Raw genomic sequence first — 57,671 nt, forward strand, 5'->3', positions numbered from 1 at the left:
ACCCCCTAGAGAAACCCTCTGCACGAATACAGCTTAAGGACAATACTACACCAAACGCAGGGAAATGCCAAGCGAATATTTCTGAGAATCGCAAGAATTTTTACCACTCCGAGCCCTCTCGTCTTTCACTGGGAGATGTGTTACTATATATAGTATATAGTAGACGCATACGCATCCACAACGAACGTTGCGGAATTAAATCATAAGGAAGATCAGAAAGCACATGGAAAATTTCACGACGATCGAAACGGGCGGCACAGCCGAATATGAGATTCAGCGATCTCGCTTCATCGCCGAAGCCGCTCACGCGGCAACGGAAGAGGAAGCGCGTGCCTTCCTGCTTTCCTGCAAGAAGAAGTATTACGACGCACGCCACAATCCGAGCGCCTGGGTGCTCGGCGCAGGCGGCGAAAGGCAGAAGTCGAACGACGACGGTGAGCCGGGCGGCACCTCGGGCAATCCCATCTTGGAAGCGATCAAGAAGCGCGGCCTCGTCGATACCGTCGTCGTCGTCACGCGCTACTTCGGCGGCATCAAACTCGGCGCGGGCGGCCTCATCCGCGCCTACGGCCACGCCGCACACCTCGCGCTCGAAGCCTCTTCCCTCGTGCGCAGCCTGCAGCTTACGCGTCTCGCCGTGACGGTCGACTACACGCTTCTCGCGCTCGTCGAAAACTTCGTGCGGCAGGAGGATCTTCGCACGGAGGATGCGATTTACGAGGAAAAGGTCACCTTGCTGCTGCTGTTGGAAGAGCGACAGCTCGCTCCCGTTCAGGCGGCTCTGACAGACCTCACTGCGGGCAGAGCCATCTTTGAGGAACGCGGCACGGTCTGGGGCAAGGCGACGGTCTAAAAAACGCAAAACCTGCCGGAGAGCAGGGCAAAGCCACTATATTCGACTTGCATGAAAACAGTAAAGTATGCTATACTGTGACTGGCAAATGTACCTAGTATCATAACCGATACGCGAAAATCCCCCAAGATTGCAGCTTGGGGGATTTTCTATTCCCTTATTGCAGGTGGGCTTACTCCCTAGGCTCGTCGCCGTCGTTCTCCCTCTCATCGAGCCATTTGCTAATGTGATTGGCAATTACACCAGCCAAGATGGAGAGAATAAATGTACCTAACATCACCGATACCCTCCTTCCCGTGCCAGTCTGGAGGCGGCAACGCATAAAGTATAGCATAGTTCAGAGCAACATTCCACAAACTTTGCCTACCACAGGATTCAGACAGAATAAGAGCCGCCCGTGCGGACAACGCGGGCAGCTCTTATTCTGGAAACTCCCTTCTTCACACTTTCGGCTCGCGCAAAATCGGCTCGACCACCTGCGGAAACCTCGCGCGCAGGTAGTTGCTGATCGTCTCGCCGATGAAGCACTTCGCCGCGCTGTCGGGGTGCAGGCCGTCGGTCGTGTAAATATCCTCAAGCTTCCCCTCGCCATCGGAGAGGACCGTCGTGACGTCAACGCAGTAGGGCTGCGACAAGATCCAGCGGTTGAGCGCCGCCTGCTCGTCGCTCCAGTTAGCGGGCGGATTCTGCGCATACTGCAGCTTCGCAATCTTCGCGGGATTGAGCGAAGTGACCGTAGAGAAGACGGGCGTGATGCCGTGCGCCGTGCACTTGTCGCGGATGCGTGCGAGCACGGCGATGATATCCGTCGCCCTGCCGCCCACGCGATAGTTGTTCACGCCGCCCATGATGACCAGGATCTTCGGGCGGAACGGCAGTACGTCGCGCTCGAAACGCGCTTCCATCGCCTCGACGGTATCGCCCGAGTAGCCGAGGTTCTTGATGGGGAACGCCGCGTACGTTTCCCAATCGTAGAGCACGCGGTCAGGGCCGTAGACGATGGCGCCGCCGCCGTGCGTGATGCTGTCGCCGAGCGCGGCGACGGCGACGGGAGACTTGACCTCGAATGGCACGTTCTCCGACCAGCCGCTGATGGGTTGGCGTGCAGCGTCAAGGGCACGCACCTTCCAGTAGTAATTGCCGGGCGTCGCGAAACCGTAGGTATCGTAACAAGTGAGGTCGGTCGCGTAAAGCATGTGCAGGAGCGCGGGCTCCGACCTGCCTCGCTTCCAAACGGAGACTTCGTACTCAGCGGCTCCCTGCACAGGAATCCACGAATACGTCGGATAGAGCGGCACATAGTCCATCTTCTGGAACTCGCTCGTCGGATGCGGCGCCGCCGGATCCTTCTCGGCCAGCTCGACGGCGGCAGGCGGCGTGAAAGCCGAGCGTGCATTGCCATCGTAATCGAGCGCACGCACGCGCCAATAGTGGTTCGCATCGAGCCAGCCGCGTCCCGCGAGCGCGATTTCCACGCCGTTGTTGAACACATGCGTGTCGTGGTAGACGACCTTCGCCTTGTCGCCCGCGCCTTCTTCGATGACGAACTCGTAGCGCACGGCATCGGCGACGGGCTGCCACAAAAAGCGCAGCTTCTTCGGCAGCTTGCGCACCGTCTCCTTCCCCTCGGGATTCACGGACATCGGCGGCTTTGCGCCTGCCGCCGCCCTCTCGTCCATCTGTTCATTTTTTGCATTCGCATCCTCCTCCATGGGAGCGCCCGCCTCCTTCTGCGCCGCATCGCGCTCCAGCACGATCGTACGGTCCTTCGTCGCGGCATACGCCGTCATGTGCGCTTCGCCCAAGGTCGCCGCAGCTTCCGCGCGCTCCGCTCCCTGCGGCGAAAGTGCCGCCGCCGCAAGGCACAAAGCCAAGGCGGCGGCACTTTTTTTCCAATAGCAATGATAGTTTTTCTGCAAGTTCAACCCTTCTCCTCTGGATCGAGCGGCATCGGCCGAAGCTCGCGCGACTCGTCGTATTGCATATTCGTGATGATGCGGCCAAGACGTGTACCTGACAGGAGGTTCCACGTCCATTTCAAGAGTACCGTTGTGTTCGTATGTGCGCCCGCAAGACGCAGGAGGTGGACGAACATCCAGACGACCCAGGCGATGAAGCCCTTCATCTTCGTGCCGTTCATATTGACGACGGCCTCCGTCCTGCCGATCGTCGCCATCGCACCCTGATCCTTGTAATGGAACGTTTCCAAATTCTCATCGCCCGCGATCAGGCGCTTGATATTGCGCGCAGCAACGACGCCGCCCTGCGTCGCGACGGGTGCGACCGTCGCCAACGGACGCTCCGTGCCGTGGCAGAAGGAGGCGCAGTCCCCGATGGCGAAGATGTCACGCTCGCCCTCGACCTGCAGTTTCTCGTTGACGATGACGCGTCCTGCGCGGTCGCACGCGAAGCCGAGCTTACTGATGATCGGCACCGCCTTGACGCCCGCCGCCCAAATGACCGTATTCGTCGGAATGACCCGGCCATCCTTCAAGATCAGGCTGTTCTTGTCGCAGCCTGCGACCTGCGTATTGAGCATGACGTCGATACCTTTCTTCTCCAAGACGCGCACCGTTTCCTGCTGCAGATCGGGCGGCATCATGGGCAGAAGCCCGCCCGTCGCTTCGACGAGCTTGACGCTGATCTCATCGGGCGAAAGATTGTGATACTCGTCCTTCATGATGAGGTTGATGACCTCGGCCAGAGATCCTGCGAGTTCGACGCCCGTCGGGCCGCCGCCGACGACGACGAAGCTCAGCATACGGCGTCGCTCCTCCTCATTATGCTCGATCTTGTTGGCGCGCTCGAACATATGGATGACATGATTGCGGATGTGCAGCGCCTCCTGCAAGGTCTTCATCGGGAAGGAATGCTCCTCGACGCTCTCCATGCCGAAGAAATTCGTCGTCGCGCCCGCCGCGAGAACCAGATAATCGTAGGGAATCTCGCCGTGATTCGTGATAACGACCTTGCGCTCCCTGTCAAGACCGCGAAGCTTCGCCATGAAGAGATCGACGTTTTTGTTATGGCGGAAAAAGGAGCGGATCGGATAGGCGATCTCATCGGTCGAAAGAAGTGATGTCGCGAGCTGATAGAGCAACGGCTGAAAAAGATGGAAGTTGCGGCGGTCGACGATCGTGATGTCAAGGCTCTTATCCTTTGCCAGTTCGCGTACGACCTTGACTCCGCCGAAGCCTGCACCGACGACAACAATGCGTGTTTTCTTACTCATGTTCTTTCTCCCTTCCTGGGTGCGGGAAACTCCCCGACTTGGCAGCGGCGCGAAAGTGCATCGGCTTCTTCAGCAGCCGTCATTCGTTTCGCGCCAGAAAAACTTATCAACGTATAAATTTTATATATAGAAAAAGCGGCGCGGAGGCTCATGCCGTCCGCGCCGCTTTCGTTCCCTTATGACTGTTCGTCTTATCTCTCATATTCTGCATCCTTGACGTGCCCCTTCCCCATGCGGCAGTCCGCTCGAACTGCGCGATCACCATTTCGGCAGGACTTCGAGCCAATAGCCGTCGGGATCGCTGATGAAGTAGATGCCCATCGCCGCATTCTCGTAGCAAATGCAGCCCATCTCCTCGTGCAGTTTGTGCGCCGCCGCAAAGTCGTCGACGCCGAAGGCGAGGTGGAACTCGTTGTCGCCGAGATTATACGGCGTCTCGCGATCCTTGAGCCACGTCAACTCAAGCTCGTGCGGCGTCGAGCCGCCATCGCCGAGGTAGACGAGCGTGAAATCGGGCATTTCCACGCGGCTCACTTCCTTGAGACCGAGCGCCTTCTCATAGAAGGCGAGCGAACGCGCGAGGTCACGCACGTTGATGTTGTTATGCAAAAACTTGAATTTCATAAACTTCCCTCACTTCTTCATATCGAAGAATGCAAAATTCTTGCAGTAGTCCATGACGAGAAACCTCTCCTTGTCCTTTCCCTCACCGTTCAAGTCGGCGCAGAAGCGCATGCCCCTGCCGAGCATTTGACTGAACTTGCTCAGCGAATGCACCTTGCGGAAGAAGACGAGATTCACGACGGAAGGAATGTCAAAGCCCGTGTCCAAGACGTCGACGGAAACAGCGATCGTCAGCTGCTCATCGGACAGCGAAAAAGCCTGCACCGCCGCGGCAAGATCAGGCGTACGGACATCGAGCGCACGGATGAAGTCTGCGCCGTAATCGGGATGAAGCCGCTGGAAAATGAAAGCGATCGCCTTCGCCTGCAGACTGTTCTTCGCAAAGATGATCGTCTTGCCGAGCTTGCCGTCCGGCGTTTTGAGACCATGCTGCAAAAGGTTTTCGAGCATCGCCTGGATCGTTTCCTCGCTGAAGAGCCAGTTGTTCACGGCCGGCACGTCGAAATCCTTGCTCGCGATCGCGCCCGTATCGGAATACTCCATCTCCGCGATCGTTCGCTGCTCCTCTGTGAGATCGGCATAGCGAAGGTGCGGCTCCATGATGCCCTCGGGCGCTTCATCGCGCAGAACAAAATCGACGAGCCAACCGTCGCGGCACGCTTCTGCCAGACGATAGGCGAAAGTAGGCTTTCCGGGCGCAAGGTCGTAGAAACGATAGACATCTTCCTCTCCAGGAGCCTCAGGCGGCAACGACGAGAAGCCCAAAAGGATTGCATCGAAGTAATTCAAGAGAACGATATGGTCTTCGTAGATACTCGGGTGCGATTCGTCGATGATGACGAGATCGAAGTGCGCCGGATCGTAGAGGCGCGCTCCCGTTTCTGTCCGACTCTCGTTCACGGCGTCCATCATGATGGTCGCCGTCGCGAAAACGATGTCCGCCTGCGCCTCTTCACGTACATCGCCGAGGAGGTCGATGAGCTTCGCGTCGGGCAGCAGCATGCGAAACTGCTCGTAAGCCTGATGCACAAGTTCCTCGCGGTCAGCAAGGTAGAGCACCTTGCCGACGGCTTTCTGATGGAGCAGCGCTTCAATGGCGCCCGCCGCCATGCGCGTCTTCCCTGTGCCCGGCGGTGTGGAAACGAGAAGCCGTCGCACGCCTCGATGCACGTCCTCGCATATACGCCAGACGGCTTCCTGCTGATAGGGGCGGTTCACAATGTCTTCAGCAAGGTCTGGATGTCCGTCCGGATCGTAAAGGCGGCGGAAGTGCAGACGCCGCTCCAAACCGACGCGCGAAAAGCATCCATGAATCGGACGCAATGTGCCGCTCGCCTCATCCAGATAGCAGTATCCTCCCTCGCGCAGGAGAAAAATATAGGGACGCTCGCCGTACTTCTGTTCCATGAGCGTCGCCCATTCCTTCGCCTGAGCGACGCCGTCTTCTGCGGAATGCTCCGCCGCCTTGACCGCCATGACGGCCAGCGGTTTCTTCTCGGCATCGGTGAAGAGGAGGTCGACTGTCGGCGTCTTTTTTCCCGCGCCCTCGATCTGCGCGTTCATGAAGAAGTCCTCACCCAAAGTCCATCCCGCCTGCGCACTGTCCACCAGGATGTAGCGGCCGCGCGTCTCGGCGAGAAGGTCGGCAGGCACCTCGACGACGCTGCCGTTCCTGTTTTTTTCCCGCAGGGCGGCAAACTTCTCCGAAGCCTCGCGGTTCTTCTTGCGCCGCGGTAAAAGGGCGCCGCCTTCGAACGGCTCCTTGTAGAGTTTCAGGAGTTTCAGAGGATTCGCATTGCATTCCTTGCCGCCCGTCGGCAAAAGGCTCTCATTGAAAGGAGTCGGCGAAAAACCTTCCTCGTAGCACGCCGCCAACCATGAAAGGGCTGCGTGCAGTCCGCGCAGCGCGAGCAAGGCCTCCTCGCGTGAGACGTCCATGCCGCGATAAGCAACGACATTGCCGAGATGCAGGATGTAATGCACGAGATAATTCATTCCAGCCGGACGGAGTTTCTTGAGCGTCGGCTCATGAATGAGGCGAGCGATCGCCTCGCGATACGGCAGCGCGAGTCCCGCATCGTGCGTGAACATCCAGCGCACCGCCAGCTTGACTGCACGCGCCGACAAAATCACACACTCTGGGTATGACGTGCCGAAGCGCCGCTCCGCCTCCATCGCCGTCTTCGCGATCGCCTTGTAATCCTTTCGCGCCATCAAGAAATCAAAATTTGATGCCATGTCCTCACCGTTCTTTCCCTGATCGAGCTGCTGCGCAAGCATCTCCTGCGCCAGCCCCGGTTTCTCTCACGAGAATCTCAATTCACGTGGGCGCCCTTTCCATCCCTGCGGCGCCCGCTCATATATCTTATGCCGTCGGTCTTGCGCGACTGCGTGAGATCGACGATCTCGTCATGCTCCTTCTGCGGCTCTCGCCCAAGGCGGCAGAGGACGCGCGTGATGCGCACGCCCTCCGTTTCCTCGACAAAGAACTGTGCATCGCCGAATGCCGCCTTCTGTCCGATGCGCGGTGGATTGTCGACGTGCGCCGAAAGCCAGCCGCCCACGCTGTCGATCTCCTCCTCGTCGATCGCGACCTCCAGGATGTCCTCAAGTTCCTCCAAAAGCATCTTGGCGTCGACGGAGTAAAGGCACGCACCCTTCTTTTCCACCAGCGGGCGATCCGTATCGAACTCGTCCTGAATATCTCCGACGATTTCCTCGATGACGTCCTCGATCGTGACCATGCCCGCCGTGCCGCCATACTCATCGACGACAATGGCGAGCTGCGAGCGCTCCTGCTGCATCGTCTGCAAAAGGCGGCTGACGGCCATGGCCTCGGGCACGACGAGCGCATGGCGCGCGAGCTTCCGAAGATCGGGCGATTCTTTCTTGTAAAGCGTTTGTAAAAAGTCCTTGATATGCAAAAAGCCGATGACGTTGTCCTTGCCCCCGTCGCAGATCGGATAGCGCGTGAGCCTCTCCTCCATCGCCGTCTCAATGCTCTCTTCCAAAGAGTCCTCAAGATCGAGGCAGACCATGTCCGTGCGCGGAATCATGATCTCGCGCACGGAGAGATCGGCGAAGTCAAAGACGTTGTCGACAAATTCCAATTCCGTCTTATCGATGAAGCCTTGGCGATGACTCTCCTCCATGAGGACGCGGATCTCCTCTTCCGTATGCGCCACATCCTCCTCCTTCGTCACGACGGAGAAGCCCATGCGTTCCTCCGCCCAGTTCGCGACGTGATTCAGCAGCCAGACGAAAGGATACATGATGCGCTGGAAGACGAGGAGCGGCAAGGCGACTGTGAGCGCGACACTCTCGACCTTGCGGATCGCGACATTCTTCGGAATCAGCTCGCCGCCCACGATGTGCAGCGAGGTGATGAGGAAGAACGCGATGGCGAAGGAGACGGTTTCAACCGCGCTCTCCGGCACGCCGAACCACGAAAATGCCGGATGCAGCAAGGAAGCGACAACAGGCTCACCGAGCCAGCCCAAGCCCAGGGAAACGATGGTGATGCCAAGCTGCGTGACGGAAAGCGCCACGTCAAGGCGATCGGCCAGCTTCTTCGCATACGATGCGCGGCGGTTGCCCTCGGCGATGAGCACGTCGAGCCGAGAACTGCGCATCTTGACGATGGAAAACTCCGCCGCAACGAAGAACGCATTGCCGAAGACGAGCAGAAAGACGACAAGAATTTTCAAAGACAATAAAAAAGGATCTTCCAAGAACTCTCCCCCATCAAAATGCACTGATATATCTTACTTTAAACATTTATTCTACAATCGCTTTTGCTTTTCCTGCTCCCTTTTTGCTGTCCAAAGGGGAATTCATCATCTCTTGTGCGGACGGCAGCGGCGCATACTCGGCGAGGAACGCCGCCATCTCCTCCTCCGAAAGCGCAGGTGCACCAAAACTGCGGGCAGGGCGCACATCTTTCTGACCTGCGCGAGACGGTGCAGACCTCGCCGACGTTGCCCGCAGTGCACGCGAGTCGAGATCGGGCTTTCCCTCCTTGTCGTCGCAGCTCATGCGGCAGCGCGGGTAGTTCGAGCAGCCCCAGAAGTCGCCGTTTTTGCCGCGGCGCTTCACGAGGACGCCGTTTTGACAGCGCGGGCACGGATGCTCGCCCCCGCGCTCGATCTTCGCGTCGAGCGCCTTCGCCACAAGGCGGCGCGTGAAAGCGACCTGCGCCGACAGAAACTCTTCGAGCGTGCCCTCGCCGTCTGCCATCGAGTGCAGCTTGTCCTCCCAAAGCGCCGTGGCGTCAGGATAGACGAGATCGTCGGGCAGGGCGTCGACGAGGAGGTACGCCGTATCGGTCGGATAGAGCAGCTTCTTCTTGCCCTTCGCCGAAAGGAAGCGCCGCTTGATGAGATCGTCGATGATCGCCGCACGCGTCGCCTCCGTGCCGATGCCGTAGACGTCCTTGAGGCGTTTCTTCGCCTCAGGATCGAGCACGTACTTGTGGATCTCCTTCATGCCCTGCAGAAGCGTCGCCGGCGTGAAACGCGGCGGCGGCTTCGTCGCACGCTTCTTGAGCGCGCCGCTCAAGTACGTCACGGCGTCGCCCTTCTTCAAGGGCGGCAGGACGCCGCCTTCTTCTTCCTCGCCGTCTGCATCGCCCGCATCAGCTTCTTCGCCCGCGCCCTTCTTCGCCGTGCGGTAAATGGCACGCCAGCCCGCCTGAATCTCGCGCCGCCCGTTCACGGCGAACGCCTCGCCGTGATAGTCGAGAGCCGCACGCGTCTTTTCGTAGACATGCTCGGGATAGAACTGCGCGATGAACGCCTGCGCGATCAGGCGGTAGATGTTCGCTTCCGTCTCCGTGAGCGTCCCGAGCCGCGCGTGCACGCACGTCGGAATGATCGCATGGTGCGCCGTCACCTTCTTGTCGTTCCATGCGCGGCTCTTGATCTTCGCGTCCGCGCCGCCCGCCCAATGCGACAGAGCCGCATCGTCGCCATCCCTGAGATGCGCGAGGATCGCGGACGCATCCTTTCGCTGGTTCAGCGGCAGATATTCCGAGTCCGAGCGCGGGTATGTCGTGAGCTTCTTCTCGTAGAGCTTCTGCGCCGTATCGAGCACGAGCTGCGGTTCGTAGCCGTACTTCCTGCCCGCGAGCACCTGAAGCGATGAAAGCGAAAACGGCAGCCGCTGCCCCTCCGTCTTCTTCGCGCGATGCAGCTCCGTCACGCGCCCGTCTGCAGGCGGCTCGGCGAAACCCGCAAGACGCGCCTGTGCCGCCGCCTCGTCGACGAGCCTTCCCTCGCGGTCAAGCCCCGGCTCCTCCTCGCGCGGCTTCCAGACGGCTATGAAATCCCCGTCTGCATGGCGGAACTTCGCGCGAATCTCGAAGTAATCGACGGGCTTGAAGCCCTCGATCTCGCGCTCGCGGCGCACGACGAGCGCCAAGGTCGGCGTCTTGACCCTGCCCACGGGCAGGACGAGCTTCTTGTGCCCCGCGCGGCGTGCCGCGAGCGTATAGGCGCGCGAAAGATTCATGCCGATGAGCCAGTCGGCGCGGGCACGCGCCAGCGCCGACTGCTTGAGCGCGTAGAAGTCGCTGTTCTCGCGAAGATCCGCATTCGCCTCGCGGATGCTCTTCTCGTCGAGCGCGTTCAGAAGGATGCGCTTGACGGGCTTTTCGTTGCCGACGAAATCGAGCACCTCGTCGATCAAAAGCTGCCCCTCGCGGTCGGGGTCGCCCGCATGGACGATCTCATCGGCACGCGCGATGAGATCCTTGACGATGCGGAACTGCCGCGCTGCCGACGGCGCGACGACGAGCTGCCACTCGGCGGGCACGATGGGCAGATCCTCCGTGCGCCAGAACTTGTACTTCTCGCTGTACTCCTCCGGCTCCTTCTGTCGCAGGATATGACCGAAGCCCCACGTCACCGCGCCTTCCGCCGTTTCCAGCCAGCCGTCGTGCGAGCGCACAGGGCCTTCGAGGCACTTGGCAATCTCGCGCCCCATGCTCGGTTTCTCCGCAATGTAGAGCCGCAAGGCTTCTCCTCCTTTCCGCGCACAGCGATATTTTATGAAAGCCCAAGAAGCCAAGCCGAAGGCGCAGGCTGCTTGGGTAACTTTCTTTAAGGGCGGCGCACTTTTGTCCACAAAGCGGACGTTTGTGCGTGCAGTTTCTCATGCAAATCAAATATTCTCTTCTATTATACCACAAATCGCCTTCATTGACAGCCCTGCGCTGCATTGTTATAATGGCGAAAGAATCAGCGCCGCCGCACAGGCGGCTTTTCACTCCATCAGAAACATTTTGGGAGGCGTCCTTATGACAGAAAAAGTTTTCCCCATAAGCCGCGAGAGGCTTGAGGAAATCATCGAACAATATCCGACACCCTTTCACATCTACGACGAAAAGGCCATTCGCGAGAACTTCCGCCGCTTCAAGCGAGCCTTCTCGTGGGCGCCGAACTTCACCGAGCACTTCGCCGTCAAGGCAGCGCCAAATCCGCGCCTCCTGCAGATTCTGCACGAAGAGGGCGCGGGCACGGACTGCAGCTCCATCGCCGAACTGCTCCTCTCCGAGGCCGCCGGCGTCAAGGGCGAAGAGATCATGCTGACCTCGAACGACACGCCCGCCGAGGAATTCCAGAAAGCGCGCGAACTCGGCGCCATCATCAACCTCGACGACATCAGCCACATCGACTACCTCGAAAAGTGCGCGGGCTTCCCCGACTGCCTCTCCTTCCGCTACAATCCCGGCCCGCTCATCGAAGGCAACGACATCATCGGCAAGCCGACCGAGGCGAAGTACGGCCTTACGCACCACCAGATCTTCGACGCCTACAAGATCGCACGCGAAAAGGGCGTCAAGCGCTTCGGCCTGCACACCATGGTCATATCGAGCGAGCTTAGGAATGAAGCCTTCCTCTTCACGGCGGAACTCATGTTCAACCTCGCCGTCGAAATCAAAAAGCGCCTCGGCATCTCGCTCGAATTCATCAACCTCGGCGGCGGCTTCGGCATTCCCTACCGCCCCGAAGAAGAAGCCATCGACGTCGAGCGCGTCGGAAGCGGCATCGAAGCGCTCTACAAGAAGATCATCGAGCCGGCGGGACTCGCAGGCCTCGCCATCAAGGCAGAATCCGGCCGCTACATCACGGGACCCTACGGCTGGCTCGTCACGACGGCGCTGCATGAAAAGAAGACGTACAAGGACTACATCGGACTCGACGCCTGCATGGCGAACCTCATGCGCCCCGCGCTCTACGGCGCGTATCACCACATCACCGTCGTCGGCAAGGAAGACGCCTTCTGCGATCACATCTACGACGTTACAGGATCACTCTGCGAAAACAACGACAAATTCGCCATCGACCGCAAACTGCCGAAGATCGACATCGGCGACCGCATCGTCATCCACGACACCGGCGCACACGGCCACGCCATGGGCTTCAACTACAACGGCAAGCTCAGAAGCGCGGAACTGCTGCTCCGAGAAGACGGCAGCGTCGAACTCATCCGCCGCGCCGAAACTCTCGATGACTACTTCGCCACCCTCGACATCCCCGGCGGTTTGATGAAGTAGAGTATCACAACAGGGCTATGCGAAGATGTCAAAGATCATCGCATAGCTCATATCTTTTTCAGCTTTCTCTAAGGCGTGAGTATATTACAAAATGTTTACCTGCAGATCCTTTCTCATCAGACCCAAGGTGCGCATATCCGATTTGAACCATATCGATCCGGCATGGTTTGTCGATGTAACGGACGCCAAGGAGCTCAAAAAGATTGCCAGGCATGTGGACAAAAAATATATAGACGGCGCTATTCTGCTAAGCTATTTTGATAAAGAAATATTAACCTTCCGTGAATGGGACTCCCTTAATTATCTCTGGGTTTACCTCGCCGTCGCCATCGATAAACTGCTGCAAGATGGAATAGCCTCCATGTCCTTTCCAGATGCTCCAATGGAGATGGACTTTGAAGAATATGACAGAGGTTTTATAAAATTGCATACAAAGTGGAACAATAAGCGCTTTTTTGTCCCAGAAAAGGAACTGCTGCTCACCTTGCTTCAGGGAGCTGTCAATTTTTTTGACGCCATCAATAAGCCGTTGGATCTACACAGTACATATGCATTAGAGCGGCAGTACTTTGATGATCTATTGCAGCGAGTCTACGGCAAGTTTTTGTGATGGTATGTGTCTTTGCACCCGATGTATTTTCCGTTCGTATTCTATAGAAGGAAGGGCGCCGTCAGCCGACGGCGCCCTTCCTTGTTGCTCATGCTGTTCACAATACCGAAACTCTTTCCCTCACAAGAGCTTCGCCCGAAGTTCCTCTGCCGAAAGCGGCGAGAGGTAGGCGGGGGCGATGTCGAGGACGGTCTTGCAGCCCGCGAAGCCCTCCTGCGCGAGGCGGTATGCCGCCCTTGCATACGCGAGAAGAACGCTCGTCGTGAACTCGGGGTTCGAGTCGAGCTTCAGGCTGTACTCGATCGCGTGCTTGTGCTCGCCATGAAGCCCCGTCGCACCCGTGCGGATGACGAAGCCGCCGTGTGCAAGGCCGCTGTGGCTTGCCTTCAGCTCCTCTTCCGTGATGAAGTGCACGGTCGTATCGTAGTCGGCGAAGTAGTTCGGCATCTCCTTGATTTCCTTCTCGACCTTCGCTGCGTCCGCGCCCTCTTCGAGGACGACGAAGCATTCGCGCGTATGCTTCTCGCGCGTCGTAAGCTCGGGATTGTCGCCGCGCCGCACGGCGGCGAGCGCCTTGACGACGGGGATGGTGTACTGCTTCGCATCCTTCACGCCTGCGATGCGGCGGATGGCGTCGGAGTGCCCCTGGCTGACGCCGCGCCCCCAGAAAGTGTAATCCTTGCCGTTCGGCAGGACGGCATTCGCATAGACGCGCGCGAGCGAGAAGAGCCCGGGGTCCCAGCCGACGGAAATGACGGCGACATGATTCGTCGCCTTTGCCGCCTGATCTACGGCAGCGAAGTGCGCGGGAATCTTCGCATGAGTATCGAAGCTGTCGACGACATGGAAAAGCTTCGCATACTTCGGCGTCTGCCCAGGCAGATCCGTCGCGCTGCCCCCGCAGAGGATCAGCACGTCAACCTTGTCCTTCCATGCCTCGATGTCCTCAACGCGGAGGACGGGCACACCCTCCGTCTGGATCTTCACATCTTTCGGATCGCGTCGCGTAAAGACGGCGACAAGCTCCATGTCGCCGTTTTCGCGCACGGCGCACTCCACGCCGCGCCCGAGGTTTCCGTAGCCGAGAATGGCAATTTTCATATTTCTCTCTTCCTCCCAAATCAGGCGAGAACGCGTGCGAGGCGCACGATCTCGGGATCGAGCGTCTTGCGGTTCGTCACGGCGTCATGTAGATTGATGCTCACGACCTTGCCCATGTCGAAGCCGAAGACGATGTCGCTTGCGCCCGACATCAGCGCGAGAGCCGCGCGTTCGCCGAGAAGCGACGCCTTCATGCGATCCTCGACCGTCGGCGCGCCGCCGCGCTGGATGTAGCCCAAGACGGATACGCGCGTATCGATCTTCGTCGTCTCGCCGATGAACTTGCCCATCTCAACGGCAGAGCCTGCACCCTGCGCCACGACGATGATGCTGTACTTTTTGCCTGCCTCGTAAGCGTCCATGATTTCCGTGCAGATCTCATCGAGATCGTACTTGACCTCGGGCACGAGGACGTATTCAGCGCCGCCCGCGACGCCCGCCATCATCGCGAGCCAGCCCGACTTCTTGCCCATGACCTCGATGAGGATGATGCGCCGATGCGCCGACGCCGTGTCGCGCAGCTTGTTGATGGCCTCCAGAACTGTGTTCGCCGCCGTGTCGGCGCCGATCGTGTAGTCCGTGCCCCAGACGTCGTTTTCAATCGTCGCCGGCAGACCGACGATCGGCATGCCGTGGCGCGAGAGATGCGCCGCGCCCGTGAGGCTGCCGTCACCACCGATGACGACAAGGCCTTCGATGCCATGCTCTTTGAGCTTTTCCATCGCCGCTTTGCGCCCCTCCTCCGTATGGAAGCGCTTGGAACGCCCCGTGCCGAGGAACGTGCCGCCGCGCTGAATGAGGTCGCTGACGCTGCGCGTCGAAAGCTCCTTGATGTCGCCGTCCAAAAGCCCCGTATAGCCGCCGTAGACACCGAAAATCCTTACTCCCTCGGAAATCGCCGTGCGCACGACGGCGCGCGCCGCCGCATTCATGCCCGGGCTGTCACCGCCCGAAGTCACAACACCAATCGTACTGATCATGTATCTCTCTCCTATCCTATTGTCTTTTCTCAGCTGTTGACTGCACTCGCGTGGAAGAGCCGGATGCCCTTCTGCCCCACGCTCGCTGCCTTCTCCATCAGCGTACGAATGTCCGTCCCCTCGTCCATCGCCTGCGTGTTCGCCATGTCGACGAGCATCGGCATACTCACGCCCGTGACGATGCCGTACTGCTCGTTGTTGATGACGATGCGGCAGGCGGCATTGTATGGCGTGCCGCCGAAGATGTCGACGAGGAAGAGCACGCCGCCCGACGTATCGAGCTTTTCCAAGACGGCTTCGTACTTCGCCGTGATGTCGGCCGGCCCTTCGCCCGGCAGAAACGTGACCGCCGCCGTGTTCTGCACCTCGCCGAAGATCATCTCGACGGAAGAGAGCAGCTCTTCGGCCAGCCGGCCGTGCGTGCCAACGATGATTGCAAACATATCCATACCCCCCAGCTGAGCTTTTGCCCAAGCATCAAATCCAGTGCTTATCATTCTTATTATAGCAAATTTTTTCCTATATGTCCTGTAAAAAAGCCGCCTGCCCAACTTTAGGAATCATCTCTCCGCTTCAATCGTCCATTGGCTCCCGTGTCAACTTCTGAAACAAGATGCGAAGATAATTTCGCTTACCGTATAACACGCGGTCGACATAGACATCCTGCTCAAATATACGATAAACTTTCAGGACATATGTTCAGCCGCTACAGGAAACGGACATACACTGCTTTTACGCCCGTTTCCTGTAGCGGCTTCATCAAGGAGGCACACTGTACATATGTCCTCACGCCTTACAGAAGCCTAGCCAATCGGTCTGCGCCTTTGGCTTGACCTCTTGGGGCTTCATGGTAAAACACTATATAATTGCCGCAAACAAGAAAACGATACTCGCTTTCTACATCGATCACGGAAGAAAGCGCTGCGCCGAGTTGCGGGAAATCCCCCAGCTGATCCACGCGATCCAGTATGCGGTTTATCGTATTTTGCGCCGCTCGGGGATTGCACAATTCAGAAGAGATATAGTCCCAAATTTCATCCAGATCACCTTCGGCTTTCGGAGAATATTGGATATTATGCTTCATTTATTTTCCTCTGAAAATGCGCCCTCACATCTGCAGACGTACGCCAGCCTCTTTCATCTCCAGATATTTTCCCCTGAAAAAGTTCTTTCATGAGCCTCAATGCTGCCTTCGTTTTTTCATAATCCTCCAAATCAACAATCGCATATCGACCGCGCCCATTCTTTGTAAGAAAAACTGGCGAACCGACAGCTACGTCACGAAGCACCTCGCCGTAATTTCTTAAATCAGAAATCGGTTTGATATTAGGCATAGCCGCCCCCTCCCTTCTTCTATCTTTAGCATACCTTCTTTTGTTGTAAAATTCAACCGTAAATTCGACAGCAAAAAGCCGCCTGTCGCATCTTCTGCGACGGCGGCTTTTCTTTCCAATATTTGCGGCAGCTTTCACGCTACGCTTCCAAGACCTCGTCCATCGCCTGTTTCATGCGGCAGATCGCGGTATCGAGTTCTTCCTTCTCGATGTTGAGCGGCGGGTTGAAGTAGAGTACGTCGCCTAGAGGGCGCAGCAGGAGTCCGCTGCGAAGCGCCGCCCGGTAGATGGCATAGCCGAGGCGGCGGCTCGCGTCGAACGGGCGCTTCTCCCGCTTGTCCTCGACGAGCTCTGCGGCATGGATCAGGCCGATATGACGGATCTCGCCGACATTTCGGTGCGCACCGAAGACTTCCTCCATGCGTGCGGTCAGCCAAAGAGCTGTCTCTTCCGCTCTCTCCAGGACGTTTTCCTCGTCGAGGATGTCGAGCACGGCGAGTGCCGCCGCGCAGCCGAGCGGATTGCCCGCGTAGGTGTGGCTGTGCATGAACGCCTTCCCTTCGCTCCAGTCCGCGTAGAAGGCGTCGTAGATCTTCTCTTTGACGACGGTGATGGACATCGGCATGTAGCCGCCCGTCAATCCCTTGGAAAGGCACATGATGTCGGGCGTGATGCCCGCACGCTCCGTCGCGAATAGCCTGCCCGTCCGGCCGAAGCCCGTCGCGATCTCATCGGCAATGAGGAGCACGTCATGCTCGTCGCAGAGCGCACGCAGTTTCTTGAGATAAAGCTCCGGGTAGATTCGCATGCCCGCGCTGCCCTGCAGAAGCGGCTCGACGATCATCGCCGCACACTCTTCGGCATGCTCGGAAAACGCCTTTTCCGCATAGGAAAAGCACTCGCAGGAGCACGTCTCGCGCGTCTTTTGAAAAGGACATCGGTAGCAGTCGGGCGCTTCGACGTGGATGTTGTCCATCATCATGGGCTTGTACATCTCGGCGAAGAGATCCATCGAACCGACGGAGAGCGCACCGATCGTCTCGCCGTGGTAGCCCTCGGAAAGGCATAGGAAGCGCGTCTTCTTCGTGCGTCCCGTCTGCTGGCAGTATTGAAACGCCATCTTGAGCGCCGCTTCGACGGCGGACGAGCCGTTGTCGTTGAAGTGGAACTTCGTGAGCCCGGCGGGCACGAGCGCAGCAAGGCGCTCCGCCAGCTCGATGGCAGGACGGTGCGAGAAGTTCGCAAAGATGACGTGCTCCAGGCGGTCGAGCTGTGCCTTGATGCGCGCATTGATCTTCTCGTTCGCGTGCCCCAAGAGGTTCGCCCACCACGAGCTAACGATGTCGAGATAAGCCTTGCCGTGCACATCGTAGAGCCATGCGCCCTTCGCATGGTCGATGACCATGGGCAGGAGCTCCTCGTAGTCCTTCATCTGGGCGCACGGATGCCAGATATGGCGAAGGTCGCGTTCTTCAATCGTTGGCATGAAATCCTCTCCCTCTATGATTTCGGATGTTCAGTCGTACAGCGCGGCGAGCGCCGCCGCCGCGAGCGGCAATTCCTCTGCCCCCTTCGCGACGCACGCGACGACGGGCGCGCCCGTCATCTCCTCGACCATCTTCTTATTGTCCTCCTGCATGACGTCTCCCGCCTGCCAGTTGTTGAAGATGAATCCCTTCAGGGGAATGGCCCGCATCTTCAAGTGCTCGGCGGTCAGGACAGCGGCGTTGATCGTGCCGAGTCCCGCATCGGCGACGACGAGAGCCGAAAGCCCGAGGCGCACGGCGAGGTCGTCGAGCACGACGTGTTCATGCTCGTCCCAGCGCAAAGGGCAGATGATGCCGCCGCTGCCCTCGACCGTCAGATAGTCGAAGCGCTCCTTCGCCGCGCGAAAATCACGCTCAACCTTGCCGAAGTCGATCGGACGATTTTCGATTCTCGCGGCGAGATGCGGCGAGACGGCATCCCGATAAATATAAGAAACGATTGCCTCATCTTCTGCCAGAGCCGCCGTGCGTGCGACATGAAGCGCATCGCCGGGCAGAAGCGAGCCGTCCGCGCTCGTCTCAGCGCCCGACAGCGCCGCCTTGTAGTAGCCCGTGCGAAGTCCCGCCTCCTTCAGGCGCTTGACGATGAGTCCCGTCACATACGTCTTGCCGATGTCCGTTCCCGTTCCCGTGATGAACAATGCTTTTCCCATGAAAGATTTCTCCTTTGCAAAGACAGCATCGAGCGATGCATCTCAGAGCCAAAGTCCCGCCTTGCGGCAGCGAATGCCGATGAAAGCGGCGGCGAGGCACAGCAGAAAGTCCGGCACGACCTGCAAAATGCCGCAGTACCAGAGCGCGAGCCACAGCGTGATGGGCGCGTCGACGATGTAGTTCGACGCGATGTAGAAATAGGAAATGCCGAACAGATAGACGACCGCCATGCCCGCGAGGCACGCGCCGAGCACGCGCCCGAAGGTCGGCTCGCCGCCGCGCACGAGCGCCCCCGTGAGATACGCCTGACAGATGAAGCCGACGAGATAGCCGAAGGTCGGCTGCAGGACGTAGCTCGGCCCGCCACCCGACGCAAAGACGGGGATGCCGACGAGCCCCATGAGCACATAGACGCCGACCGCCACAGCCCCGAGCCGCGCCCCGAGCAGGACGCCCGCCAAGAGCGTGAAGAGGAACTGCAGCGTGTAGACATCCGTGCCGACGGGGATGCGGATAAAGGCTCCGACGGCAACGAGCGCGATGAAGAGCGCACAGAGAACGATTTCTCTCACTTTCATGAAATTTGACTCCTCCCTTTGGGAAGCGCTGAATCCGCCAGCGCCCCTTCATATCTATCGTTCCATAAATCTTCCTTATCATACGCCCTTGTACGATTATTGTCAACTTAACATTTTTGAAAAGTTTACCTTGATGCGCTGACATAAAGAAAATTTAGGGCTTGAAAAACTTTTTCCTTTCGGGTAAAATTGGAAAAAATACGATAAACCAATAGCAACGGAGGCGAGAATATGTTTCTTGTAGAACGCCATGATGCCATTCTTGACATCCTTGCACGCGACGGCAAGGTGCGCGTCAAGGATCTCAGTGACCGTTTTCATGTGACGGAGGACTGCATACGCAAGGACCTCGGTGCGCTCGAAAAACAGGGGCGGCTCAAGCGCACTTACGGCGGCGCCGTCATCCGACGCGAGAATCCCCACACCGTCGAGGTCAGCAAGCACCGCAACATCGATGTCGAGGCCAAGCGCCGCATCGCGCGCGCCGCCATGCACCTCATCCATGAGCATGACATGGTCTTTCTCGACATCTCGACGAGCAACCTCGCGATCGCCGAGCTTCTCGTGCACGATGAGCGTGAGCTGACCGTCGTCACGAACATGATCGACATCCTCTCCATCCTCGCCCAGAACCCGAAGATCCGCGTCGTCTTCGTCGGCGGCGTCATCAACAAGAGCCGCGACGGTTTCTGGGGCGGCATGACGCTCGACCTCATCTCACGCCTGAAGCCCGACATCGCCTTCGTCGGTGCCGTCGGTGTCGACGTCAAAGAAAACAGCGTATCGACCTACGACATCGAGGACGGCATCAACAAGGCGGCAATCATCCGCGTCTCCAAGCGCGCCTACGTCGTCGCCGAAGCGAGAAAGCTCAGCTCGGACGGCAACTACAACTATGTGACGCTCGACACGCTCTCGGGGCTCATCACCGACTCGCGCCCAGCCGCCGATATATGCCAGGCGGCAGAGGACTACGGCGTGGACATCATCCTGCCGCAAATCGACTGAAAAAGGAAGGACTCCCTGTTCCATGCAAAACGCATCTTTTTTGCGCCTGCCTTCTTGGCAGGCGTTCTCTTCCGTTGCCGCAAAAGGACTCAAGGTGTTTCTTTTCTACCTTGCAGTCCTTTCTTTCTGCCGCGCCTTCTTCATCTTCTGGATGCACGACTACATGGCCGCGGCGACGGGCAGCGCGGACATCGCCATCGCACTCTGGCGCGGCATGCGCCTGAGCTTTCAGACAGCGGGGGTGCTTGCGCTCTTTTCCCTCGTGCCCGCCGCGCTCGCACGTCTTCTTCATGCACCGCTTGAAAATCTCGCATGGCGCGTGATGAGCGCCCTTTCCCTCACGGTGCTCTCCATCCTCTACGCCGCGAGCTTTCCCTACTACCGCCAATATCACACGGGCTTTCATCAACTCATCTTCAATACGGTGAACGAGGACGTCTATGCGCTCTTTATCTCGCTCGTGCAGGAATTCTACCTGCCCGTGCGGCTCGCGGGCGCACTCCTGCTCGCCTTCCTTCTCTATCGTGCGCTGTGCCTTCTGCTCGCGTGCGATTTTTCCGCTCTCGCCGAGCGACTGCTTCCCTGGCGGTCTCTTCGCCGCGCTCTCTTCCTCCTGATTCTCGCACTCGTCGCCCTGTTGAGCGCCTTCGGCGGCAGCCTGCGCTGGCAGGACGCCGTCAACTGGGAGAATGCCGGCGTCACGAACGACGCCTTCCTGAACGAAGCCATCCTCGACAATTTCCAGGCGCTCTATCGCGCCTATGTGCTGAACAGCCGCTTCCTCGCGTGCAACGGTCTCGACTTCACCGTCGAGGAGATCGAGCGCCTCGCCGCGCTCCACGCAGGCCGTCCTGCCGATACGCGCGACCTCGACGTCTACCTCACGCGTGAAGCCGAAGGCGCACAGATCGAAAAGCCGCGCCACATCTTCCTCATCATCTCCGAAAGCTACGCCAACTGGCCGCTCTTGGAAAAGTATGCGAGCCTGCACATCGCCGACCCCACGAAAGAACTGCTGAACGCAGCTGATACCGTTTACTGTGATACCTTTCTACCGAACGGTTCGAGCACGGTGTCCGCCGTCACGGGCGTTGTCACGGGATTCGCCGACGCCAACCTCTACCTCACGACGATGCCCGAATCTTTCGCTGCGCCCTATCCGACCGCCATCGCGCCCACATTCGCCCGCCTTGGCTACCACACGGATTTCTGGTATGCAGGCCCTGCGACATGGGAGCGCATCGAGCCGTTCTGCCGCGCGCAGGGATTCGAGCAATTCTACAGCCGCGGCGACTTCTCCTCCGACGAGGGAAGTGTCTGGGGCGTCGACGATGAAGTTCTCTACCGGGAAGTTCTCTCGCGCATCGATCCCGAACAGCCCGGGCTTCATGTGCTCCTCAACGTCTCGAACCATTCTCCGTACACGGTCGATCTCGCCGCCAAGGGTTTTCCCGCAGAAGATGTGCGCACCGCGCTCCCCAAGGAGGCGCAGGGAGATGACGCCCTCCTCAAAGAACTCGGCCACTACTGGTACGCGACGCAGGAGCTCGCCGCCTTCCTCCGCGCGGCGAAGGAAAAATTCCCCGAAGCTCTCTTCGTCATCGTCGGCGACCATGCCGACCGTTACAACATCGAGAAGACGCCGTCGCTCTACGAGCGCTACGCCATCCCCTTCATCCTCACGGGGCACGGCGTACGAAAGGATCTGCTCAACCCGGAAGCTGCGGGCAGTCAGATCGACATCGCGCCGACACTCATCGAGCTGATTGCGCCTCGGGGCTTTCGCTACGAAGCCGTAGGAAGAAGCCTCACGCGCGGCAACCGGCAGGGCGTCAACTACGGCTTTTGGATCACGCACAGCGCCATCGGCAGGACAGATACCGTTCCGCTCGTCGCCGAACCGATCAAAGACCGCCCGGCCGCTCTCGACGAAGAGGCTATGCAAGACTATATCAACGCCGTACGCGCCCTTTCATGGTGGCGGCCGAAGTATGGCCCCATGCTCGACGAGGCGAAGCTTGAAGGTCGTGAATGATGGCAGCGGAACGCGAAAGGGAAGGCGCCGCCGACACGCAAAAAAGCCGTGCAGCAAAGAGCCGCACGGCAAAAATCATAGAGAAAACTCTCGCAGCGCTCGCCGCCTGCCACCTCTGTCCGCGCGGCTGCGGCGCGAACCGCCTGCACGATGCGCACGGCTTCTGCGGCGCTGGCCGATACGCGCGCGTCGGCCTCGTATCGCTTCATGCGTGGGAAGAGCCTTGCCTGGCTGGCGAAAAGGGCGCAGGAACGGTATTTTTCTCGGGCTGCAACATGCGCTGCGCCTTCTGCCAAAACTACGAGATCAGCCGCGAAAATTTCGGCATCACCGTCACGGAGGACCGCCTTGCCGACATCTTCCTAGAGCAGGAAGAGCGCGGCGCGACAACGCTCGACCTCGTGACGCCGACACACTTCGCACCCCAGATCGCCGCCGCGCTTCACCTCGCCAAGGCGCAGGGGCTTTCCATACCCGTCGTTTACAACTCCTCCGCTTATGAGACCGTTGATACCATTAAAAGCCTGGCGGGACTCGTCGACATCTTCCTGCCCGACCTCAAATACATGGCGGAAGAGGCGGCTCTTCGCTACAGCACAGCCCCCGACTACTTCAAGACGGCGAGCGCCGCCATACGATGTATGCGCGAGATCGCGGGCCGTCCCATCTTCGATGATACCAATCGTATGCAGCGCGGCGTCCTCGTGCGCCACCTCGTTCTGCCGGGACGGCGCAAGGAAAGCATGAAGATCCTCGACTGGCTCTGGCAGAACTTCTCCGATACCATTTACATCAGCCTCATGAACCAATACACGCCCATGGGCGACCTCTCAAAAGTCCCCGAACTCAACCGCCGTCTCACGACCTTCGAATACGAGAGCGTCGTCGACCACGCACGCAGTCTCGGCATCGAAAACTGCTACATCCAGCAAGGCGGCACCGTCTCCGCCTCCTTCGTGCCAAAATTCGACGGACGAGGGGTGGAAAAATACTGAACTACACGCACAAACGTCCACTTTGTGAACATTGTGCGCCGCCCTTACATGAAAGAGCCAATCGGTCTGCGCCCTTCGGGCTTGACTTCTTGGACTTTCATAGTAAAAAAGAAGCCATGGCGGCTCACATCTGAGCCGCCATGGCTTCTTTTGGAAATCGCGCAATCGTTCTCAAATACGACACCGCCGTAGCATCGAGCTGCCTGCGTCCCTGCTCCCAATTCTGCAAGGTTGCCAAAGGAATCCCGAAGGCTCGCGAGAACTCTTGTTGTGACATCGCCAGACGCTTTCTCACCGCCTGAGGTTCTATGCGATATACGACGCTTTTTTTCAAGCCTTCCACGATACTGCCTTGCGCATCCAGCAGCGCCTCCTGCAAGCCTTCAAAAATTTCACTTGCCGCGTCTGACATCATCGGCTCCATGCTGCTCCTCCTTCCTGTGAAAAATCGCTTTCATCTCTTCTACAATATCCCGAAATACTCTTTTCTCGTCTTCGGTTAAATCAACCTGGACATTTTTCGGATAGGCATACAACAGATAAATCGGCTGACTCTCATTATAGATATAGTAGATCACACGGGCACCACCGCGTTTTCCTCTTCCAGAGCCCTGCCAGCGAATCTTCCGTATGCCGCCCGTTCCGGGAATCAGATTACCACTGTATGGATTCAGTCCGATATATATCTTGAACTCCATCTGAGTTTCTATATCCCATATTTTTTCAACTGCTCGTTGATATGGCATCGTTTCAACGAGCACTTGAGGAATCACTTCATTCTTCATATCTTTATTATACGTCAATGACGCATCTCATGCAATATTGCAATTCAAAAAATATCCCCTTTGTTTCTAGACTGCACCTTGTAGGCAAACAAAGGGGATACGATTTTCAGTTTCTGTTGTTCCTCAGCGTCTTCCACATGGTATCATAGACCGCCATGTAGTGTGCATATCTCTCTGGAACGCCGTCAAAATCTCCGCCGAGTCGGAAAAAGGCGCCGCCGTCGATCGACAGAAACACACCGTCTTCGCTCGCTTTGTACAAGTATTGCGCCGTGTTCTGCAGCGCATCGCCGTGCACGAACTTCACCATCCCGCGATAGCTGGTGGCATTGCCTGTCGGAATCCGCTCTTTCTCCAGGGTTTCCGTCACGATGTAGATGTCCTTGCCATCATAGGAGGTTGCCCAAATATCTTGGGCAAAGGTCTGCGGCATCCATAAAACTTGAGCGAACAAGGCAAAAACGACGGCCAGAAAAATCCGTTTCATGCAAACGCCTCCTTTACTGTACATCTCTCATATTATCGACACTTTCAGGCGACGCCATAAACCCATGGCCTTCCTTCCCTTATTCGTGCGTGATGCCCGGATGCGTCATCTGCTCAGGCGACATGATGTGGTCGATCTGCTCTTTCGTCAAGAGCTGCTTCTCCAAGATGACCTCGCGAATCGGCCTGCCTGTCGTATAGGCTTCCTTCGCAAGAATCGCCGACTGCTCGTAGCCGATGTGCGGCAGGAGCGCCGTGACGACGCCCACGCTTCGGTCGACCCACTGCTGACACTGCTCGCGATTCGGTTCAAGGCCGATGAGCAGCTTGTCGACGAAGGTGCGCACGGCATTTGTCAGGTAGTTCATCGAGTTGAAAAGGTTGTACGCCATGATCGGCTCCATGACATTCAGCTCGAACTGCCCGTTCTCGACGCCGAACGATACGGCGAGATCGTTGCCGATGACCTGATAGCATGCCTGGTCGAGTACCTCGGCGATGACGGGATTTACCTTGCCTGGCATGATGGAGGAGCCGGGCTGGCGCTTCGGCAAGTTCAGCTCGTTGAGCCCGCAGCGCGGTCCCGACGCCATGAGACGGAAGTCGTTCGCCATCTTGATGAGCACGAGCGCGGTGTTCTTGAGTGCGGACGACACGTCAACGAAGCCGTCCGTATTGTTCGTCGCGTCGATGATGTTCGTCGACGTCTCGAAATTCTCACCCGTAATCTCGCGCAGCTTGCGCGCGACCGCCTTGATGTAGGCCGGCTCGGCATTGAGTCCCGTGCCGACCGCCGTGCCGCCCATATTGATGAGGCGGATGCTGTCCATCGACCAGCCGACGCGCTTGATGCTGCGGCGCACGGCGGACGCATAGGAGCCCATCTCCTGCCCCAGAGTGATCGGCACGGCATCCTGCAGGTGCGTGCGCGCCATCTTCAGGATGTCCTTGTACTCCTCTGCCTTCTTTTCCAGCTCCGTCGCCAGATAGTCGAGCGCCACCGTCAGCTTGTGTCCCTTGTGCGTCAGACAGACCTTGATCGCCGTCGGAAAAGCGTCGTTCGTCGACTGCGCCATATTGGCATGATTGTTCGGCGAGATGATGTCATAGCTGCCCTTCGGCTCGCCGATGATTTCAAGCGCGCGATTCGACAAGACCTCGTTCATGTTCATGTTGACCGACGTACCCGCGCCGCCCTGAATCGGGTCGACGGGGAACTGGTCGATAAATTTGCCGTCGATGATCTCCTCCGCCGCCTCGGCGAGCGCGTTGCCGATGCGCTTGTCGAGCCTTCCCGTCTCCATGTTCGCCTGTGCTGCCGCCTTCTTCACCTTGGCGAGCGCCTGAATGAAGTCAACGTCGAGCCGACTGCCCGTGATGCTGAAATTCTCTATGGCACGCAGCGTCTGCACACCGTAATACGCCTCATCCGGCACCTCAAGTTCGCCGAGAAAATCATGTTCTTTCCGCATTGCAATCCCGCCCTTTCCTTTTGTCCGAACCGTCTATCTCTTGTATACATTATACAACTTTTCTGTCACTTTGTCTTACGGAAACAGGAATATCGTGGAAATTATTTTCGATGCGTCCATAGGCGGGCGAACGCCGTCAGCTTTATCCTTCCGTCGCCTCGGCAAGCGCTGTGACACCCTATGTACAGCGTGCTACTTTGATGCCGCTATACAGAAAACGGGCGCGTGAGCATGCCATGCCACTTTGCGCGACGGCTGAACATATATCCTAAAAGTTTACAGCCTTTATGGAATCATGTACAATGCCAATAACGACATCTGTTATCCGCTGTGCGCATAGTGAAACATGTACGTCAAGATTCCGGAGGTGCAACATGCTCGAAATGTCTATGCTCGCCCAGCTCGTCGCTTTTGCTGACTGCGGCACGCTGTCGGCAGCGGCGGAGAAGCTGCATACGTCGCAGCCTGCTGTAACGCGCACCATGAAGAAACTCGAGGAAGAGCTTGGCCTTTCGCTGTTTGCACGCAGCAAGAACCATTTGGCGCTGAACGAAGTCGGCGAACTCGCTGTACGCCATGCGCGCCGCATCCTGCAGGAGACCGCCGACATGACGGAGCGTCTGCGCGCCTACGAGCGCAGTCTGCGCACCATTTCCATCGCCTTCTGCTCGCCCCTGCCGCAGATCGTTCTGACGCCTCTTCTAAACAACATATTCGACGGCATGACGCTTTCCGCCGATATGAAGGACGACGCCGACTTCTTTGCGAAACTCTTCGACCGCACATATCAGCTTGCCGTCACGCATACGCCGCCCGAGGATGCAACCGTCTTCCATGCAAAAAAATGCGGGCACGAAGATCTCTTTCTCTCGCTGCCCACGACGAGCCCGCTCGCCTTTCATCCCCGGCTGCAGCTCGACCACCTCAAAGGCGAAACGTTGCTGCTCCTCAACCGCGTCGGCTTCTGGATGAAAGCCGTGCACGAAAAGACGCCGCAAACGCGCTATCTCATGCAGGAAGAGCGCACGACGCTCACCGAACTCGCCGCGAACTCCCCCTATCCGATTTTTCAGTCCGGCTACTTCATCGCGCGAGGCGAAGAGATCGAAGGGCGCATCTGTGTACCGCTCGCCGACTCCGAATGCCACACGGACTACTGGCTCGTGTGCCTCAAAGAAGACCTGCCGAAGTACCGCAAGCTGTTCGACAAAGTGACGGAAAAGACGATCGCATGAAAAAGCCGCCATGCAAATATCTTTTCCACCTTCTTTGCATTCGTGTACCTAACATGATACAATTTGGTAAAGGAGCTGATTTGCATGGCAAAAACAGAAACATTGCATATACGCCTTGAACCCGAAGTCAAGACTTCTGTCGAAAACACTTTGCGCATGCTTGGCCTTTCCGCTTCCGAAGCAGTGAATATATTTTTTCATCAAATCCTTCTTCATGAAGGTCTGCCGTTCACTGTACAAAAACCTCGCTTTACTCCTGAAACCTTGGCTGCACTGCAGGAGTCTGACGACATCGCCGCTGGTAAGATCTCTGCGAAAACATATCTCTGTGCTGCCGACTTGATTCGTGAAGCTAAGGACGAAGTAGATGCTGAAGATTAAGCAGACCGCACAATTCAAAAAGGATCTCAAAGCTGCCATTCGTCAACATCGTGACCTCACCTTGCTTGAAAACGTCATCGACACTTTGGCACGACGGGAACCGCTGCCTGCGCAGCATCGCGATCATGCTCTTACAGGGAGTTTCCGCAACCATCGCGAATGCCACATCACGCCTGACTGGCTGCTCATCTATCAAGTCAAGGAGGACACGCTGATCCTTTCACTTGCCCGCCTTGGAAGTCACGCCAAGTTGTTTCAAACCTAACCATCTCTTCCTCCCCTGCTGATGCAGGGGCGCTTTCTATACTCTTTCGCTCCTCCCTGAACCGCGAACCGCCGCAAGCCATGCCCTGCTTTATTCGAGCTTCCCGTACGCCTCGTCCGTCACAGGTTCGCACCATTCGTTCGACGTCTCTTCGCCCGGCACTTCAACGGCGAGGTGACTGAACCAGCTATCTTTCTTCGCGCCGTGCCAATGCTTGACGTTCGGCGGAATCTCCACGACATCGCCGACCGCAAGGCTCCTCGCCTCCTTGTCTTCCTCTTGATACCATCCCTCGCCCGCGACGCAGATGAGAATCTGACCGCCGCCCTTTTTTGCATGGTGGATGTGCCAGTTGTTGCGGCAGGACGGCTCGAAAGTCACGTTGTAAATCGACACGACCGCCCCCTTCTGCGTCAAGATATTCAGATACGACTGCCCGCTGAAATACTTCGCATAGGCATCGTTCGGTACGCCAAGACCAAAAGCGCCGCCGCGCTCTTCCGTGTGCCCTCCTGCGCTCCATTCTTCCTTCGTCATGATACCGTTCCTCCCATCGATTTCCTTCATTGTATCTCAGAAATCAAAGCTCAAACACGAGCTGCATCGAGGCGTACTTCTCTTCCGTCGCGTCATCCGGCGTATAGTAACGCTTCTTGCCGTCGAGCTTGGCGATCTCCGCCAGCTCCACCTCTGTCAGAACGAAATCGAAGATATCGAAATTCGCACGGATGTGGTCGGGATTCTTCGTGCCGGGAATCGTGATGAAGCCCCTCTGCACCGCCCAGCGCAGGATGATCTGCACCGTGCTCTTGCGGTACTTGTCGGCAAGCTCCAGGAAGATCGGCTCTTCGAGAAGCGTCGTGTCGCCGTGTCCCAGTGGGTACCAGCCCATGAGCCGCGTGCCGTAGGACGCGAGACGCTTCATGACCGCGTGATCGATATGGTACGGATGCGTTTCGAGCTGTATGACGTGCGGTTTGACCTCTGCCTCCGCCAGAAGACGCTCCAGTTTTTCGCCGTGGAAGTTCGAAATGCCCAAGGAGCGTGCCTTGCCTGCCTTGTACGCCGTTTCGATTTTCGCATAGCCCGCCGTGAAATTGCCCGCAGGCTGGTGGATGAAGAGGAGGTCGATGTAGTCTGTGCCGAGGCGCGCGAGCGTTTCATCGACTGCCATATCGCTTTCGTAGAGCGTCGGCCAAAGCTTCGTCGACAGGAAGATTTCCTCGCGCTTGACGATTCCTTCTTCCATCGCACGCTTCATCGCCTTGCCGACGGCGGCTTCGTTCATATAGGCGTTCGCCGTGTCGATGAGACGATAGCCGTTCTTCAGCGCCTTATAGACAGACGCTTCCGCATCCGCTGGGCTGATCATAAAGGTGCCAAGCCCCAGAAGCGGCATCTTCAAATCGTTGGCAAGCGTCGTATATTCCATGGTTAAATCTCCTTTCAAAATACCTCATTGCTCTCTACAAGGCTATTTTACGTAAAACATCGTGCTTTGTACAATGCCAATCATGCAATCTGCTATATCAATATCGTATAGCAAATCCTCCCCGACGCAACTTTTCCCCGCAGCACTGCAGAAAATCCGCCTTTCGAAAATTTCCTGCAAATAAAGGGCTTTTCCCTTCTCATATCGAATACATATTTTAATGAACACCGCACTTCGAGGAGGTCTTACCCATGGCAATTCTAGCTGCTTATGCTGTGCCGCATCCGCCAATCATTCTGCCGGAAATCGGCAAGGGAGAGGAACGCAAGATTCAGCTGACGATAAACGCTTATGAACGGGCGATGAAGGAGGCGGCTTCCTTCGAGCCGGATACGGTCGTCGTCGCGAGTCCGCACGCCGTCATGTACGCCGACTACTTCCATATCTCGCCAGGCGACGAAGGCACAGGAAGCTTCGCGCAGTTCGGCGCACCCGAGGTCGAGGTTCGCGCCGAGTACGACACGGCGTTCGCCAAGACGCTCGCGACCGTCGCAAGCGAAGCCGGACTCGATGCGGGGCCTTTGGGCGGGCGCAATGCGGCGCTCGATCACGGCACGATGATCCCGCTGCGCTTCCTGCAGCCACACACGGAAAACTTCCGTCTCGTGCGCGTCGGCCTTTCAGGGCTGACGCCGCTTGATCACTACCGCTTCGGCATGTGCATCGCTCGCACCGCCGAGGAGCTTGACCGAAAGACCGTCTTCATCGCGAGCGGCGACCTCTCGCACAAGCTCACGCCCGACGGGCCTTACGGCTTCGCCGCCGAAGGGCCGCGCTTCGACAAGGCTTGCATGAAGTACCTCGAAGAGGGCACATTCCTGAAGCTTCTGCAGATGGATCCCGCACTCGCCAAGAAGGCGGCGGAGTGCGGCCTGCGCTCCTTCTGGATCATGGCGGGAGCGCTCGACTGCCAGGCGCTGAAGATCAAGAAGCTTTCTTACCAAGGGCCTTTCGGCGTCGGCTACGGGCTTCTCTCCTTCGTCGTCAAGCGCGAGGACTTGAAACGCAACTTCGGCATGCGCTATGAGATTGCCCAAAGACGCGCCCTCGACGACATCAAGGCGGCGGAAGACGCCTATGTGAAGCTCGCGCGAGAGAGCGTGGAGAAATTCGTCGTGACGGGACAGTACGCGGCAATTCCCGACGATCTGCCCGAGGAAATGCAGGCGCGTGCGGGCGTCTTCGTATCGCTCAAGAAGGACGGCGAGCTCAGGGGCTGCATCGGCACCTTCCAACCCACGCAGAAGGACGTCGCCGAAGAAATCCTCTACAACGCCGTCTCCGCCGCCCTTCACGATCCGCGCTTCTCGCCGCTCAAAGAAGACGAACTGCCCAACATCGTCTACAGCGTCGATGTGCTCACAGAGCCTGAGCTGATCCACGACGCCACGAAGGACCTCGACCCGAAGCGCTACGGCGTCATCGTCGAGGCGCGAGGTCGCAAGGGGCTTCTGCTGCCCGACCTCGAAGGCGTCGACACGGTCGAGGACCAGATCAAGATCGCGCGCAAGAAGGGCGGCATCGCCCTCGACGACGATGTGCGCATCTGGCGCTTCGAAGTGGAGCGCCACCATTGAGCGCGGATAGCCGCACCGCAAAGACAGAGGGAGCAGACGAACGCATCGTCTGCTCCCTCTGTCCGCATCACTGCCGCCTCGCCGACGGCGAGACGGGCTTCTGCCGCGCCCGCATGAATGAAGGCGGCACGATCCGCTGCCGGAACTACGGCAGGCTGACCTCCGTCGCCCTCGATCCCATCGAGAAGAAGCCGCTCTATCACTTCCACCCGGGAAGCTTCATCCTCTCCGTCGGCAGCTTCGGCTGCAACCTCCGCTGTCCCTTCTGCCAGAATTACGCAATCTCCATGGCGGACGGGCAAAGCGAGACGCAGGACGTCACGCCCGCAGAACTTGCTTCGCTCGCCCATGACCTCAGCCGCCGCCCGCACGGCAATATCGGCGTCGCTTTCACCTACAACGAGCCGCTTCTAAGCTATGAGTTCATCATGGACACGGCGCCGCTGCTGCACGAGGCCGGCCTCGCCGTCGTCCTCGTGACAAACGGCACGATCGCACCTGCGCCCTTGGAAGCGCTTCTCCCGCATGTCGACGCCATGAACATCGACCTCAAGGGTTGGCAGCCGGACTTCTACCGCCGTCTCGGCGGCGACCTCGCTGCGGTCAAGCATACGATCGCCCGCGCGGTAAAGAGCTGCCACGTCGAAGTCACGACGCTCATCATCCCCGGTCAGAACGACAGCGCAAGCGATATGGAAGAAGAGGCGCGCTGGCTCGCCTCTCTGCGTCCCGACCTGCCGCTTCACATCAGCCGCTACTTCCCGCGCTGGCATGAGAATACTCCCGCGACGCCCATCGAAACGATCGAGCGGCTCGCTGCAATCGCGGGGAAGCATCTTCGATTCGTGCATAAGGGGAACTGCTGAAAAAGCACGGCGGATGCTCCCCGTCGTAATAACTGCTGCGCAGGGCTTCCAAGATACGGCGCAAAGCGCTAACAGAATGAACCTCGCACAGCCGCTCGCCGACACGATCTTGGACACCAACTTTGTATATTATTTCCCGAGCATAGAGAATCCCTCCTGTTGTAGTTCTTCTACAGCAGGAGGGATTTTTGTCCGTATTTTGGGGTGCAGTCCGGTTTCCCTCGCTGCCTTTCGGCAATACAAATCTATTCAACAGCCTTCAGCACATAAATGCGCGACTCAAAATCCACCGACAGCCCGTTCTCCGCAATCGGTTCGCCCGCCGTGCCGTCCGTCGTGATAAGCCCGTAGTTCATCAGCTCATCGCCGTAGCAGCACACACCGCTGCGACGATTCTCATAGAGGATGTCCGGCAGAAGTCCCGCAAGCTTCACGCGATCGAAGCGGTAATTCACGCGGTTCAGCGTGCGATACCAGCCGACAATCGCCGTCTTCCGATCCGCACTCACGCTCATCCACGCCATGACATTATTTTCAAAGGGGCTTTGCAGGCGATAGAACGTCCCGTACTGGAAGATTTCCCGATACTCCTTCATAAAGGAAACCTGTTCTTTGACCTCTGCAATCTCCTCTTCCGTCAGCTTGTTCAGATCAAGCTCATAGCCGAACGTTCCGAAGTATGCCGTATTCGCACGCGTGTGCAGCGGCGTCATGCGATTCATCTGATGGTTCGGCACGACGGAGACATGGCTGCCCATGCTGCTCACAGGATAGCACATGGATGTGCCGTACTGGATCTTCTGCCGCTCGGCGGCATCCGAATTATCACTCGTCCACGCCTGCGGCGCATAATAAAGCATACCGGGGTCAAAGCGACCGCCGCCCGAAGCGCAGGACTCGAAGAGCACATGCGGGAACTTCGCGGTCAGGCGTTCGTAGAGCTCGTAAAGACCGAGGATATAGCGATGGAACACCTCGCCCTGCTGATCGGCAGGCAGCGCATGCGACCAGCATTCCGTGATGCTGCGGTTCATGTCCCACTTCACATAGGAGACCTTGCCGCTCGCAAGAATCGCCTCCATCTGCTCATAGATATTGTCGACCACCTCTTTGCGCGAGAAGTCGAGCACGCACTGCGAGCGTCCGAGCGACTTGCGCCGTCCCGGTACGGAAAGCACCCAATCGGGATGCGCACGATAGAGGTCAGAGTCCTCATTGACCATCTCAAGCTCAACCCAGATGCCGAACTTCATGCCTCGCGCCTCGATCTTCTCCGCGAGTCCGTCGATGCCGTTCGGCAAACGATCGCGGTTGACCGTCCAATCGCCCAGTCCCGCATAGTCGGATGTGCGCGCACCGAACCAGCCATCGTCGAGAACGAAGAGCTCGATGCCGCACTCCGCCGCCTTGTCCGCTATCTTGAGCAGCTTCTCCTCCGTAAAGTCGAAATACGTCGCTTCCCAGTTGTTGATGAGAATCGGGCGCACCTTGTCGCGCCACAGCCCGCGCGCCAACCGCTTCTGATAGAGCCGGTGATACGTCTGGCTCATGCCGTTGAGTCCCGCATCCGTCCAGACAAGAACCGCCTCGGGCGTCTGAAACTCTGCGCCCGGCACAAGTTTCCAGTCAAAATCCGTGCTGTGGATGCCCGCCTGCAGACGTGTCACGCCGTGGTTGTCGACCTCGGCAAGCATCTCGAAATTCCCGCTGTAAACGAGACTCATCGCCAGCGCCTCACCGCATGTCTCCGTCGTCCCACGGCGCAGGAGCGCTGCAAAAGGATTGTATTGTCCCGAGGAATGCCCGCGGCGGCTGCCAATCGCCGTGATGCCCGTTGTGAGCGGACGAATCTCTATATGACGTTCGCGCGACCATGCCCCCGTCAGCTCCAGCCAATCGTACTGCGTATCGGGCAAGTCAATCGACATGCTCATGACCTTCTGCAGATGCAGCACTTCCTTGCCCTCGTTGATGTAACGCACACTGCGTGCGATTGCACCACCCTCGGCAAATATGGTATAGAGAAGCTCGGCACGCAGTCCCGTCAATTCATCCTTCACCTCGACGATGAGCGTCTTTGCCTCCGTCTCCGCCTCCGCATACGTCGCAGGCAGCCCGGCAAGTTTCGGCTTGCCGTCCATGACACGATAGCCTGCATACTGCAGATCGAGGATACGGCTGCCGTTTTCCTGCAGAACGTTCAGCGCAGGGCGGCGGAAATCCGACGAGCCGTACGTCGGCAATTCCTGGCGGATCGCGTCCAGCGAGTAGCTGCGCGTATCCGCAAAGACACATGCCGTCATGCCACGGTGCACGCGCTCGAAGATGTGCTCAAAACCCTCACGGTCGCGGAGCGCCTTGCCGTAGTAGAGCGAACCCAGCCCGCCATGGGGCAGCACCATGAAGATGTAACTCACGGAATCGTTGAAGAGATGAAAAACCCTGCCCTGCTCATGATAAACGATGTTCATGCAATTTCCCCCTTCACTTGCAGCCTTTTCCATGCAAGTCCCCCGCATTTCAACTTTCTTCCACGCGAAACCCTGTCGTCCCGCGCTCAACCACAGTATTGGCAAGCACGACGTTCTCCGTCACGCCATCCTCGATCTTTGCCAGCATGAGGCGCGCCGCCTCCCGCCCGAGATCGCCCATGTGCTGGTCGACGGTCGTAAGGTTGGGCGCAGTGTATCGGCTGAGTGCCGTATTGTCATAGCCGATCAACGAGATATCCTGCGGCACGCACCGCCCCATGCGCTGACAGGCATTCAGCGCCCCCATCGCCATGAGATCGTTGCAGCAGAAGATTGCCGTCGGCACAAGGTCCAGCATCATGTCCATCAGGATGAACATCGTGTTCTCGACAGTCTCGATGCGATTTCCCTCGCCGATATTGACAATATCCGCTTCATGGAATGTCCCGCGCTCTTGCATGACGGAACGGTAGACCTTCTCCTTGATGCGGTAAGAATCGCTGTTTTCCCCCTGCAGGAAGAGGATGCGCTCGTGCCCGTAGTGAAAGAGATGCTCAAGCGCCGCCCGCGCCCCGCTGCTCTGATCGCTCGTCACGTATGATATACCCGCAACCTCCCGCGCACTGTTGACAAAGACCAGAGGCAGGCGCGCCGCCGTATTCTCGTAGAAGTCCGACACAACCATCTCCGTATTCGGACTGACAACGATGACGCCCGAAACATTGCGTGTGATGAAATCCCGCACGCACTCTTCCTCACGCGCTGCATCATTCTGTGCACACGCGAGGAGCAGGGAGTACGAGCTCTGCCGCAGATGCTCCTCGATTCCGTCGAGCACCTCGACAAAGAACATATTGTCAAAGCTCGGTACGACGACGCCGATGCTCGATGAGCGCTGCATGTTCAGCTCACGTGCCTGCAAATTCGGCACATACTCCAGTTTCTTGATGGCATCCTCCACCTTGAGCCGTGTCTTTTCACGCACGGGATAATTTCCGTTCACCACGCGCGAGACCGTCGCCACCGAAACGCCGGATTCCTTTGCCACATCGATGATCGTCGCCTTCATCTCATTCTCCTCTGCTCCCTCATACTCCCGATTTCAAACGTCCTTTATACTGTCGATCCAGCGATCGAACGCCGCCATCCCCGCCGCATCGCGCTTGAAAACGCCCGCGTGCGTGAGCACCCGTAAAAACACGGCGCCGATCTCATCGCGCAGGATTTCATCTGCATTCGCCTCCGTCACTGCGGGATGCGACGCGCGTACCGAGCGATACCAGTCCGCGTGCTTTTCAATGTCCGCGATGCCCGCGATGTCCTCCGTTCCCTTCAAGAGTTCCGTGCGCACCTGTTCCATCTCTGATTTAAGCCGCGCGGGCAGGATTGCCAGCCCCAGCACCTCGATCAGGCCGATATTCTCCTTCTTGATGTGGTGCACATCGGCATGCGGATGGAACAACCCGAGAGGATGTTCCTCCGTCGTGCGGTTGTTGCGGAAGACGAGATCGAACTCGAAATCCGCGCCGCGCCGTCGCGCAATCGGCGTGATCGTGTTGTGCGGCGCATCCGTCTCCGCCAGAATCTCCACCGAAGCGTCGCTGTATGTGCGCCACGCGGCGAGAATCTTCGTTGCAAGGTCGATGAGAGCTCCCTTGTCGGATGACGTGAGGCGCAGTGTCGACATCGGCCATTTCACGCGCCCCGCGCGGATATTCGGATAGTTCGCAAAGCGGTATTCCTGCTCCACCGCCGCGCGTTCCATGGCAAACGTATAGCGCCCGCCCTGGTAGTGGTCATGCGAGAGGATCGAGCCGCCGACGATCGGCAGATCGGCATTCGAGCCCGCGAAATAATGCGGAAAAATCTCAAGAAACGCTGCAAGATTTTCAAACGTCTCGCGCGAGATCACCATCGGCACATGCTCGTTGTTCAGCACAATGCAGTGTTCGTTGTAGTAGGTGTAAGGCGAATACTGCAAAAACCACGAACGCCCCGCAAGCTTAAGCGGAATGAGGCGATGCGTCTCGCGCGCGGGGTGATTCACGCGCCCCGCGTAGCCCTCATTCTCGCGGCAGAGCAGACATTTCGGATAGGAGGAAGATTTCGCGAGCTTTGCCTTTGCGATGTCGCGCGGATCCTTCTCCGGCTTCGAGAGATTGATCGTCACATCGAGAGCGCCGTACTCCGTTTCTGCCCTCCATGCAATGTTCTTGTCGATGCGCGCCTTGCGGATGTAGTTCGAGGCGATGCTCAGGTCATAATAGTAATCCGTCGCCTCACGCGGCGATGTTGCATAAAGGGCGCGAAACTGACGCACGACCTCGGACGGACGCGGCATCACGCAGTCCATGATGCGCGTATCAAAGAGATCGCGCTCATCCGTCGTGCCCTCGATCAGCCCCTTCCCCGCCGCATAGTCGAGCATGCGCTCCAAGATGGGCGTCGCCGTCTCCAGTGTTTCATCCACCTGCTCCGGAACATATTCTTCCACACCGAGCACGTCGAGCAAACGATTCGCGGCATAGACTTCATCCTCGGGCGCAATCAGCCCCTTCTGACGGGCAAAGTGCAGGAGGCGGCATATTTCATGCTGCATATCACACATGATAACCCCTCCTGTACCTAGTCCTCATAACCATGCGGATGATGTTCATGCCAGCGCCACGCCGTGCCGATGACCTGCTCCACATCTGTGAATTGCGGTTTCCAGCCGAGCACGGAGCGCGCCTTCTCACTGGACGCGATGAGCTGCGCCGGGTCGCCCGCGCGCCGTGCGCCAATCTCCACCTTGATGGAGCGTCCCGTCGCCTTTTCCGCTGCTGCAATCATCTCCTTGACCGAGAAGCCCTGCCCGTTGCCGAGGTTGAAGATGTCGCTCGCACCGCCCTTTCGCAGATATTCGAGCGCCAACACATGGGCATCCGCGAGATCGACAACGTGGATGTAGTCGCGCAGGCACGTTCCATCCGGCGTCGGATAGTCGTCTCCGAACACCGTGATATGGTCGCGCCGCCCCGTCGGCACTTGCAGGATGAGCGGAATGAGATGCGTTTCCGTCGCGTGATCCTCGCCGATCGAGCCGTCCGGCAAAGCCCCCGCCGCATTGAAGTAGCGCAGAGACACATAGCGCACGCCATTGGCGCGGCTCACCCACTTCATCATCTTCTCCATCGTGAGCTTCGTCTCGCCATAGGTGTTCGTCGGGCATGTTTCATCGTCCTCGTGGATCGGCACGCGCTTCGGCTCGCCGTAGACCGCTGCCGTCGAGGAGAATACGATCTTGTCGACGCCATGGCGCACCATCGCCTCAAGGAGCACCTGCATCCCATAGACATTGTTGTTGAAGTAGAGCAGGGGTTTTTCCATGCTCTCGCCGACGAGAGAATTTGCCGCAAAGTGAATGACCGCCTCGACCTTGTTTTCAGTAAAAATCTTGTCGAGAACCAAAGCGTCGCGAATGTCGCCCTCGTAAAACTTTGCCTTCGGGTTCAGTGCGCCGCGATGTCCCGTCTGCAGATTGTCGACAATGACAACCTGCTCGCCCTTTTCGATGAGCGCGTGCACGGCATGAGAGCCGATATAGCCCGCGCCGCCGCATACCAATATCGCCATGAGAATTCTCCTTTCGCTCCGCTCTTACAGACGGTGTGCGCCGTCCGCAATATTCGCCACATAGAAGCTCGGCGCATAGCCAATCTTCTCCGTATATGCCTCTGCAACATTCTTCTCAAATGCAGGAATTGCCTCGTCGCGCACAATGCTGACCGTGCAGCCCGCAAAGCCGCCTCCCGTCATGCGCGAGCCGAGCACTCCCTCCTGCTGCCACGCGAGTTCCGCGAGCGCATCCAGCTCGGGCCCCGTCACCTCGTAATCGTCGCGCAGGGAAACGTGGGAATCGTTCATCAGTGCGCCAAACCGCTTCACATCATTCTGCTCAAGCGCCTCCACTGCCTCAAGTGTGCGGCGGTTTTCATAAACCGCGTGGCGTGCGCGTCTGCGCTCGACCTCATCCTCGATGACGGCGGCATTCTCATCGAACTCTGCATTCGTCAGCTCGCCGAGCGTTTTGATCGCCTTGACCTTCTGCAGAGCTTTCAGCGCCGCCTCGCTCTGCATGCGCCGCTCGTTATACGCAGAAGAAACGAGGCTGTGCGCCTTGTTCGTGTTTGTGATGACGATGCTGCACCCCTTGAGGTCGAGCTTGCTGTAGCGGTACTCAAGTGTATTGCAGTCGAGCAGGATCGCGCAGTCCTTCTTGCCCATGCCGACGGCAAACTGATCCATGATGCCGCAGTTCATGCCGACGAATTCATTCTCCGCCTTTTGCGCGAGCTTTACAATCTCCGCCATGTCGATGCCGAGTCCAAGCTCCTCATTCAGAATGACCCCCATCAAAACCTCGATGGAAGCGGAAGAAGAAAGCCCCGCACCGTTGGGCAGCGTCCCGTAGACGAGGATGTCGAAACCGTGCGCTGCAGGATGTCCCGCATCCTCCATCATGCGCACGACGCCGATGGGATAGTTGGCCCAGCCATAGGCTGCGCTCTTCACCGCACCGTGCATGGGGAACTCCACCACGCCTTGCTCCTCTGCATTCATCGAGTAGAGGCGCGACACATCATCCGCACGCGGCGCAGCGAGCGCATACGTGCCGAGCGAGATCGCACACGGAAAGACGTGCCCGCCATTGTAGTCCGTATGCTCGCCGATGAGATTCACACGCCCCGGCGAGAAATACGCATGCGTTTCAGCCGCACCGAATTTCTCACGAAATACTTTTTTCATCTCATCCAAGATTGCCATTGGCTCCTCCTCCATATATCTTCATTTGTCCGTCTATATTTTGGCTTGTATGAAAGTAAACGTTTTCTTTTCCCGCTTCCTATTCTATCCTCTTTCGTAAAGAAACGCAAGCGTTTTTGTGAGATTTTCATAGGGAAACGCTGATAAAATGAAGTCGCCCAGATTTGCGCAGATGCGCTGGTTCTATGGCGGTCAACGTCAACCAATCATGCGGCGCACTTCGCGCTTGCATTCTTGGGACGTTTTCGCATACGAGCCGTTGCCCAATCGCCTGCGTCCTTCGGACTTGGCTTTTGGACGGCTCAGCAAGGAGACAAACCGCAGGCGTAGCGGTGCTACGTCGAGGATTTGTCGACGACGAGAGGACAGTGCAGATGCGTGAAGATGGGTGGCTGAATTTATCAGTGATTCCATAGGTTCAGCAAAAGACGGATGCCCCCGCCGTCAAATCCCCTTCATCGTAAACGAGAGGCTTCTCTTCCCATTCGGATAGGTATACTCCGCAAGCACGGGTGCGCCCCAGCTGTCGTCGCCGCCCACGCCGCACATGCCCGCCGACGCACGCAGATATGTATGCTGCGGACGCGGCAAATCGTACGCATGGCGCGCATTCTCCAATTCGTGCGGACTGTACGGGAGCGCCGATGCCTCAAACGGCACATCTGCCGCGAGACGGATTCCGTGACCGCCATGATCCGTAACCTCGATCCAGCGCACGCCGCAGTGATTGCCCGTCTCCTGCGGACGCAGATACGGCTCGACCTCGTCCGACGCCGTGCTCTCGTAGACGCCGAGACGTGCGCCGCAGCAGCGGTCGATGTAGTTTTCCTTCGGCCCGTAGCCATAGAATCGAATGCGATCATAGTCCGTATCTAGCGTAAAGATCATGGCAAAGTCGGGCATCTCCGGCATCCCCTCTGTTGCCTCATATTCCATCGTGACGCCGACTTCCCCGCTCGCCTCCGCCGTATAGGAGACCACGCATGCAGCAGCAGGCTCCGTGGCAAGCGCATAAGTAAAGCGCACGGTGACGCGCTTGGCATGCCGTTCATCGCGTCTGCCGAAGAAACCTTTCACCGTCTCGAAATCTTCGCCGTCCACGCTGTACTCGATGCGCGTGCAGCGGCGGTAGAGGCTCGCGAGTTTCCACTGCGCCGTATCCGCCATGCGTCCGCTGCCGTAGTCATTGTCGATCGGCGCACGCCAGAAGCTCGGCTGCGGCAGCTCCTCGATCAGCTCCCGTCCGCCATGGCGATAGGAGACGAGATTGCCCTGCGCGCTTGAGAACATGAGGGAAAAGCCCTCCCCCTGCACGCCGAGGTTGATATCTCCCTGCACCACGCGCAGGCTGCCCGACGCCTCCAACGGCATATAAGCAGGAGCGGCGACGCCAAAGCCAAGGACATCCAAAAGGCGCGTTCCTGCATCCTCAGGCGGCACGACGACCGCTTGCCCGAAGGCGATCTCATGGCCTGCAGGCGCCCATATTTCCTCCTCTTTGACAAGGAGCGATGCCGTCAGCACATACTCGCCTTCGCCTGCGTAAGGCAGCCTATTCTTGATGAAGCGTGTTTCTCCCGGCGGCACATCATGCTCCCCTGCATACGCCTGCCAGATCTCGCGCCCGTCAAGGAGGAGCGAGAGCCACAAATCATAGTCGCCCGCATACGAAAAGAGGCTCTTATTCTCGATCTCCACACCTTCCCATGAAGGACGGAGCGTGAAATTCTGATAGTTGTACTTCACCTCCTGCAGCTTTGCCGTAGGACGACGATCGGCAAAGAAGATACCGTTGCCGCTGAAGTTGTAGTCCGACGGACGATCGCCGAAGTCGCCGCCGTAGAGGAATACATCCTCGCCATAACGCCCGCGCCTGCGGATCGCCTGATCGCCGAAATCCCAGATGAAGCCTCCCTGATAGAGCGGCTCGCGCTCCGTCAGTTCCGTGTACTTGTGCATGCCGCCGCAGCTGTTGCCCATCGCATGCGTATACTCGCAGCAAATGAACGGCTTGTCTCGGTGCTCCTTGAGGAACGCTTCGATGTCCGCCGCCTTCGTATACATCTGACTCTCCATATCGCTCGTCGCCGGATAGCTGCGGTCCCAGAAAATGCCCTCGTAATGCACGAGGCGCGTGGGATCGACGCGGCGGAAGTACTCGCTCATCTCGTAGATGATGCGGCCGCCGCAGGACTCGTTGCCGCACGACCAGATGAGGATGCACGGATGATTCTTGTCGCGCTCATACATCGACTGAGCGCGATCGAGCACGGCGGGCAGCCACTCCTCGCGGTCGCCGGGAACAGTATGCGCGTCCTTCGCACACGCCCCATTCTTCATCCATGAGCCGTGCGTCTCAAGGTTCGTCTCATCGATCACATAAAAGCCATAAATGTCTGCCAGCTCGTAGAGACGACTGCTGTTCGGATAGTGCGACGTACGAATCGCATTGACATTCGCACGCTTCAGCGCGATGAGATCCTGCTCGAAGAGCGCGGGATCCATCGCCCTCCCATGATCGGAATCAAACTCGTGCCGATTAACTCCCTTGAACACGATGCGCTTGCCGTTGATCTGCATGACTCCATCTCGGATGCAGAACTCACGGAAACCGACGCGCACGCGCACGACCTCCTGCAAAGCACCCGCCGCATCACGCACGCGGATCATAAGATGGTAGAGCCATGGGTGCTCCGCGCTCCAGAGACGCACGCAGGCAGCCTCTCCCGAAAACGCATGACTCTTTTCCGTGATGACTGCCTTTTCTCCCTCTACGCAATCTCCTTCCGGATCGCAGAGCAGAATCTCGACATGCTTTTCTGCCGCATCGCCGAATGTGAGGTGCACATCAAGCTTTCCGTGCGTATAGCCATCCCGCTCAAGCGGCACGGCACGAACGGCAACATCCTCGATGTGATGCTGCGGTTTCGTGTAGAGCAGGACGTCGCGATAAATTCCCGAGAAGCGCCAGAAGTCCTGATCCTCAAGCCAGCTCGCACTCGTATAGCGGAATACCATCGCCGCCAGCTTGTTCTCCCCCGTCACGAGATACGGCGTCAGGTCGAAGTCTGCAGGTGTGCAGCTATCTTCACTGTAGCCGACGAAATGACCGTTGAGGAAGAGTGCGAGCGCCGCATCCACGCCGCCAAAGGAGATATAGACGCGCTCCCAATCCTCGGGCACGGCAAAATACTTCACATAGCAGCCGACGGGATTATCACGCACGGGAATCTCGCCCGGCACGATGCTCTCATGCCCGTCCCACGGGTACGTCGTATTCGTGTAATGCGGCGCTCCGTACCCCTCCATCTGGATATGCGCCGGCACACGGATCGTCTCCCAATCGCGGCAGTCATAATCCGCCGCCTCGAATCCCTGCGGGATGTGCTCGGTGTTCCGCGCATAGGCGAAATGCCAAATGCCGTCGAGCGTGCGGTAAAATGAGGACACGCCGCGCGCAAGCTCCGCTTCGTCGCGATAGAATACGTGGTCGCTGTGCGCAGGCAGACGGTTCTCTGCGAAGTAGCACGGATCTCTCAATTTCTCAAAGTCGAATGCAGCCATGTGAAACCTCCGATCTTGTAAAGGAAGCACGGATAAATGCAGCCACCCGTCTTATCAGCGCTTCCGAAAGAAAGCGGCCGCCGCCGACCGCTTTCCCATCTCCTAAAATAGAATCACTTGTTCATTTCATCCCATTTCTCTTCGAGTTCTTCCACGATGCGCGCGTGCTCCGCCTCCGTGAGCGTCACTTTCGCGCGGTAGAGAATCGTGCCGAGCAGAATGAGGGCAAACGGCGCAGCGAACATCACGAGCTTGAAGTGAAAGAGATTCTCCGGAGAAATCGTCTCCGCTGTCGCACCGCTTGTCATGCCGACCCAGATTGCGGTAAGGCCGATCATGCCGCTCGCAATAGCACCTGCGAGCTTGTCCACCAGCGGACGCACGCAGAGGACAAGCGCCTCGTCGCGATGTCCGAGCTTCAGCTGCCCGTACTCGACCGCGTCCGTAATCGTCATGAGCACGACGAGGAAGATCAGCGGCTGCGGCAGGGAGAACAGACCTGCGGCAAAGAGCGTCATAATGACGTTCGTGCCCGCCATCGCGTAGAGCACGATGCCGAGGAGCATGACGGCAACCGAAGCGAAGAAGAGCTTGCGGCGGCTGAACTTCTCCGTCAGCGTCGGGAAGAGTGCCACGGCGAGCAGACCGATGATGACATTGATCACGCCGAGGAACGAAAACTGCTTTGCATCGCCAAGCACATAGATGAAATAGTAGAGGTTGAAATTGTTGATGACATTCTGACCGAGAACGAAGACAAGGTACGCAATCGCAATCCAGAGGAGCTGATCATTCTTGATGAGCACGGAGAACACATCTTTGAATGAAGTCTCCGTCTTGTTCTCGCGCAATGCGGAATCCTCTTCCTTCGTGCCAAGGCCGAGGATGATCGCCCCGAGAGTCGCGATGCCGCCGCCGACGACGGCAAACGCAAACCAACCGCTCGAGTCACCGGCGCCGCCATTCTCGTTCAGCGAGAAATAGAGGACGACGGGCATGACGATCGCCGTCACCAACTGACCGCCGAACACCGAGCCGATACGCGCATAAGTCGCTGTCACCTCACGCTCATGCGAGTCAAACGAGAGAGCGGGAATCATCGACCAGATCGCAACATCTTTTGCCGAGTAGAACACATCCATGATGAGATAGAGCAGCGCGAAGAGGACGAGGTAGAGCATTGGATTCGACACCGTCAGCCCGCCCATATCCGTAAAGAGGATCGCAAGGGAAATTGCAGCAACAAACGCGCCCACAATCACCCACGGCTTGAACTTGCCCCAGCGCGTCTTCGTCTTGTCAATCGTATTGCCGATGAACGGATCGAGGAAGAGCTCGCCCACGCGCAAGACGAGGATGATTGTCGTCACAATGCCGATCATATAAGCATCGTGTTCGTGGTTTTCGGAGTGAAACAGATTGCTCGTGACAAAGATCATGAAATACGTCGCGAGCATAGCATAGAACACATCATGTCCGAAAGTGCCGCAGGAATACGCAATACGCGGCCAGAATTTGCTCTTTTTGTCCGACATGGGAAGCCCTCCTCAGCCTTTGACCGTGCGGATGTAGGCGATGATGCCGTCCGCAATCTTTCCGAGCGGTTCTTTACTCGTATTCACAACGAGATCATAGTGCGTTCCGTCGCCCCACTTGCGCCCCGTATAGTAGTCATAGTAGCGCGCGCGTTTCTCGTTCTCGCGATTCAGCTCCTTGAGCGTCTTGCCCTCGTAGACCGTGCGCCCGCGCTCCTCGCGGTAGTCGTCGTCCGCACAAACGAAGACGGAAAATACATCGTCGCGCTTTCGGAGCGCATAGTCCGCGCAACGTCCAAGGAAGATGCAGGGACCGTCGGCGGCGAGCTTGCGCACAACGTTCGACTCCGCCATAAACATCCCCTGGCTCGACTCTCCCATCGCCATGCCGAATGAGTGAAACGGGATGAAGCGCGAGGACAGTGGCTTCACTGTATTCTCAAACTCAAGCAGCTCCTTCTCATTCAGATCGTTGATGCCAAGCTTCGCCGCGGCAAGATGCACGATCTGACGATCGTAGAGATGGACGCCCAACTTCTCCGCGAGCAGCCCGGCAAGCTCCCGTCCGCCGCAGCCATATTGGCGGCTGATGGTGAGAATGAATTTCTTCTCCTCCATGTGACTTCCTCCTTCATCATTGGGAAACGACTATGCGTCTCCCGTAAACAAACCTTGAACATAATAGGAGTGGGAAATATAGTAAACGTTTTCTTTCTTACGTTTTCTATTATACTCTATAGATTTTGAAAAAGCAAACGTTTTCTTTTTGAAGCACAAAACTTTTTCCTCTATAAGAATGCAGACGCTCTTGATGATATACAATGGAGGCGAACGACTCAACAACGCGATAGAACGACGGATCGCCGCAATACCCGTACAGCAGATGCTTTGCCTGCAGCCCGAAGGACGCGGACGGATTCCCCATGCTTCCGTAAGACGTGAGGCCATAAATTGACACAGGCAACACCGAAGATCGTCCTGACTTCCTCTAAAAAGCAATCATAATGAAAAAAGACGCGCCGCCGGCAAAATGGCTGCGCGTCTTTTTGTGACCCAATGAAGCACGGGAAAAATAGAGGGAGCTCTGAATTAATCGGTGATTCCTTAAAACGGGCTGATCGTCTTCTCCTTCGCCAGCGGAATCTGCTTCATCCTCTGGTCGTAGTCTGCTGTCAGGTAGTCGCCCAAGAGGGCGACCTTGAACTTTCCCGGGTGGTCGTCGGGCAGGAGGTCGTTCGCCGTCAGCAGCATGTCGAGCGCGGGCGCGGTGCGCATGGCGGTCGCGCTCATGTGCATGACGAGGATCGCGCCGCGCTTCACCGAGCCGTCGTCTTCGTGCGTCAGTCTGTGCAGAATGCCGACGAGGGATTCCATCGAGACGGCATTGTAGTCCTCCGTGCTGCCGCTGCCGTTGACGACGTAATCGAAGCCGTTATGCAGAATGCTCGCGACGCCCGTGCGGCTCACGGCGAGCGTCGGCGGGCGCAGGATGCGCGTCAGGGCGTATCTTCCCGACGGCAGGCGCATGTCTCCCATGGTCAGCGCGAGCTTTTCGTAGGAGGAGCGCACGTCGAGTTCGTACGTCTCCTCGTCCATGATGGCCTTGTTCCTGCCGCCCTTGTCCTGCACGCACATGGGCGTGTGCGTATCCGTATGACTGCCGACCTCGTTGCCGTTCGCCACGATGGCACGCACGAGATTCGGATTATTGTGGATGTTCTTCGTGATGATGAAGAACGTGCCATGCACGCGATGCTTGTTCAAGACGGCGAGCAGATGGTTGATGGAATCGTCGCTTCCCCAGTCGTCAAAGGTGAAGAACACGGTTCGCGCGGGTGCCGTCTTGACGATCCCCGTCCTGTCTGCGCGGCGCATCTCCATGCGCGAAAAGCCGAGCATGCGATCCGTCTCGCCGACTTCGGGCGCACCGACGTAGCGCTTGTAGAACTCCTGCGAAAACGCGCCGCCCTTGAGCTTCTCCTTGCGGATATACGGGCGGATTTCCTCGGGCAATGTCGCCGGATCGACGGGATATGTATAAAGAGCCGATGTATCGCCGAGAACATCGAGGACGGATGTGCAGGCGTAGCCCGAGGCTGCCCGCTCCCGCTCTCGCTCCTCAGGCAGGGCGTGCGTCGTATAGGCGATGTTGTCGACCTTCTCCCGCTTCAAGGTGCGCAGAAGCTCGACGGCGAGCGAGGAGTGCGTGTAGTAGTCCGTGCGCATGTAGATGATCTCGCCGCGATTGAACGACGTCGTCCAGCGTCCAAAGAGATCGGGCATGACTTCTTCGGGCGACTGTGCGTCCTTGTGCTTCGACTGCACGGCGTTGAATCCCTGCCCGACGAGGATGCAGCCCATCGCCGAAACGGCCTCGCCGATGGCCGGCTCATCCGCGCCCGACATCTGGCGCACGACATTCGTTTCCTGACCGTAGGCTCGAAGCCCTTCGCGGATGCGCTCGATCTGCGCACAATAGTCGTCGAAGCCCGCGCCCTCCTCAGGGCGAAGCCCGATGCCGAGTTCCTGTCCGTATGCGCGAATCAGCTCGATATTCCTCCGATTCCTCGAAAGCTCGCGCTCCGTGACGAAGAAAGTGCCGCGCATTCCCTGAGCCTTCATTTCCTCCAATATTTCAAGAAGCGGCGCTTCCTTCGACAAGCCGCCGAACGTGAAGATGACGGCGGGCTTCGTGCTGCAGATAAAGCGCTGTTTCTCGGCGATATGCCCGCGATTCTTCCTGCGCAGCGCGGCATAGGCGCTCTCCTCAGCGCTCTCCGCGGTGCTCTCCTGCATCGTCTGTCCGCGCAAGCCTTGCGCTTCTTCCGCCTCGTCCGGCAGTTCCAAAGCTCTCCCCGCCTCTTCCTGCCGCGCAGAAGCTTCCGTGCCCGCGAGCGCCGCGAGTCTTGACGCTTCGAAGGCGGCAGCGGCATCGGCTCTTTCAGCCGCAGGCGCGGCGGCTGCCGCGGTGCTGCAAAGGGCGGCGAACAGGAAGGCCAAGGCGCAGAGCGCACCCTTCTTCCCGCTTCTTTTCTTTATCTTCCCATCGCGCATGACTGTTCCCATCTCTTCCTTTCCTCTACTCGCATCGTACATCGGCGAGGGTTTCGCTGCCGCCGAGCCGCCAGAGGCTCACCGCCTCGACGCCGTTTTCCGCCGCGAGCGTGATCCATGCGTTCAGCGTCTCTGCATCCGCATACCAGACTTCCCCATCGTGCCCGTCCGCCGAGAATGTGAAGTGAAGCGCCGCGCTCTCGGCGTCGCGCTCGGGTGTCCTGCCGTGCTTCTTCGCCAAGGCGGCCGCCTCCTTCTCCGTAAGGAAACGCGCCTCGCCCTTCTTGAGTCCGAAGAAGCCGTAATCCTGCCACAGGCAGCCGCCCGTTGCAAAGGCCGCCGCTTTCCTTCCGGGCAGGGCTTCCATCTTCTTCAGCGTCTTTTCGATGAAGTCGCGATCCGCCTTCGGACCCGGGCCGCTGTGCTTGCCGTGGAGGTTGTAGAACATCACGACGTACTCGGCTTCTGCGGGAAGCCCCTCAAAAGCCATCGCAGGTTCGAGCACGACGCGAAGCTTCAGGCCGCGCTCTTTCGTGGCCTCGGCGAGCTTCTGAAGGAAGGCGCGGTAGCGCGTCATGATTTCTTCGTCCTTGCGGAAGTTCTCGTAGTCGAGTTCCACGCCCTCCATGCCGAACTTCTCTGCCGTCTCCGCCATCCGAAGCGCCTCTTTCTCGATTCCCTCGTCCGTCGCGAGGAGGCGGCGCAGAAGTTCCCTGTCCTTTTCCACATGCTTTTTCCCCATGATGTCATTCGTGAAGCTCAAGTACCGCTCGACCTTGCGAATGCTGTAGGCGTTTACGAGCGCCTGCACCTCCTGCGGCACATAAAGCTCGTCCTTCTCGTCGTAGCAAGCGGCGAAAAGGGCGACCTTCGAGAGCTTGCCGCGCATCGCGCGATAATCGGCGTCGCCGGCCGCCGCATCCCAGCGAACGTGCCAGGAGGAAAACTCCACGGGCGCGTGCGGCGCACTCTGCAGCGGCTCCGCCTGTGCGCATCCCCCGAGGGAAAGCCCTGCGGCAAGAAACAGTCCCAACATCCACCAACGCATAAAAACAGCCCCTCCTATACACCACATAGGGCGCGCAAGCTTCTCTCACGCGCCCTCTCTTTGGCATACAAATCATACGTATTCGAGGAACCAGCGCAGGACAGCGTCCCAGATTTCCCCTGCCCTGTGCTTCGCCTTTTCCCATCCCTTGTATTCGCTCGTGTAAAGAACGCGCTCCTCCTTGCTCTCGCGCCCCGTTTCCGTCAGGACGCGCACCTTCTTGAAGACGCCGTCGTAAACGTCGTCGGCGAGATTGCGCTGACTCCATGCCTCGCCCTGCCAAGAAGCGCCGAGGAAGACCGCGCCGCGCTCCGTGCGGGAGACGGCGAGATCCTCAGGGCCCGTATGCCCGTCCACATCGACGCTCAGGCGGTCGCCCGAAAGATGAATCACGAGCCTGCACTTGCCGCGGCGATGGAAGCTCTCGCTTCCCTCGTAGGGAGCGGCGCCGTCCTCAACGGCAGCGGCGTACGTCTCGCGAACCGCATTCGCGCGTCCCATGTACTCGTTGGCTGCGGCGGGCGATGGCGCATAGCGCGCGAAAGCCTCGTTTTCGGTGATTTTCGCCTCCTTGCGCACCTCCTCGACAGAAAGGATCTTCTCGCCGAGAATCACGGGCAGCTTTTCCCGGTAAAGCTCGCGCTTCGCGCCGCCCGCGATTTCTGTCACAACGAGTTGATCGTTGACGAGTGTGACGCAGACGGCGTCCGAAAGATCGGCGGAGCTTCTGAGGAAGATCTGCTGCGAGCCGAAGGCGTTGCCCTCAAGCTCCGCTTCAAGGCGGAGGTCGCGCAGATTTTCGACGTCCGTGAGGCGGGCGAGCGCCTTGCCTTCGGGCAGCGTCGTCAAGATCAGCGTCTCCTCGCGGGCTTCGAGCGCCCCTTCCTTGAGCTCCCAGGCGCGGCGTCCTTCCTCGCGCCCCTCGACGAAGGATAGGGCGCCGTCCGTATCGTAGTTGATGCGCATGAGCAGGTGATTGATCGGCCAATAGGGCTGCGGCTGCATGCGCGTGAGATCGTAGAGGCTGCTCGTGCGCTTGTTGAGCACGAAGCCCTCACGGTTGAAGTTCATAGGGAAGGAATCGCGAATCTCGCGCTCGTTGACGGCGCTAACGCGCGGATTGTTGCCGAAGCGTCCCGTATTCGCGTGCATGAGCACATGCGCCTTGGGCACATAGCCGAGTTCCTCGCCGTAGATTTCGCGAAGACGCGCGTAGTCGTAGGTGATGCGTCGCTCCATCTGGTGCTCACTCTCCGTCGGCACGCCGTCCTTGTCGCGGATATAGTCCATCAAGTAGTGATTGTAGCGGCGGCCGAGACAGCCGCGTACCATATCAAAGCGCAGCGGGTCAAGCTCGCCGAGAAAATCATCGTAGCGATCGAAAACATTGATGTAGGCGAGACGGTAGCCGTTCGATCCCATCTCCCAGAAGGTCGAGCTTTCCATCTCATGCAAGTCCTTGGGATTCAGGAACTTCGTGTCCTTCTTGGCAAATTTCTCGGGATACGTCATCATCGTCGCCTTGAAGTTCAAATCCTCCATGATCTCCTGCGCAAAGATCGCCGTGTCGCGCCTCCCGTCCTCGAACATGAGGAAGAGCGATCGCTCCGGCAACGTCTTTCCCTCACGGTAGTAGTCGAGGACGTCCTGCTGCGAGATGGTCACATAGCCTTGGCTCTTGAGCTCGGCGAGATGGCGGCGCAGCTCCTCCTTGCCGATGAGCGTCGATGTATCGCCGTTTCGGTCGACGCCGAAGTAGGAAAGGGCGATGAAACCCTTGTCTTGTGCGCCCGCCGCTGCGGCAGCCGCCGGGTCGTACGTCTTGAACGTGAAAAAAAGCTCCATGAGCACAAAGAGCGCGGCGGCGATGCAGGCGAACTCCAAGGCGGTGCGCATCTTCTTGCGGCGGTTCTTGCGCCGCGTGAAGGCAGCGTCCGCAAGTGCAGACTGCGCTTTCGGACGCTCGTTCTGCGCTTTCGGCTGCGGCGGCGCCGTTGGCGGCTGTTCCTGCGCTTTCGGCTTCTGTGGCGGCACTGGCGGCTGCTGTGTTTGCTGCTGCGTTCTCGGCGCGGACTGTGCTGCCGGCTGCCGCTCTTGCTGGGGCGCAGGCTGCATTGGCGGCTGTGCTGTCGACGGCGGCTGCTCCTGCGACGGCGCGGACTGCATCAACGGCTGTTCCTGCGCTTGCGGCAACGTGGGCTGCATCGGCGGCTGCACCTGCGGCGATGCAGTAAACGGCACGACGGGAACCCATTGCGGACGTCCCTGCGCATCGGTCACACACATCAGAAACGGCACACCCTGCACGTTCGGCATGCCGCTCTGTGTATTCGGCAGCGTACCCTGCACATCCGGCGAAGCGACAGAGTCCTCTGCCGCCTTTTGCACCTGCCGCTCCTGTGCCTGCGACAATCCTTGCTTCAAGCGCACAAATACACGTTTCTTCTTCATGCTGCCCTCTCCGCCGCCTTGTCGAGTATGACGCGGCCATCCTTCTCCTTGTTCTTTTTCTTATTCAGCGCAGCGATGTCGGCGAGCGTCATGCGCGTACCCCACGTCGTCTTCCAGAATGTGACCCAGGCGACAGGCATCTGCCACAGGAGCACAGCTTCATAGTAGATGCAGAACCACATGGCATAGATCCACGTCGTACTGCGCCGGATGAGAAGCTGCGCCATGCTCATGAGGAGCGCCATCATCAGCATGCCAACGACGAAGCTCACGGGGAAGACCCGATGCATGATCGGTACGTAGAGGAGGTTGTAGATGACGACGACGGGCGCGGCGATGGGCACGAGAACGCCCATGTAGAAGCCGAGCGACATGAAAGGCTCCTTCTTCCACATGAAGCGGCTCGCGATCAGAGACTCGCGCAGCCAAGAGCGCTTCCAGCGCATCTGCTGGCGCAAAAACACGGAATAGGAGCGCGGCACGATCGTCATGCAGACGGCGGAATCCTGATACGTCGTGCGATTGTGGCGCAGGATGAAATTCGTCATGCTGCGGTCGTCGCCAAACGTCGCCTTCTGTCCAAGAAAGCGCTGATTGAGCCACGCGTCCATGTATTTCAAAACGAGATCCTTGCGGTAGCAAGACAGAGGCCCCGAGAGGCAGGTCGCCGCATCGAAGTACCCCTCCGCCGCCTTCATGACGCGGAAGGCGATGGAGTAGCGCACCGCCTGCATCTTCGTCAGGGCGTTCGTGTATGTGTTCGCAACGTCCGTGCGCCCCGATACGCCGCCCATCTCCTCGTCCTTGAAGGGCTGCACGATGTTGCGGATGGCGAAGGGATCGAGGAAGCTGTCCGAATCCACGAAGACGAGCAGCTCGTGCTTCGCCTCCTTCGCGCCGCGCGCCATGGCGTCGCGCTTGCCCAGATTCTGCGGCTGCTGCAGGAAGCGGATGCGCTCAAAGACGCGGTAGGCGCTGTCATTCGTATCCGCCGCCTTCAGCTCGGCGATCATCTCCTGCACGCGCTCGGCGGATCGGTCGTTGGAACAGTCGTCGACGACGATGACTTCGAGCTTGTCCACGGGATAGTCCTGGTTGATGCAGCTGTGGATCGTGCGCTGAATCCATTCCTCCTCATCGAAGCACGGAATGATGATCGTCACGCCGGGCGTATAGTCGGGATCGATGGGCACGGGGCGGTAGAACATCGCAAACAGGTAGCGCGTCAGAAGGAACGTCGCGGCAATGATGCTGTAGAGATAAAGCCAGCGGTTGAACTTGAAATAGATGACGGATTCAGCTCGCATGAGCACGATGATGAGCGTGATGACGGCGAGGAAGAAGATCGCCAGCGTGAACATGTAGCCCTGCCTGCGTGCGGTGGCGTACTGAGCGAGCGACTTCTTGAACTCGATGCCGTAGAGCTTCTCCTCCTGCCCGAAGCTGCGCACGACCGTCGCCGGCAGCTTCTTCACCTTCATCTCGTAGCCCTCGGGCATAGTGCCCGGCTCGATCTCGAAGGTCAGCTTTACCTCGCCCGAAAGATCCGCCCCGCACGCATCCTTTTCCAACCGCACGAGGATGCCTGTCGTCGAGATGTCCACGGCGCGCGCCGCAAGCGTCCCCGCCGCCCCCTCGATCTTCACGGGATAGTCGACGAGATAGCGCTGCCCGTTCTTCGCATCCTGCTCATAGAGAACGTAGTCGTCGGACTCCATGGCGGCGGACGCGCCGCGCCGGCTGCGGTTGCTGCGATGTCCCGTCGCGTCCGGCACATGCGAGAGCAGACGGCGGTCCTCCTTCACCGTGTAGAGAACCTCGTCTTCTTGAGCCGCGCCTGTCGCCCGATTCACCCTTGCGCCGCGTTCGGCAGCATCCATATCTTTTCCAGCGCCGTCTGCGGACGCATATCCCTCGTTTGCCATTTCTTCACCTACTTGCCTTGCACTGCCGCCGATGGCGCGGCGGGAACGTATCGAATTTTACGAAAATCATGAATATTGCCCGGCGTCTTTCCCGTGCTCTCCAGCGCCGTCAGCAGCCAGTCCAGTTCGTCGGCAGCGTCGACAGGCGCAGCCTTGCGTTCCCCGGCGGACTTGTCCTCCACGGTCGGCTGCTTGTCCACGGCCGGCCGCGCATCCTCGACGGCCACATCCTGCGCGGGGGCTTCGACGGGCACGGCGATGTCAATCGCGATGATGCTGCCCGCAGGCACCGTCGCCGCATAGGCGGCCGCGCCCGCCTCGTCCTTGAGCCAGCCCGGCGCGTAATGCGCGCTCTCCTTCACGGCGCACTCGACGCCTGCGGCGCGCAAGGCGCGCAGAAGCTCCTCGTCATAGACGGTGCGCGGCGAGCGAAAAAGTTTCGGCGGCGCGACGGCAAGAACCTCGACGACCCTCTGCGTGCGGCAGATCTCGGCGAGCAGGCGCTCCTGCGGCAATTCTTGTGCCGCCGCGACCCCCACGAAGGTGTAGTTGCCGATCTCCTGTCCCGCCTCGCGAATGAGCTTGATCGTCTCCGGCTGGTTCGCCGCGTTCTGCCCTTCGACGAAGAACACGGCGCTCGCGCCATGCTTCTTCAGGACGTCGAGCAAACGCGCCGTCGTCGTGCGCTCGGGCAATCCGTCGATGACGATGGCGACATGAGGCTTCTCATCCCTCGTCACGATTTCCGCTGGCTCTACGCCTTCCTGCAGCTGCTCCTTGGCCGCTGCAATCTCCTCAGTCGCCTCATAAAGACTGCCAAGATCGGTGATTTCCGCCTGCGCGTTCTTCGTGCCAATCACATGATCACGGAAGACGACGAGAGCGCCCGCGACGATCAATATGCCCGCTATGGCGAGAAGCCCCATCTTTTTCAGGCTCATGCTCCGCCCCCTTCCTCAAAAATCCGCTTACAAAGCTCACCCCAAACTCAAAGACGCCAATAGCGGAAGCCCTCGCGCTCCGCTTCTTCGCGCGAGTACATCCCCTTCACGTCGACGAGCAGATGCGGCCCATCCGCGCGGCACATCACACGCAGTTCCTCCCACGACAGACGGGCGAAGGCTTCATGCGTCACGAGAAATACGAGAGCGTCCGCGTCCTGCACATCGTGCAGCGATTTCAGGCTGAAGCCGTATTCCACGCGGAAAGCTGCCGCATCGACCTCGGGATCGACGGCGGCGAGCGTCAGATCGTACTCCTGCAAGATGCGATATACGTCGGCGGCGCGCGAATTGCGCATGTCGGGGCAGTTCTCCTTGAACGCCATGCCGAAAAGATGGACGCGCGCCTTGGCGAGATCAATCTTTGCACGCACAAGCTCGCGCACGACGGCATGGGCGACGAAGCCGCTCATGTCGTCATTGATGCGCCGCCCCGTCGAGATGAGCGGCGAATAATAGCCGAGATTCTGCGCCTGATAGATGAAGTAGTACGGATCGACGCCGATGCAGTGACCGCCGACGAGTCCCGGACGGAAGCCCAGCGCATTCCACTTCGTATCCATCGCATCCGCCACAGCCGAAGTGTCGATGTCCATGCGGTGAAAGACGAGAGCTAGCTCGTTCATAAAGGCGATGTTGATGTCGCGCTGCGCGTTCTCCGCGACCTTCGCCGCCTCCGCCACGCGAATCGACGGCGCACGATGCAGCGTCTCGACGACCGTGCCGTAAACTCCGGCGATCGTTTCAAGCGTCTCTTCGTCCATGCCCGAAACGATCTTGACGATGTTCTCCAAGCGATGCACCTTGTCGCCGGGATTGATGCGCTCAGGCGAATAGCCGATCTTGAACTCGCCGCGCCGCATGCCCGATTCCCTTTCCAGTATGGTGCAGCAGATGTCCTCCGTCACGCCCGGGTACACGGTAGACTCGTAGACGACGATGCTGCCCGGCTGCAGATGCCTGCCAATGACGCGCGTCGCCTTCTTCAGCGGCTTGAGATTGGGCGTCTTGTCGCCCTTGATCGGCGTCGGCACAGCGACGACGATGAACGACGCCATGCGCAGACGCGCCGCATCCGCCGTAAAGTCGATGCGCTCCGCCGCGCCTTCTTCCGCGGCAAGCTCGCCCATCGGATCTTTGCCCGCGCGGCAGTCCGCGATCTTCTCCTCGTCGCTGTCATAGCCGATGACGCTGAAATGCCTCGAAAACGCCACGGCGAGCGGCAGCCCGACATAGCCCAGTCCCACGACGGCGATCTTCGCCCTGCCATCGTGCAAAAGCTCCAACATGCGTTTGCCTCCTTCTTTCCGCACTGCGTACTTGTTCAATCCTCATAATTTTTGAAATATCCCGTAAGCGACGCCCAAACGGTACGGCTGCGCCTCGCAGTATCGAGGTCGAAGAGATCGTAATACTCAAGCCCGAACATGAGATCCTTCTGCAGCGTGTAGGAGAGGCCCGCGCCCCAGCCGCGGAAGCCGCCGCGTCTCGGGCCGTCACCCGTCGCATCGTAGCTCATGTAATCTGCCATGCCGTTCATCGTGTGGCTGACGTAGGTGGCGCTCGGCTGACGATAGTACTTGAGCCAGTAGGACATCGAACCGGGACGCCAGCCGTCGCCTTTCTTCGCGAGCGTCAGCACATAGCCCGTGCCGTTTCCCGCCCTGTGATCCGTGCCATGGAGAAGCATCGCGCCGAAATCGAAATCTCCCAGAGGTGCGCGGAAATTTCCCATGTAGATGTTGCGCGCCGCACCGTTGATCTTGTCGAAGCGGTACATGCCGGCGTCAACGCCGTAGAAAGGCGTATCGTAGCTTGCCGAAAGTGCCGCCACCTCGTGCGCCCGCTCGATCTTGCCGTAATGCAGCGTATAGCGGACGGGGTTTCCCATCGAGAGCCGCAGACCGCGGAACTTGCTGTCGTAGATATTTCCCTCGGCAAAATCCGCGCTGAAGACGCCGACGGTCGTATCAAAGATGCCGCTCCTGCCGGTCAGATAATAGCGGTCAAGACGGAGCTTGCCGTCGTCCGTGCCGCCGTTCAAGTACTTTTCGTACTCGATCATGCCCGCCGCATGCCAGTTGCCGTCGATGTCGTAATCGGGGAAGACCCGAAGGCGCAGCCGCGCACGGCTGTCGCCGCGCTCAATGCCGCCCGAGCGCGAAGCATCGGCACGCACCTCGGCGTCGACCTTGAGTCTCGGCTCAGGCTTCTCGGGCAGGAGCACCGACGAATAGAGCTGCTGCTCGGCATTCTCCTCGTCCGCATAGCCCATGAGCGCGAGATCTTCAGCGAAAGCCGCCCGAAGACGCATCGCCTCATCCATGACGCCCGGCTCGACAAGCGGCTCGCCGTAAGAATACGCACCGCCCTCGCCTGCGGGGAAGGAGTCCGGTGCAGCCGGGACGGCAACGGCCACGGGCGAGGCAGGCGCACCTGCCGCAGCGTCTGCCTGCACCGCGCCTTCTCTTGGCGTCATGCGCAAGAAGACTTCCTGCCTGCGCTCCGAAACCTTCGCCAAAGCAAGCTCGCGCTTCTCGCGCCGCATCGTGGCGAGCGCGTAGTCGCGCGCCGCGAACTGCAGACGAAGACGCGCCCTCGACGCCTTTTCCTGCAGCGGCTGCATGACCTCCAAGCGGTTCGTGCCGCGCAAAGACTCGCGCACGAGGCGCTCCTCCGCCTGTTTCGCCGCCGCCTCGGCATCGGCAAGCGCCCTCTTCGCCAGGCGTTCCTGCTCTCGGTAGAGCTTGACATGCACCTCATCGCGCACGGCGAGACTCGAAAGACGCCCATATTCGTCCGCGAGCGTTCCCTGCTGTATGCGGTCAACCTCGTGCAGCCCCTGCGCCACAATGCGGACAAGCTCCTCGCGCGAACACTCCTGCGGCATCTTGCCCGCAAGATTGACATAGCCTTGCGACTCAAGGCGTCCCACCGCTTCATAGACCCAGTCGGGCACAGCCTCGGCGGCAGAAGCCGCTACCGGCAGAATGCCGAAGATCGCGGCACAGAAAACGCTTGCGCGGCAGGCATGTCCCCAAAACAAAGACTTTTTTTCCATTTCCATCATATCAGGTTATTTTCCCCTTATTCTTTCTTTTTAATAATTATTACTCATAAGTTATATATTTAATAAATTATGGTAGGTTTTGGGAAATTCTACAATATTTCACCCGGACGTATTAAGTCTTTCTCTCTATTGATTATACAATATAGTATAAAGCGAGCAAATTTGCAAGGAATTATTCTCGCATTTCTTCTTTTTAGGACTTATAGTCTGAAAATATATGCTAGATATTTTTCCTATAAATATAGATTGTATAGCGTTTTTATAGGGAGAAACCTCCTATCATATAGAACACAAAAGAGGGGGAGACTCTCATCTCCCCCTCTTGCACGCTTTTGTCTTCCGACAAGCTTTCTTTGCCAGCCTCACTCGCTCAAGTAATACTCGATATGCACCTCGGCACTCATCTCTAACATGCCCGGCGCAATCGGCGTCGGAGCTGCATCGGCGGCCATGAGCATCTTTGCGCCCGCGCTGCGCTCAGCAAACGGATAGGTGTTCTCTGAGACGGCCTTCAGTCCGACGACGCGCCTGCCCAGAGCGGCGGCAAGCTCGTCCGCCTTCTTTCGTGCGTCATTGACAGCGGCAGTCAAGGCAATCTTGCGAACCTTGTCTGCATTCTTCACGCCGAAATCCAGTGAAGATATGCTGTTCGCGCCATTCTTGAGCGCGAGGTCGATGACGCGGCTGACATCGGCGAGATTGTCGACGCGCACCGTCACATTGTTCTCCGCGCGGTAGCCCGTGATCTCATTCTCGCGCGTCTCGCGCTCATAAAGCGGCTGGAAGTAGTAGCCGTGCGTCTGGATGTTCGCCTCGGGGATGCCGGCTGCGACGAGCGCCCGCTGCACCGCCTGCGCCTTCTTCGCATTCTCCTCCTGCGCCGTCTTCGCGTCCGCCGCCTGCGTGACGACGCCGACCGAGATCGTCGCGCAGTCGGGTGCCGCCTCCGCCCTGCCCGTGCCGTCGACCATGAGGACGGGCGGCTCTGAAGTCTGCGGCGCTGCTGCCTCTGCCGCCTGCGGTGCGCACAGGAAGAGTCCCGTTGCGATCGCAGCGAGGAAGGCTTTCATCTTGTTCATCT

The 57,671-nt window shown here is 58.5% G+C and carries 48 protein-coding genes; 11 read left to right on the forward strand and 37 right to left on the reverse strand.

Features of this window, described 5'->3' with window-relative positions:
- The first annotated feature begins 223 nt into the window (after positions 1-223).
- Positions 224-853, forward strand: coding sequence for a YigZ family protein (locus OL236_RS09365; protein WP_009645893.1), 630 nt, complete (start codon positions 224-226; stop codon positions 851-853).
- Between the two features lie 172 nt (positions 854-1,025).
- On the opposite strand, the gene OL236_RS09370 is transcribed toward OL236_RS09365, so the two are convergent.
- From OL236_RS09370 to OL236_RS09400, 7 genes are all read right to left on the reverse strand, one after another.
- On the reverse strand, positions 1,026-1,130 hold the full coding sequence (locus OL236_RS09370) for a nitrate reductase (RefSeq protein WP_232208205.1): 105 nt from the start codon (positions 1,128-1,130) through the stop codon (positions 1,026-1,028).
- A gap of 163 nt (positions 1,131-1,293) precedes the next feature.
- Positions 1,294-2,772, reverse strand: coding sequence for a GDSL-type esterase/lipase family protein (locus tag OL236_RS09375; RefSeq protein ID WP_265070395.1), 1,479 nt, complete (start codon positions 2,770-2,772; stop codon positions 1,294-1,296).
- Positions 2,773-2,774: 2 nt separating this feature from the next.
- Positions 2,775-4,085, reverse strand: coding sequence for an NAD(P)/FAD-dependent oxidoreductase (locus tag OL236_RS09380; protein WP_265070396.1), 1,311 nt, complete (start codon positions 4,083-4,085; stop codon positions 2,775-2,777).
- 258 nt (positions 4,086-4,343) lie between these two features.
- Positions 4,344-4,709, reverse strand: coding sequence for a VOC family protein (locus OL236_RS09385; protein ID WP_265070397.1), 366 nt, complete (start codon positions 4,707-4,709; stop codon positions 4,344-4,346).
- Between the two features lie 9 nt (positions 4,710-4,718).
- A complete protein-coding gene (locus OL236_RS09390; RefSeq protein ID WP_265070398.1) occupies positions 4,719-6,989 on the reverse strand; it encodes a DEAD/DEAH box helicase family protein in 2,271 nt (756 codons plus the stop codon).
- 35 nt (positions 6,990-7,024) lie between these two features.
- Positions 7,025-8,440 carry a hemolysin family protein gene (locus OL236_RS09395; RefSeq protein ID WP_265070399.1) on the reverse strand — a complete coding sequence of 472 codons (1,416 nt, stop codon included), beginning with the start codon at positions 8,438-8,440 and terminating at the stop codon, positions 7,025-7,027.
- A 46-nt stretch (positions 8,441-8,486) separates the two neighbouring features.
- Positions 8,487-10,721: a DNA topoisomerase 3 gene (locus OL236_RS09400; protein ID WP_265070400.1), complete on the reverse strand. Its 2,235-nt coding sequence runs from the start codon at positions 10,719-10,721 to the stop codon at positions 8,487-8,489.
- Positions 10,722-11,004: 283 nt separating this feature from the next.
- On the opposite strand from OL236_RS09400, the gene OL236_RS09405 reads away from it, so the two are divergent.
- A complete protein-coding gene (locus tag OL236_RS09405) occupies positions 11,005-12,264 on the forward strand; it encodes a diaminopimelate decarboxylase family protein (protein WP_265070401.1) in 1,260 nt (419 codons plus the stop codon).
- A 142-nt stretch (positions 12,265-12,406) separates the two neighbouring features.
- Complete coding sequence (locus OL236_RS09410; protein WP_265070402.1) at positions 12,407-12,874, forward strand: hypothetical protein; 468 nt, start codon at positions 12,407-12,409, stop codon at positions 12,872-12,874.
- Between the two features lie 120 nt (positions 12,875-12,994).
- Here OL236_RS09410 and OL236_RS09415 read toward each other — a convergent pair whose 3' ends face one another.
- From OL236_RS09415 to OL236_RS09450, 8 genes are all read right to left on the reverse strand, one after another.
- On the reverse strand, positions 12,995-13,975 hold the full coding sequence (locus tag OL236_RS09415; RefSeq protein WP_265070403.1) for a diaminopimelate dehydrogenase: 981 nt from the start codon (positions 13,973-13,975) through the stop codon (positions 12,995-12,997).
- A gap of 20 nt (positions 13,976-13,995) precedes the next feature.
- Positions 13,996-14,955 carry a 6-phosphofructokinase gene (gene pfkA, locus OL236_RS09420; RefSeq protein WP_006192900.1) on the reverse strand — a complete coding sequence of 320 codons (960 nt, stop codon included), beginning with the start codon at positions 14,953-14,955 and terminating at the stop codon, positions 13,996-13,998.
- 29 nt (positions 14,956-14,984) lie between these two features.
- Positions 14,985-15,398, reverse strand: a complete 414-nt coding sequence (locus tag OL236_RS09425) for a PTS sugar transporter subunit IIA (protein WP_013740518.1) — start codon at positions 15,396-15,398, stop codon at positions 14,985-14,987.
- Positions 15,399-15,748: 350 nt separating this feature from the next.
- Positions 15,749-16,039 (reverse strand): type II toxin-antitoxin system RelE/ParE family toxin, encoded by a 291-nt coding sequence (locus tag OL236_RS09430; RefSeq protein ID WP_265070404.1) that lies wholly within the window; start codon positions 16,037-16,039, stop codon positions 15,749-15,751.
- Positions 16,029-16,427 (reverse strand): type II toxin-antitoxin system prevent-host-death family antitoxin, encoded by a 399-nt coding sequence (locus OL236_RS09435; protein ID WP_265070405.1) that lies wholly within the window; start codon positions 16,425-16,427, stop codon positions 16,029-16,031. Before OL236_RS09435 ends, OL236_RS09430 begins: the two co-directional genes overlap by 11 nt.
- Position 16,428: 1 nt before the next feature.
- Positions 16,429-17,775, reverse strand: a complete 1,347-nt coding sequence (bioA, locus tag OL236_RS09440) for an adenosylmethionine--8-amino-7-oxononanoate transaminase (RefSeq protein WP_265070406.1) — start codon at positions 17,773-17,775, stop codon at positions 16,429-16,431.
- 30 nt (positions 17,776-17,805) lie between these two features.
- A complete protein-coding gene (gene bioD, locus OL236_RS09445; RefSeq protein WP_265070407.1) occupies positions 17,806-18,489 on the reverse strand; it encodes a dethiobiotin synthase in 684 nt (227 codons plus the stop codon).
- Between the two features lie 42 nt (positions 18,490-18,531).
- Positions 18,532-19,068 carry a biotin transporter BioY gene (locus tag OL236_RS09450; RefSeq protein ID WP_006192896.1) on the reverse strand — a complete coding sequence of 179 codons (537 nt, stop codon included), beginning with the start codon at positions 19,066-19,068 and terminating at the stop codon, positions 18,532-18,534.
- 231 nt (positions 19,069-19,299) lie between these two features.
- Here OL236_RS09450 and OL236_RS09455 point away from each other — a divergent pair, with 231 nt between their 5' ends.
- Genes OL236_RS09455 through OL236_RS09465 form a run of 3 tightly spaced genes read left to right on the forward strand, consistent with a single transcriptional unit; the run spans position 19,300 to position 23,106 of the window.
- The gene (locus tag OL236_RS09455) at positions 19,300-20,076 is read left to right on the forward strand and encodes a DeoR/GlpR family DNA-binding transcription regulator (RefSeq protein WP_265070408.1); all 777 of its coding nucleotides are present in this window, start codon (positions 19,300-19,302) and stop codon (positions 20,074-20,076) included.
- 22 nt (positions 20,077-20,098) lie between these two features.
- Positions 20,099-22,111, forward strand: coding sequence for an LTA synthase family protein (locus OL236_RS09460; protein ID WP_265070409.1), 2,013 nt, complete (start codon positions 20,099-20,101; stop codon positions 22,109-22,111).
- The gene (locus tag OL236_RS09465) at positions 22,108-23,106 is read left to right on the forward strand and encodes a radical SAM protein (RefSeq protein ID WP_265070410.1); all 999 of its coding nucleotides are present in this window, start codon (positions 22,108-22,110) and stop codon (positions 23,104-23,106) included. Before OL236_RS09460 ends, OL236_RS09465 begins: the two co-directional genes overlap by 4 nt.
- A 124-nt stretch (positions 23,107-23,230) precedes the next feature.
- Here OL236_RS09465 and OL236_RS09470 read toward each other — a convergent pair whose 3' ends face one another.
- The 4 genes from OL236_RS09470 to OL236_RS09485 form a co-directional block, all read right to left on the reverse strand.
- Positions 23,231-23,530: a helix-turn-helix domain-containing protein gene (locus OL236_RS09470; RefSeq protein ID WP_265070411.1), complete on the reverse strand. Its 300-nt coding sequence runs from the start codon at positions 23,528-23,530 to the stop codon at positions 23,231-23,233.
- Positions 23,499-23,891, reverse strand: coding sequence for a type II toxin-antitoxin system RelE/ParE family toxin (locus OL236_RS09475; protein WP_265070412.1), 393 nt, complete (start codon positions 23,889-23,891; stop codon positions 23,499-23,501). Before OL236_RS09475 ends, OL236_RS09470 begins: the two co-directional genes overlap by 32 nt.
- 106 nt (positions 23,892-23,997) lie before the next feature.
- The gene (locus tag OL236_RS09480) at positions 23,998-24,378 is read right to left on the reverse strand and encodes an 8-amino-7-oxononanoate synthase (protein ID WP_265070413.1); all 381 of its coding nucleotides are present in this window, start codon (positions 24,376-24,378) and stop codon (positions 23,998-24,000) included.
- 79 nt (positions 24,379-24,457) lie between these two features.
- Positions 24,458-25,849, reverse strand: coding sequence for an aspartate ammonia-lyase (locus tag OL236_RS09485; RefSeq protein WP_265070414.1), 1,392 nt, complete (start codon positions 25,847-25,849; stop codon positions 24,458-24,460).
- A 374-nt stretch (positions 25,850-26,223) separates the two neighbouring features.
- On the opposite strand from OL236_RS09485, the gene OL236_RS09490 reads away from it, so the two are divergent.
- The 3 genes from OL236_RS09490 to OL236_RS09500 all read left to right on the forward strand — a co-directional run bounded on the left by OL236_RS09490 (position 26,224) and on the right by OL236_RS09500 (position 27,730).
- Positions 26,224-27,084 carry a LysR family transcriptional regulator gene (locus OL236_RS09490; protein WP_265070415.1) on the forward strand — a complete coding sequence of 287 codons (861 nt, stop codon included), beginning with the start codon at positions 26,224-26,226 and terminating at the stop codon, positions 27,082-27,084.
- 84 nt (positions 27,085-27,168) lie between these two features.
- Entirely contained in the window at positions 27,169-27,465 is a 297-nt protein-coding gene (locus OL236_RS09495) for a type II toxin-antitoxin system RelB/DinJ family antitoxin (protein WP_265070416.1), read from the forward strand.
- Positions 27,452-27,730, forward strand: coding sequence for a type II toxin-antitoxin system YafQ family toxin (locus OL236_RS09500; protein ID WP_265070417.1), 279 nt, complete (start codon positions 27,452-27,454; stop codon positions 27,728-27,730). Before OL236_RS09495 ends, OL236_RS09500 begins: the two co-directional genes overlap by 14 nt.
- A gap of 90 nt (positions 27,731-27,820) precedes the next feature.
- Here the strand turns inward: OL236_RS09500 and OL236_RS09505 are convergent, their stop codons facing one another.
- Both OL236_RS09505 and OL236_RS09510 read right to left on the reverse strand, forming a co-directional pair.
- Positions 27,821-28,267, reverse strand: a complete 447-nt coding sequence (locus tag OL236_RS09505) for a cupin domain-containing protein (protein WP_265070418.1) — start codon at positions 28,265-28,267, stop codon at positions 27,821-27,823.
- 43 nt (positions 28,268-28,310) lie between these two features.
- A complete protein-coding gene (locus OL236_RS09510) occupies positions 28,311-29,162 on the reverse strand; it encodes an aldo/keto reductase (RefSeq protein WP_265070419.1) in 852 nt (283 codons plus the stop codon).
- A 251-nt stretch (positions 29,163-29,413) separates the two neighbouring features.
- Here OL236_RS09510 and amrA point away from each other — a divergent pair, with 251 nt between their 5' ends.
- Positions 29,414-30,799: an AmmeMemoRadiSam system protein A gene (amrA, locus tag OL236_RS09515; protein ID WP_265070420.1), complete on the forward strand. Its 1,386-nt coding sequence runs from the start codon at positions 29,414-29,416 to the stop codon at positions 30,797-30,799.
- Positions 30,796-31,665: an AmmeMemoRadiSam system radical SAM enzyme gene (amrS, locus tag OL236_RS09520; protein ID WP_265070421.1), complete on the forward strand. Its 870-nt coding sequence runs from the start codon at positions 30,796-30,798 to the stop codon at positions 31,663-31,665. Before amrA ends, amrS begins: the two co-directional genes overlap by 4 nt.
- Before the next feature lie 245 nt (positions 31,666-31,910).
- Here the strand turns inward: amrS and OL236_RS09525 are convergent, their stop codons facing one another.
- From OL236_RS09525 to OL236_RS09600, 16 genes are all read right to left on the reverse strand, one after another.
- The gene (locus OL236_RS09525) at positions 31,911-34,136 is read right to left on the reverse strand and encodes an alpha-galactosidase (protein ID WP_265070422.1); all 2,226 of its coding nucleotides are present in this window, start codon (positions 34,134-34,136) and stop codon (positions 31,911-31,913) included.
- Between the two features lie 49 nt (positions 34,137-34,185).
- Positions 34,186-35,205, reverse strand: a complete 1,020-nt coding sequence (locus OL236_RS09530; RefSeq protein ID WP_265070423.1) for a LacI family DNA-binding transcriptional regulator — start codon at positions 35,203-35,205, stop codon at positions 34,186-34,188.
- 33 nt (positions 35,206-35,238) lie between these two features.
- Positions 35,239-36,744 (reverse strand): UDP-glucose--hexose-1-phosphate uridylyltransferase, encoded by a 1,506-nt coding sequence (gene galT, locus OL236_RS09535; protein ID WP_265070424.1) that lies wholly within the window; start codon positions 36,742-36,744, stop codon positions 35,239-35,241.
- A gap of 17 nt (positions 36,745-36,761) precedes the next feature.
- Positions 36,762-37,751, reverse strand: coding sequence for a UDP-glucose 4-epimerase GalE (gene galE, locus OL236_RS09540; RefSeq protein ID WP_265070425.1), 990 nt, complete (start codon positions 37,749-37,751; stop codon positions 36,762-36,764).
- 24 nt (positions 37,752-37,775) lie between these two features.
- Positions 37,776-38,942, reverse strand: coding sequence for a galactokinase (locus OL236_RS09545; protein ID WP_265070426.1), 1,167 nt, complete (start codon positions 38,940-38,942; stop codon positions 37,776-37,778).
- Between the two features lie 444 nt (positions 38,943-39,386).
- Entirely contained in the window at positions 39,387-42,506 is a 3,120-nt protein-coding gene (locus OL236_RS09550) for a glycoside hydrolase family 2 TIM barrel-domain containing protein (protein ID WP_265070427.1), read from the reverse strand.
- A gap of 113 nt (positions 42,507-42,619) precedes the next feature.
- Entirely contained in the window at positions 42,620-44,041 is a 1,422-nt protein-coding gene (locus OL236_RS09555; RefSeq protein ID WP_265070428.1) for a glycoside-pentoside-hexuronide (GPH):cation symporter, read from the reverse strand.
- A 12-nt stretch (positions 44,042-44,053) separates the two neighbouring features.
- Positions 44,054-44,659: an AAA family ATPase gene (locus OL236_RS09560; RefSeq protein WP_009646647.1), complete on the reverse strand. Its 606-nt coding sequence runs from the start codon at positions 44,657-44,659 to the stop codon at positions 44,054-44,056.
- A 486-nt stretch (positions 44,660-45,145) separates the two neighbouring features.
- The gene (locus tag OL236_RS09565) at positions 45,146-47,095 is read right to left on the reverse strand and encodes a polysaccharide deacetylase family protein (protein WP_265070429.1); all 1,950 of its coding nucleotides are present in this window, start codon (positions 47,093-47,095) and stop codon (positions 45,146-45,148) included.
- Positions 47,096-47,120: 25 nt separating this feature from the next.
- Complete coding sequence (locus tag OL236_RS09570) at positions 47,121-48,143, reverse strand: glycosyl hydrolase family 18 protein (RefSeq protein ID WP_265070430.1); 1,023 nt, start codon at positions 48,141-48,143, stop codon at positions 47,121-47,123.
- A 72-nt stretch (positions 48,144-48,215) separates the two neighbouring features.
- Entirely contained in the window at positions 48,216-50,594 is a 2,379-nt protein-coding gene (locus OL236_RS09575) for a hypothetical protein (protein ID WP_320109797.1), read from the reverse strand.
- Positions 50,591-52,519 carry a glycosyltransferase gene (locus OL236_RS09580; protein WP_265070431.1) on the reverse strand — a complete coding sequence of 643 codons (1,929 nt, stop codon included), beginning with the start codon at positions 52,517-52,519 and terminating at the stop codon, positions 50,591-50,593. The genes OL236_RS09575 and OL236_RS09580 overlap by 4 nt, the downstream gene beginning before the upstream one ends.
- A gap of 8 nt (positions 52,520-52,527) precedes the next feature.
- Positions 52,528-53,460: a polysaccharide deacetylase family protein gene (locus OL236_RS09585; protein WP_265070432.1), complete on the reverse strand. Its 933-nt coding sequence runs from the start codon at positions 53,458-53,460 to the stop codon at positions 52,528-52,530.
- A gap of 47 nt (positions 53,461-53,507) precedes the next feature.
- Positions 53,508-54,809, reverse strand: coding sequence for a nucleotide sugar dehydrogenase (locus OL236_RS09590; protein WP_265070433.1), 1,302 nt, complete (start codon positions 54,807-54,809; stop codon positions 53,508-53,510).
- 35 nt (positions 54,810-54,844) lie between these two features.
- Positions 54,845-56,590: a translation initiation factor IF-2 gene (locus OL236_RS09595; RefSeq protein WP_265070434.1), complete on the reverse strand. Its 1,746-nt coding sequence runs from the start codon at positions 56,588-56,590 to the stop codon at positions 54,845-54,847.
- Positions 56,591-56,952: 362 nt separating this feature from the next.
- A complete protein-coding gene (locus tag OL236_RS09600) occupies positions 56,953-57,669 on the reverse strand; it encodes an SIMPL domain-containing protein (protein ID WP_265070435.1) in 717 nt (238 codons plus the stop codon).
- Between the last annotated feature and the right edge of the window lie 2 nt (positions 57,670-57,671).

It is taken from the genome of Selenomonas sputigena (assembly GCF_026015965.1).
Lineage (GTDB): Bacteria > Bacillota > Negativicutes > Selenomonadales > Selenomonadaceae > Selenomonas.

Excerpts from the sequence above, each read along its gene's own strand:
- OL236_RS09365 (WP_009645893.1), top strand. The coding sequence starts at position 224 with ATGGAAAATTTCACGACGATCGAAACGGGCGGCACAGCCGAATATGAG.
- OL236_RS09370 (WP_232208205.1), bottom strand. The coding sequence starts at position 1,130 with ATGTTAGGTACATTTATTCTCTCCATCTTGGCTGGTGTAATTGCCAAT.
- OL236_RS09380 (WP_265070396.1), bottom strand. The coding sequence starts at position 4,085 with ATGAGTAAGAAAACACGCATTGTTGTCGTCGGTGCAGGCTTCGGCGGA.
- OL236_RS09385 (WP_265070397.1), bottom strand. The coding sequence starts at position 4,709 with ATGAAATTCAAGTTTTTGCATAACAACATCAACGTGCGTGACCTCGCG.
- OL236_RS09390 (WP_265070398.1), bottom strand. The coding sequence starts at position 6,989 with ATGCTTGCGCAGCAGCTCGATCAGGGAAAGAACGGTGAGGACATGGCA.
- OL236_RS09405 (WP_265070401.1), top strand. The coding sequence starts at position 11,005 with ATGACAGAAAAAGTTTTCCCCATAAGCCGCGAGAGGCTTGAGGAAATC.
- OL236_RS09415 (WP_265070403.1), bottom strand. The coding sequence starts at position 13,975 with ATGAAAATTGCCATTCTCGGCTACGGAAACCTCGGGCGCGGCGTGGAG.
- pfkA (WP_006192900.1), bottom strand. The coding sequence starts at position 14,955 with ATGATCAGTACGATTGGTGTTGTGACTTCGGGCGGTGACAGCCCGGGC.
- OL236_RS09425 (WP_013740518.1), bottom strand. The coding sequence starts at position 15,398 with ATGTTTGCAATCATCGTTGGCACGCACGGCCGGCTGGCCGAAGAGCTG.
- OL236_RS09430 (WP_265070404.1), bottom strand. The coding sequence starts at position 16,039 with ATGAAGCATAATATCCAATATTCTCCGAAAGCCGAAGGTGATCTGGAT.
- bioA (WP_265070406.1), bottom strand. The coding sequence starts at position 17,775 with ATGCCAACGATTGAAGAACGCGACCTTCGCCATATCTGGCATCCGTGC.
- bioD (WP_265070407.1), bottom strand. The coding sequence starts at position 18,489 with ATGGGAAAAGCATTGTTCATCACGGGAACGGGAACGGACATCGGCAAG.
- OL236_RS09450 (WP_006192896.1), bottom strand. The coding sequence starts at position 19,068 with ATGAAAGTGAGAGAAATCGTTCTCTGTGCGCTCTTCATCGCGCTCGTT.
- OL236_RS09455 (WP_265070408.1), top strand. The coding sequence starts at position 19,300 with ATGTTTCTTGTAGAACGCCATGATGCCATTCTTGACATCCTTGCACGC.
- OL236_RS09460 (WP_265070409.1), top strand. The coding sequence starts at position 20,099 with ATGCAAAACGCATCTTTTTTGCGCCTGCCTTCTTGGCAGGCGTTCTCT.
- OL236_RS09465 (WP_265070410.1), top strand. The coding sequence starts at position 22,108 with ATGATGGCAGCGGAACGCGAAAGGGAAGGCGCCGCCGACACGCAAAAA.
- OL236_RS09470 (WP_265070411.1), bottom strand. The coding sequence starts at position 23,530 with ATGGAGCCGATGATGTCAGACGCGGCAAGTGAAATTTTTGAAGGCTTG.
- OL236_RS09475 (WP_265070412.1), bottom strand. The coding sequence starts at position 23,891 with ATGAAGAATGAAGTGATTCCTCAAGTGCTCGTTGAAACGATGCCATAT.
- OL236_RS09480 (WP_265070413.1), bottom strand. The coding sequence starts at position 24,378 with ATGAAACGGATTTTTCTGGCCGTCGTTTTTGCCTTGTTCGCTCAAGTT.
- OL236_RS09485 (WP_265070414.1), bottom strand. The coding sequence starts at position 25,849 with ATGCGGAAAGAACATGATTTTCTCGGCGAACTTGAGGTGCCGGATGAG.
- OL236_RS09490 (WP_265070415.1), top strand. The coding sequence starts at position 26,224 with ATGCTCGAAATGTCTATGCTCGCCCAGCTCGTCGCTTTTGCTGACTGC.
- OL236_RS09495 (WP_265070416.1), top strand. The coding sequence starts at position 27,169 with ATGGCAAAAACAGAAACATTGCATATACGCCTTGAACCCGAAGTCAAG.
- OL236_RS09500 (WP_265070417.1), top strand. The coding sequence starts at position 27,452 with ATGCTGAAGATTAAGCAGACCGCACAATTCAAAAAGGATCTCAAAGCT.
- OL236_RS09505 (WP_265070418.1), bottom strand. The coding sequence starts at position 28,267 with ATGACGAAGGAAGAATGGAGCGCAGGAGGGCACACGGAAGAGCGCGGC.
- OL236_RS09510 (WP_265070419.1), bottom strand. The coding sequence starts at position 29,162 with ATGGAATATACGACGCTTGCCAACGATTTGAAGATGCCGCTTCTGGGG.
- amrA (WP_265070420.1), top strand. The coding sequence starts at position 29,414 with ATGGCAATTCTAGCTGCTTATGCTGTGCCGCATCCGCCAATCATTCTG.
- OL236_RS09525 (WP_265070422.1), bottom strand. The coding sequence starts at position 34,136 with ATGAACATCGTTTATCATGAGCAGGGCAGGGTTTTTCATCTCTTCAAC.
- OL236_RS09530 (WP_265070423.1), bottom strand. The coding sequence starts at position 35,205 with ATGAAGGCGACGATCATCGATGTGGCAAAGGAATCCGGCGTTTCGGTG.
- galT (WP_265070424.1), bottom strand. The coding sequence starts at position 36,744 with ATGTGTGATATGCAGCATGAAATATGCCGCCTCCTGCACTTTGCCCGT.
- galE (WP_265070425.1), bottom strand. The coding sequence starts at position 37,751 with ATGGCGATATTGGTATGCGGCGGCGCGGGCTATATCGGCTCTCATGCC.
- OL236_RS09545 (WP_265070426.1), bottom strand. The coding sequence starts at position 38,942 with ATGGCAATCTTGGATGAGATGAAAAAAGTATTTCGTGAGAAATTCGGT.
- OL236_RS09550 (WP_265070427.1), bottom strand. The coding sequence starts at position 42,506 with ATGGCTGCATTCGACTTTGAGAAATTGAGAGATCCGTGCTACTTCGCA.
- OL236_RS09555 (WP_265070428.1), bottom strand. The coding sequence starts at position 44,041 with ATGTCGGACAAAAAGAGCAAATTCTGGCCGCGTATTGCGTATTCCTGC.
- OL236_RS09560 (WP_009646647.1), bottom strand. The coding sequence starts at position 44,659 with ATGGAGGAGAAGAAATTCATTCTCACCATCAGCCGCCAATATGGCTGC.
- OL236_RS09565 (WP_265070429.1), bottom strand. The coding sequence starts at position 47,095 with ATGCGCGATGGGAAGATAAAGAAAAGAAGCGGGAAGAAGGGTGCGCTC.
- OL236_RS09570 (WP_265070430.1), bottom strand. The coding sequence starts at position 48,143 with ATGCGTTGGTGGATGTTGGGACTGTTTCTTGCCGCAGGGCTTTCCCTC.
- OL236_RS09575 (WP_320109797.1), bottom strand. The coding sequence starts at position 50,594 with ATGAAGAAGAAACGTGTATTTGTGCGCTTGAAGCAAGGATTGTCGCAG.
- OL236_RS09580 (WP_265070431.1), bottom strand. The coding sequence starts at position 52,519 with ATGGCAAACGAGGGATATGCGTCCGCAGACGGCGCTGGAAAAGATATG.
- OL236_RS09585 (WP_265070432.1), bottom strand. The coding sequence starts at position 53,460 with ATGAGCCTGAAAAAGATGGGGCTTCTCGCCATAGCGGGCATATTGATC.
- OL236_RS09590 (WP_265070433.1), bottom strand. The coding sequence starts at position 54,809 with ATGTTGGAGCTTTTGCACGATGGCAGGGCGAAGATCGCCGTCGTGGGA.
- OL236_RS09595 (WP_265070434.1), bottom strand. The coding sequence starts at position 56,590 with ATGATGGAAATGGAAAAAAAGTCTTTGTTTTGGGGACATGCCTGCCGC.
- OL236_RS09600 (WP_265070435.1), bottom strand. The coding sequence starts at position 57,669 with ATGAACAAGATGAAAGCCTTCCTCGCTGCGATCGCAACGGGACTCTTC.